This window comes from Thiobacillus thioparus DSM 505 (assembly GCF_000373385.1).
In the GTDB taxonomy this organism is placed as follows: Bacteria; Pseudomonadota; Gammaproteobacteria; order Burkholderiales; family Thiobacillaceae; genus Thiobacillus; species Thiobacillus thioparus.
Genome location: NZ_KB891317.1, coordinates 224,920 through 282,590, shown reverse-complemented (window position 1 = coordinate 282,590; position 57,671 = coordinate 224,920). Strand labels below are relative to the sequence as shown.

At 62.0% G+C, this 57,671-nt stretch carries 51 protein-coding genes and 1 other RNA gene (2 of these 52 only partly in view); 29 read left to right on the top strand and 23 right to left on the bottom strand.

Features of this window, described 5'->3' with window-relative positions; translation table 11 throughout:
- The 7 genes in view from aroA to gyrA are tightly spaced (at most 13 nt apart) and all read right to left on the bottom strand, a layout consistent with a single transcriptional unit that may run on beyond the window.
- Positions 1-169 carry the start of a 3-phosphoshikimate 1-carboxyvinyltransferase gene (gene aroA / locus B058_RS0107070; RefSeq protein WP_018507782.1) on the bottom strand. Its footprint begins 1,121 nt before the window's first position, so only the first 169 of its 1,290 coding nucleotides appear in the window; its start codon is at positions 167-169; its stop codon lies off the left edge, out of view.
- Positions 169-1,035 carry a prephenate dehydrogenase gene (locus tag B058_RS0107065; RefSeq protein WP_018507781.1) on the bottom strand — a complete coding sequence of 289 codons (867 nt, stop codon included), beginning with the start codon at positions 1,033-1,035 and terminating at the stop codon, positions 169-171. The genes aroA and B058_RS0107065 overlap by 1 nt, the downstream gene beginning before the upstream one ends.
- Positions 1,032-2,183, bottom strand: a complete 1,152-nt coding sequence (gene hisC, locus B058_RS0107060; protein WP_026240722.1) for a histidinol-phosphate transaminase — start codon at positions 2,181-2,183, stop codon at positions 1,032-1,034. Before hisC ends, B058_RS0107065 begins: the two co-directional genes overlap by 4 nt.
- The gene (gene pheA, locus B058_RS0107055; protein ID WP_018507779.1) at positions 2,183-3,277 is read right to left on the bottom strand and encodes a prephenate dehydratase; all 1,095 of its coding nucleotides are present in this window, start codon (positions 3,275-3,277) and stop codon (positions 2,183-2,185) included. The genes hisC and pheA overlap by 1 nt, the downstream gene beginning before the upstream one ends.
- Complete coding sequence (locus tag B058_RS0107050; RefSeq protein WP_018507778.1) at positions 3,274-4,449, bottom strand: phosphoglycerate dehydrogenase; 1,176 nt, start codon at positions 4,447-4,449, stop codon at positions 3,274-3,276. Before B058_RS0107050 ends, pheA begins: the two co-directional genes overlap by 4 nt.
- On the bottom strand, positions 4,442-5,521 hold the full coding sequence (serC, locus tag B058_RS0107045) for a 3-phosphoserine/phosphohydroxythreonine transaminase (protein ID WP_018507777.1): 1,080 nt from the start codon (positions 5,519-5,521) through the stop codon (positions 4,442-4,444). The genes B058_RS0107050 and serC overlap by 8 nt, the downstream gene beginning before the upstream one ends.
- A 13-nt stretch (positions 5,522-5,534) precedes the next feature.
- Entirely contained in the window at positions 5,535-8,084 is a 2,550-nt protein-coding gene (gene gyrA / locus B058_RS0107040; protein WP_018507776.1) for a DNA gyrase subunit A, read from the bottom strand.
- 107 nt (positions 8,085-8,191) lie between these two features.
- Here gyrA and B058_RS0107035 point away from each other — a divergent pair, with 107 nt between their 5' ends.
- The 5 genes from B058_RS0107035 to ssrA all read left to right on the top strand — a co-directional run bounded on the left by B058_RS0107035 (position 8,192) and on the right by ssrA (position 11,779).
- On the top strand, positions 8,192-9,511 hold the full coding sequence (locus tag B058_RS0107035; RefSeq protein ID WP_026240720.1) for a TRZ/ATZ family hydrolase: 1,320 nt from the start codon (positions 8,192-8,194) through the stop codon (positions 9,509-9,511).
- A gap of 2 nt (positions 9,512-9,513) precedes the next feature.
- Positions 9,514-10,212, top strand: coding sequence for a bifunctional 2-polyprenyl-6-hydroxyphenol methylase/3-demethylubiquinol 3-O-methyltransferase UbiG (gene ubiG, locus B058_RS0107030; protein ID WP_018507774.1), 699 nt, complete (start codon positions 9,514-9,516; stop codon positions 10,210-10,212).
- Between the two features lie 4 nt (positions 10,213-10,216).
- On the top strand, positions 10,217-10,882 hold the full coding sequence (locus tag B058_RS0107025) for an HAD-IA family hydrolase (RefSeq protein WP_018507773.1): 666 nt from the start codon (positions 10,217-10,219) through the stop codon (positions 10,880-10,882).
- Positions 10,883-10,885: 3 nt separating this feature from the next.
- Entirely contained in the window at positions 10,886-11,266 is a 381-nt protein-coding gene (locus B058_RS0107020) for a SirB2 family protein (protein WP_018507772.1), read from the top strand.
- A gap of 146 nt (positions 11,267-11,412) precedes the next feature.
- Positions 11,413-11,779: a transfer-messenger RNA gene (gene ssrA, locus B058_RS17515) on the top strand.
- A gap of 617 nt (positions 11,780-12,396) precedes the next feature.
- Here the strand turns inward: ssrA and B058_RS18030 are convergent.
- From B058_RS18030 to B058_RS0106975, 9 genes are all read right to left on the bottom strand, one after another.
- The gene (locus B058_RS18030) at positions 12,397-12,558 is read right to left on the bottom strand and encodes a hypothetical protein (RefSeq protein WP_018507771.1); all 162 of its coding nucleotides are present in this window, start codon (positions 12,556-12,558) and stop codon (positions 12,397-12,399) included.
- A 65-nt stretch (positions 12,559-12,623) separates the two neighbouring features.
- Positions 12,624-13,133, bottom strand: coding sequence for an FKBP-type peptidyl-prolyl cis-trans isomerase (locus tag B058_RS0107010; protein ID WP_018507770.1), 510 nt, complete (start codon positions 13,131-13,133; stop codon positions 12,624-12,626).
- A gap of 14 nt (positions 13,134-13,147) precedes the next feature.
- A complete protein-coding gene (locus tag B058_RS0107005) occupies positions 13,148-13,537 on the bottom strand; it encodes a hypothetical protein (protein WP_018507769.1) in 390 nt (129 codons plus the stop codon).
- Positions 13,538-13,647: 110 nt separating this feature from the next.
- Complete coding sequence (gene aprA / locus B058_RS0107000) at positions 13,648-15,516, bottom strand: adenylyl-sulfate reductase subunit alpha (RefSeq protein WP_018507768.1); 1,869 nt, start codon at positions 15,514-15,516, stop codon at positions 13,648-13,650.
- Positions 15,516-15,998, bottom strand: a complete 483-nt coding sequence (gene aprB / locus B058_RS0106995; RefSeq protein ID WP_018507767.1) for an adenylyl-sulfate reductase subunit beta — start codon at positions 15,996-15,998, stop codon at positions 15,516-15,518. The genes aprA and aprB overlap by 1 nt, the downstream gene beginning before the upstream one ends.
- Before the next feature lie 36 nt (positions 15,999-16,034).
- Entirely contained in the window at positions 16,035-16,883 is an 849-nt protein-coding gene (locus B058_RS0106990; RefSeq protein ID WP_018507766.1) for a hypothetical protein, read from the bottom strand.
- 682 nt (positions 16,884-17,565) lie between these two features.
- The gene (locus B058_RS18140; RefSeq protein ID WP_081616748.1) at positions 17,566-20,100 is read right to left on the bottom strand and encodes a response regulator; all 2,535 of its coding nucleotides are present in this window, start codon (positions 20,098-20,100) and stop codon (positions 17,566-17,568) included.
- 50 nt (positions 20,101-20,150) lie between these two features.
- Complete coding sequence (locus tag B058_RS0106980; RefSeq protein ID WP_018507764.1) at positions 20,151-21,218, bottom strand: HD domain-containing phosphohydrolase; 1,068 nt, start codon at positions 21,216-21,218, stop codon at positions 20,151-20,153.
- A gap of 6 nt (positions 21,219-21,224) precedes the next feature.
- Positions 21,225-21,617 (bottom strand): response regulator, encoded by a 393-nt coding sequence (locus B058_RS0106975; RefSeq protein ID WP_018507763.1) that lies wholly within the window; start codon positions 21,615-21,617, stop codon positions 21,225-21,227.
- A gap of 613 nt (positions 21,618-22,230) precedes the next feature.
- Between B058_RS0106975 and dsrA the strand changes: the two genes are divergently transcribed.
- Complete coding sequence (dsrA, locus tag B058_RS0106970) at positions 22,231-23,535, top strand: dissimilatory-type sulfite reductase subunit alpha (RefSeq protein WP_026240717.1); 1,305 nt, start codon at positions 22,231-22,233, stop codon at positions 23,533-23,535.
- 70 nt (positions 23,536-23,605) lie between these two features.
- Here dsrA and B058_RS0106965 read toward each other — a convergent pair whose 3' ends face one another.
- The 4 genes from B058_RS0106965 to B058_RS0106950 form a co-directional block, all read right to left on the bottom strand.
- Positions 23,606-23,839 carry a hypothetical protein gene (locus B058_RS0106965; RefSeq protein WP_018507761.1) on the bottom strand — a complete coding sequence of 78 codons (234 nt, stop codon included), beginning with the start codon at positions 23,837-23,839 and terminating at the stop codon, positions 23,606-23,608.
- Positions 23,840-23,875: 36 nt separating this feature from the next.
- Positions 23,876-24,319 carry a universal stress protein gene (locus tag B058_RS0106960; RefSeq protein ID WP_018507760.1) on the bottom strand — a complete coding sequence of 148 codons (444 nt, stop codon included), beginning with the start codon at positions 24,317-24,319 and terminating at the stop codon, positions 23,876-23,878.
- Between the two features lie 157 nt (positions 24,320-24,476).
- Positions 24,477-24,944 (bottom strand): DUF302 domain-containing protein, encoded by a 468-nt coding sequence (locus B058_RS0106955; protein ID WP_018507759.1) that lies wholly within the window; start codon positions 24,942-24,944, stop codon positions 24,477-24,479.
- A complete protein-coding gene (locus B058_RS0106950; RefSeq protein WP_018507758.1) occupies positions 24,941-25,990 on the bottom strand; it encodes a c-type cytochrome in 1,050 nt (349 codons plus the stop codon). The genes B058_RS0106955 and B058_RS0106950 overlap by 4 nt, the downstream gene beginning before the upstream one ends.
- 255 nt (positions 25,991-26,245) lie before the next feature.
- On the opposite strand from B058_RS0106950, the gene B058_RS0106945 reads away from it, so the two are divergent.
- The 3 genes from B058_RS0106945 to pepN all read left to right on the top strand — a co-directional run bounded on the left by B058_RS0106945 (position 26,246) and on the right by pepN (position 31,374).
- Entirely contained in the window at positions 26,246-27,526 is a 1,281-nt protein-coding gene (locus B058_RS0106945) for an MgtC/SapB family protein (RefSeq protein WP_018507757.1), read from the top strand.
- Positions 27,527-27,539: 13 nt separating this feature from the next.
- Positions 27,540-28,644 (top strand): peptide chain release factor 2 gene (gene prfB / locus B058_RS17825; protein ID WP_157265637.1). Its coding sequence is split into 2 segments (ribosomal slippage): positions 27,540-27,620 and positions 27,622-28,644, totalling 1,104 coding nucleotides; the frame shifts between segments, so codons are not numbered across the junction.
- A gap of 24 nt (positions 28,645-28,668) precedes the next feature.
- Positions 28,669-31,374 (top strand): aminopeptidase N, encoded by a 2,706-nt coding sequence (gene pepN, locus B058_RS0106935; protein ID WP_018507755.1) that lies wholly within the window; start codon positions 28,669-28,671, stop codon positions 31,372-31,374.
- A 743-nt stretch (positions 31,375-32,117) separates the two neighbouring features.
- Here the strand turns inward: pepN and B058_RS0106925 are convergent.
- On the bottom strand, positions 32,118-33,512 hold the full coding sequence (locus B058_RS0106925; RefSeq protein ID WP_018507753.1) for a heavy metal sensor histidine kinase: 1,395 nt from the start codon (positions 33,510-33,512) through the stop codon (positions 32,118-32,120).
- Positions 33,509-34,201 carry a heavy metal response regulator transcription factor gene (locus B058_RS0106920; RefSeq protein WP_018507752.1) on the bottom strand — a complete coding sequence of 231 codons (693 nt, stop codon included), beginning with the start codon at positions 34,199-34,201 and terminating at the stop codon, positions 33,509-33,511. The genes B058_RS0106925 and B058_RS0106920 overlap by 4 nt, the downstream gene beginning before the upstream one ends.
- Before the next feature lie 231 nt (positions 34,202-34,432).
- On the opposite strand from B058_RS0106920, the gene B058_RS0106915 reads away from it, so the two are divergent.
- The 11 genes from B058_RS0106915 (at position 34,433) to B058_RS0106860 (ending at position 46,557) form a co-directional block, all read left to right on the top strand.
- Positions 34,433-35,623 carry a TolC family protein gene (locus tag B058_RS0106915; RefSeq protein WP_018507751.1) on the top strand — a complete coding sequence of 397 codons (1,191 nt, stop codon included), beginning with the start codon at positions 34,433-34,435 and terminating at the stop codon, positions 35,621-35,623.
- The gene (locus tag B058_RS0106910) at positions 35,620-37,305 is read left to right on the top strand and encodes an efflux RND transporter periplasmic adaptor subunit (RefSeq protein WP_018507750.1); all 1,686 of its coding nucleotides are present in this window, start codon (positions 35,620-35,622) and stop codon (positions 37,303-37,305) included. The genes B058_RS0106915 and B058_RS0106910 overlap by 4 nt, the downstream gene beginning before the upstream one ends.
- A 9-nt stretch (positions 37,306-37,314) precedes the next feature.
- The gene (locus B058_RS0106905; protein ID WP_018507749.1) at positions 37,315-40,419 is read left to right on the top strand and encodes an efflux RND transporter permease subunit; all 3,105 of its coding nucleotides are present in this window, start codon (positions 37,315-37,317) and stop codon (positions 40,417-40,419) included.
- A gap of 76 nt (positions 40,420-40,495) precedes the next feature.
- A complete protein-coding gene (locus tag B058_RS0106900; RefSeq protein ID WP_018507748.1) occupies positions 40,496-40,933 on the top strand; it encodes a hypothetical protein in 438 nt (145 codons plus the stop codon).
- Positions 40,934-41,419: 486 nt separating this feature from the next.
- Complete coding sequence (locus B058_RS0106895) at positions 41,420-41,860, top strand: DUF411 domain-containing protein (protein ID WP_026240715.1); 441 nt, start codon at positions 41,420-41,422, stop codon at positions 41,858-41,860.
- A gap of 11 nt (positions 41,861-41,871) precedes the next feature.
- The gene (locus B058_RS0106890) at positions 41,872-42,210 is read left to right on the top strand and encodes a copper-binding protein (RefSeq protein ID WP_018507746.1); all 339 of its coding nucleotides are present in this window, start codon (positions 41,872-41,874) and stop codon (positions 42,208-42,210) included.
- A gap of 31 nt (positions 42,211-42,241) precedes the next feature.
- The gene (locus B058_RS0106885) at positions 42,242-42,736 is read left to right on the top strand and encodes a hypothetical protein (protein WP_018507745.1); all 495 of its coding nucleotides are present in this window, start codon (positions 42,242-42,244) and stop codon (positions 42,734-42,736) included.
- Positions 42,737-42,807: 71 nt separating this feature from the next.
- The gene (locus B058_RS0106880) at positions 42,808-42,984 is read left to right on the top strand and encodes an SHOCT domain-containing protein (RefSeq protein ID WP_018507744.1); all 177 of its coding nucleotides are present in this window, start codon (positions 42,808-42,810) and stop codon (positions 42,982-42,984) included.
- A gap of 66 nt (positions 42,985-43,050) precedes the next feature.
- Positions 43,051-43,512, top strand: a complete 462-nt coding sequence (locus tag B058_RS0106875; RefSeq protein WP_018507743.1) for a hypothetical protein — start codon at positions 43,051-43,053, stop codon at positions 43,510-43,512.
- A gap of 479 nt (positions 43,513-43,991) precedes the next feature.
- The gene (locus tag B058_RS0106865) at positions 43,992-46,067 is read left to right on the top strand and encodes a copper-translocating P-type ATPase (protein ID WP_040723624.1); all 2,076 of its coding nucleotides are present in this window, start codon (positions 43,992-43,994) and stop codon (positions 46,065-46,067) included.
- A gap of 13 nt (positions 46,068-46,080) precedes the next feature.
- Positions 46,081-46,557 (top strand): YHS domain-containing protein, encoded by a 477-nt coding sequence (locus B058_RS0106860; protein WP_018507739.1) that lies wholly within the window; start codon positions 46,081-46,083, stop codon positions 46,555-46,557.
- A 419-nt stretch (positions 46,558-46,976) separates the two neighbouring features.
- Here the strand turns inward: B058_RS0106860 and B058_RS0106850 are convergent, their stop codons facing one another.
- Positions 46,977-47,399: a helix-turn-helix transcriptional regulator gene (locus B058_RS0106850; protein ID WP_245539273.1), complete on the bottom strand. Its 423-nt coding sequence runs from the start codon at positions 47,397-47,399 to the stop codon at positions 46,977-46,979.
- Between the two features lie 654 nt (positions 47,400-48,053).
- Here B058_RS0106850 and kdpF point away from each other — a divergent pair.
- The 9 genes from kdpF to kdpE all read left to right on the top strand — a co-directional run.
- Positions 48,054-48,146 (top strand): K(+)-transporting ATPase subunit F, encoded by a 93-nt coding sequence (gene kdpF, locus B058_RS0106840; RefSeq protein ID WP_018507735.1) that lies wholly within the window; start codon positions 48,054-48,056, stop codon positions 48,144-48,146.
- Positions 48,143-49,930, top strand: a complete 1,788-nt coding sequence (kdpA, locus tag B058_RS0106835; protein WP_018507734.1) for a potassium-transporting ATPase subunit KdpA — start codon at positions 48,143-48,145, stop codon at positions 49,928-49,930. Before kdpF ends, kdpA begins: the two co-directional genes overlap by 4 nt.
- Positions 49,931-49,949: 19 nt before the next feature.
- Positions 49,950-52,028, top strand: coding sequence for a potassium-transporting ATPase subunit KdpB (kdpB, locus tag B058_RS0106830; protein ID WP_018507733.1), 2,079 nt, complete (start codon positions 49,950-49,952; stop codon positions 52,026-52,028).
- Positions 52,029-52,042: 14 nt separating this feature from the next.
- Positions 52,043-52,621, top strand: a complete 579-nt coding sequence (gene kdpC, locus B058_RS0106825) for a potassium-transporting ATPase subunit KdpC (protein WP_018507732.1) — start codon at positions 52,043-52,045, stop codon at positions 52,619-52,621.
- A 129-nt stretch (positions 52,622-52,750) separates the two neighbouring features.
- The gene (locus tag B058_RS0106815) at positions 52,751-53,557 is read left to right on the top strand and encodes a TorF family putative porin (RefSeq protein ID WP_018507730.1); all 807 of its coding nucleotides are present in this window, start codon (positions 52,751-52,753) and stop codon (positions 53,555-53,557) included.
- Between the two features lie 114 nt (positions 53,558-53,671).
- Positions 53,672-54,220 (top strand): PTS sugar transporter subunit IIA, encoded by a 549-nt coding sequence (locus B058_RS0106810; RefSeq protein ID WP_018507729.1) that lies wholly within the window; start codon positions 53,672-53,674, stop codon positions 54,218-54,220.
- Between the two features lie 78 nt (positions 54,221-54,298).
- Positions 54,299-54,643 (top strand): hypothetical protein, encoded by a 345-nt coding sequence (locus tag B058_RS0106805; RefSeq protein WP_018507728.1) that lies wholly within the window; start codon positions 54,299-54,301, stop codon positions 54,641-54,643.
- Positions 54,644-54,848: 205 nt separating this feature from the next.
- Positions 54,849-57,563, top strand: coding sequence for a two-component system sensor histidine kinase KdpD (kdpD, locus tag B058_RS0106800; protein WP_018507727.1), 2,715 nt, complete (start codon positions 54,849-54,851; stop codon positions 57,561-57,563).
- 6 nt (positions 57,564-57,569) lie between these two features.
- Positions 57,570-57,671 carry the 5' portion of a two-component system response regulator KdpE gene (gene kdpE / locus B058_RS0106795; RefSeq protein ID WP_018507726.1) on the top strand. 603 nt of this gene lie beyond the right edge of the window, so only the first 102 of its 705 coding nucleotides appear in the window; its start codon is at positions 57,570-57,572; its stop codon lies off the right edge, out of view.

Genomic DNA, 57,671 nt, shown 5'->3' with positions numbered 1-57,671 from the left:
GGGCATCGAGCATGACCCGGGTGTCGTCGGAATCGAGCAGTGCGCGCACGATGGTCGTGCCTTTCGCCAGCGCCGCCAGCAGCAACACGCGATTGGAAATGCTTTTGGAACCCGGCAGGCGTACCGTGCCGCGCGCCGCGGTGCTTGCGGGCAGATCGAGAAATTCCATCAAGAGTCCTGAGTCTTCATCCAGTGTTCGCGTGCCGTCCGGGCCCGCGAAAAAATCTTCAACAAGGCATCGCCATCTTCTGCATCGACTGCCTGGCGCAGAATCTGCAACGCGTCCAGATAGGTATCCAGTTCTGCCACCACCGCATCCCGGTTCGCCAGTGCAATGTCGCGCCACATCTCCGGGCTGCTGCCGGCAATGCGGGTGAAATCGCGGAAGCCGCTGGCGGCGAAGCGAAAGAAGGCGTCGCCGTCGGCACGCTGTGCCAGATCGTCCACCAGAGCAAATGCCGCGAGATGCGGCAGATGGCTCACCGCCGCGAACACGCGATCATGTTGCGCGGCGTCCAGCGTCTCGACCTGGGCCCCGACCGCTTCCCACAGCGCGCGAACCGTGGCAATCGCACCGGCGCGGGTCTCGGCCTGCGGCGTCAACACCACGCGCTTGCCCTGGTAGAGATCGGCACGCGCAGCGCCGGGCCCGCTTTGCTCGGAACCCGCGATGGGATGGCCCGGCACGAAATCGGCAAAACGCGTGCCGAGCGCGGCGCGTGCCGACTCGACGACAGTGAGCTTGGTGCTGCCGGCGTCGGTGACGATGGCACCGGGCTTCAGGTGTGGCGCCAGGTTTTTCAATACGGCTGCGGTCTCGCCCACCGGCATTGCCAGCAGGATGCAGTCTGCTTGCCCCGCCTCCGCCCAGTCGACGGCGCGGTCGATCAGGCCAAGTTCGCGTGCGACGGTGAGCCGTGCGGGATTCCGCCCGACACCCAGCACCTCGCCCACCGCACCCGCCTGTTTCAGTGCCAGCGCGAACGAACCGCCGATGAGTCCGGTGCCGACGATGGCAAGTTTGCCGACGATCACAGGCAGGCTCTCCGACCGCAAGGGTCAGGCCGTGGTTCTAAAGCCGCTGAAGCGGCAAGAACCACGCTCAGCGCGTCGAGGAAGCGGGTGTTCTGCCCGGCCAGCCCTACCGACACGCGCAGGAACTCGGGCAGGCCGTAATTGGCGACCGGTCGCACGATGACGCCGCGCTTCAGCAGTTCGGTGTTGATGCGCGCGGCGTCGCCGACTTTCGCCAGCAGGAAATTGCCCTTCGACGGCACGATGGCGACCTTCATGTCTGCCAGCCCGGCCGCCAGCTGCGCCATACCCGCTCTGTTCAGCGCGTAACTGCGCAACAGGAAGGCGATGTCGTCGAGCGCGGCTTCGGCGGCGGCAAGCGCAGGCGCGTTGACGTTGAAGGGATGGCGCACTCGGTTCAGGAGGCCGATGACGTCGGGATGCCCGACGCCGTAGCCGACGCGCAGACCGGCAAGGCCATAGGCCTTGGAGAAGGTGCGGCTGATCAGCAGATTCGGGAAACGCTCGATCCATGCGAGGGTGTCGCAGCGGTCTTCCGTCGGCAGGTATTCGCCGTAGGCTTCGTCGAGCACCACCAGCACCTGCGGCGGCACGGTTGCGAGGAAGGCCTCGATTTCCGCCCACGGCAGAAAGGTGCCGGTCGGATTGTTGGGATTGGCGATCCACAGCACACGGGTATCGTCGCGGATGGCCGCGCGCATCGCCGCGAGGTCATGGCCATAGTCCTTCGCCGGCACCGCGATGCCCTGCGCGCCCACGGTTTGCGTGGCGATCGGATACACCGCGAAGGCATGCTGCGCATAGACTGCGGAGGTGCCCGGCGCCAGGAGGGCGCGCGCCGCCATGTCCAGGATGTCGTTCGAGCCGTTGCCCAGCACGATCTGCTGTGCCGCAACACCCAGCTTCGCCGACAATTTCGACTTCAGCGCAAAACCGGCTCCATCGGGATACAGGGCCATGTCATGCAGTGCGTCCTGCGCCGCCGCCAGCGCCATGGGACTGGGGCCGAGCGGGTTCTCGTTCGACGCCAGCTTGACGATGTCGGCTTCGTCCAATCCCAGTTCGCGCGCGAGTTCGGAAATGGGTTTGCCGGGCTGGTACGGGGCGATCGCACGCACGTACGGCGGCGCGAATTCACAACAATTCATCACGAGGCGACGGGGTAGGAACCCAGAATCTTGAGGAAGGCGGCGCGCGTCTCGATTTCGGCAAGCGCTGCCGCCAGGTTCGCATCCTGGCGGTGGCCCTGGCAGACGACGAAGAAGAGGTATTCCCAGTTGCCCGAGCGCGCCGGGCGCGATTCGAGCTTGCTCATGGAGATGCCGGCGTCGGCGAGCGGCTGCAGCAGCTTGACCACCGCGCCCGGCTCGTTCTTCGTGCTCATCACCAGCGAGGTCTTGTCGCGACCCGAGGGCGGGGAATCGTTTTGCCCCAGCACCAGAAAGCGGGTGGTATTGCTGGCTTCGTCTTCGACGCGCGCTTCCACCACGTCAAGGCCATACAGTTCGGCGGCGGCTTCGCTGCCCAGCGTGGCGGCATCGGGTTCGGCCGCCGCGCGGCGTGCCCCTTCGCTATTGCTGACCACGCTGACGCGTTCGGCATTGGGGAGATGGCGAGCCAGCCACTGCTGGCACTGGGCAAGCGATTGCGCGTGGCCATACACGCGCTGGATGCCGCCCAGCCCGCCATGTTTTCTCATGAGCGTCTGATGGATCGGCAGCATGACCTCGCCACAGATCTTGAGCGTGCTGATGACGATGAGGTCGAGCGTGCGGCCGATCACGCCTTCGGTGGAGTTCTCCACCGGTACCACCGCAAAATCGGCACGCCCGGTTTCCACCGCCTGGAAGCAGGCGTCGATGTCGGCCTCGGCGAGCGCCTCGGCCTCGTGGCCGAAATGCTTGTGGACCGCCTGCTGGCTGAACGTGCCGGCCGGACCGAGATAGGCGATGCGCGTGGTCTGTTCCAGCGCGCGGCAGGCGGAAATGATCTCGCGGATCAGGCGCTCGATCGCATCGCCCGACAACGGGCCGGGATTGGTCTCGCGCAAGCGCCGCACGATCTGCGCCTCGCGTTCGGGACGGTAGATCTTCTCGCCGTTCTTGGCGCGCCCGACCTGCTGGGCGATGCCCGCCCGCTCCGAGATCAGCTGCAGGATCGCGTCGTCGATGCTGTCGATGCGCGCACGCAGCGCGCCCAGCTCGGTCGGCGCGCCCGGCGCGCTGTGTGCGTCGTCCGTCATGCCGGCAGGTAGCGTACGGCCAGCACCCCGGCAATCGCAGCAAGCTGCTGCATGACTGCAGCGGTGGCGGCGCTGTCGATGTCGACCAAGGTATACGCCATGTCGCCCTTCGACTTGTTGACCATGTTGTGGATGTTGAGTCCGGCGGCGGCGAGCACCGACGAAATCTGTCCCACCATGTTGGGCACGTTGGCGTTGGCAATCGCGATGCGGTACGCGGATTCGCGCGGCATGCTGACGTTGGGGAAGTTGACCGCGTTGAGGATGTTGCCGTTTTCCAGGTAGTCGGCGAGCTGTTCGGCCACCATCACCGCGCAGTTTTCCTCGGCTTCCTCGGTCGAGGCGCCCAGATGCGGCAGCGCCACCGCCTTGGCGTGGCCCTTCAGCGCGTTGGCCGGGAAGTCGCAGATGTAGGCGTGCAGCTTGCCGGCGTCGAGCGCCTCGATCACGGCGGCATTGTCGACCACGCCTTCGCGTGCGAAATTGAGCAGCACCGCGCCGGGACGCATCACGGCGATGCGCTGGGCGTTGACGAGATTGCGGGTGGCGTCCAGCAGCGGCACGTGCAGGGTGACGAAGTCGGCCATGCGCAGCACGTCCTCGACGCTCTCCGCACGCCTGACCTGCGACGGCAGCCGCCACGCGGCGTCGACCGTGATCGCCGGATCGAAGCCGACAACGTTCATGCCGAGCTTGATCGCCGCCTCGGCAATGTAGGAACCGATCGCGCCGAGCCCGATCACGCCCAGCGTGCGGCCCGGCAGCTCCATGCCGGCGAACTGCTTCTTGCCCGCCTCGGTCGCCTTGTGCATCTCCTCGTCGGTGCCCGAAAGTCCCTCGACGAATTTCAACGCCGGCACCAGGTTGCGCGCGCCCAGCAGCATGCCGGCGATCACCAGTTCCTTCACCGCGTTGGCGTTGGCACCGGGCGCGTTGAACACCGGCACGCCGCGTTCCGACAGCTTCTTCACCGGGATATTGTTGGTTCCTGCGCCGGCACGCGCGATCGCGCGCACCGAGGCGAGGATGTCCATCTCGTGCATGTTGGCCGAGCGCACCAGGATGCCGTCCGGGTCGGCTACGTCGCCCCCGACCGTATAAGCCTCCGGCAGCCGCGCCAGTCCGCGCGCGGAAATGGCGTTCAGCGTGAGAATCTTGCGCGGCTCAGCCATGGCTTTTCTCGAACTCGCGCATGCAGTCGACCAGCGCACGCACGCCCTCGATCGGCATGGCGTTGTAGATCGAGGCGCGCATGCCGCCCACCGAGCGGTGGCCTTTCAATTGCAGCAGGCTGCGTTCCTTGGCGAGCTTGAGGAAGGCCTCGTCGAGCGTGGAATCCTTCAGGGTGAACGGCACGTTCATCAGCGAGCGGTTGTCCTTCGCCACCGGCGATGCGTAGAAGTCGGTCGCATCGAGATAGTCATACAGCAGGCTGGCCTTCTCGCGGTTGGTCTTCTCCATCGCGGCGAGGCCGCCGCGCACCTTCAGCCACTTGAACACCAGCCCCGCCGTGTACATGGCGAAGGTGGCCGGCGTGTTGTACATCGAGTCGTTGTCGGCGTGGATCTTGTAGTCGAACATGGTCGGGGTGCCTTTCAGCGTCTCCCCGATCAGGTCGTCGCGCACGATGACGATGGTCAGTCCGGCCGGGCCGATGTTCTTCTGTGCGCCGGCGTAGATCAGGCCGAATCTCGACACGTCGATCGGGCGCGACAGGATGGTCGACGACATGTCGGCCACCAGCGGCACGCTGCCAGTCTCCGGCGTCCAGAACATCTCCACGCCGCCGATGGTCTCGTTGGGCGTGTAGTGGACGTAGGCCGCGTTGGAATCGAGCTTCCACTGGGCCTGCGTCGGCGCGTAGCTGAAGTTCTTGTCCTCGCTCGTCGCCACCACGTTCACCGCGCCATATTTCTTCGCTTCCTTGATGGCCTTTTTCGACCATTCGCCGGTGTTGAGGTAATCGGCGCCGGTTTTGCCGCGCAGCAGGTTCATCGGCACCATGGCGAACTGGCTGGACGCGCCACCCTGCAGGAACAGGACCTTGTAGTTGGCGGGGATGCCCATCAGTTCGCGCAGGTCGGCTTCGGCCTCGGCGGCGATGCCCATGAACTCCTTGCCGCGGTGGCTCATTTCCATCACCGACATGCCGGAACCGTGCCAGTCGACCAGCTCGGTTTGCACCTGTTGCAGCACATCCTTGGGCAGCACGGCCGGGCCGGCACTGAAGTTATAGATCGTCATGCGTGTATCCCCTTCATTCCTCTTCGTTGTCGGTTTCAGCCAGTTTTTCCAGGCTGATCAGCGTCTCGCCCTTGTCCAGGTTGATCAGCGTGACGCCTTGCGTGGCGCGGCTCATGGCCCGGATCTCCTTGACCCGGGTGCGGATCAGCACGCCGCCGGTGGTGATCAGCATGATCTCGTCGTCTGGTTTCACCAATGTTGCAGCCACCACCTTGCCATTCCGTTCGCTGGTCTGGATCGCAATCATGCCCTGCGTCGCACGCGCGTGTCGGGTGTATTCAGCGATCGGCGTGCGCTTGCCGAAGCCGTTCTCGGTCGCGGTCAGCACGAAATCGTTCTCGTCCTCGGCCACCAGCAGCGAAATCAGCTTCTTGCCCTTGGCGAGCTTCATGCCGATCACGCCGCGCGCGGTGCGGCCCATCGGGCGCACGTCGTTCTCGTCGAAGCGCACCGCCTTGCCGCCGTCGGAGAACAGCATCACATCGTGGCGGCCGTCGGTGATCGACGCGCCGATGAGGAAATCGCCCTCGTCCAGCCCCACCGCGATGATGCCGGCGGTGCGCGGACGCGAGAAGTCGCTCAAGGGCGTCTTCTTGACAATGCCGTTGCTGGTCGCCATGAAGACGTATTGATCGTCGTCGAAGGTCTTGACCGGCAACAGCGCGTTGATCTTCTCGCCATCTTCCAGCGGCAGCAGGTTGACGATGGGCTTGCCGCGTGCCGCACGGCCGCCCTGCGGCACGTTGTAGACCTTGAGCCAATACAGCCGGCCACGGTTGGAGAAGCAGAGGATGTAGTCGTGGGTATTGGCGATGAACATCTTCTCGATGAAGTCTTCATCCTTGGTGCCCGCTGCCTGTTTGCCTCGCCCGCCGCGCTTCTGCGCACGGTAGTCGTCGATCGGCTGCGACTTCATGTAGCCGCCGTGCGACAGCGTGACGACCATCTCTTCCGGCTTGATCAGGTCTTCCATCGACATGTCCTGCGCGTTCTCGACGATGGCCGAGCGGCGCGCGTCGCCGAACTGCTCCTGCACCTGGGTCAACTCCTCGCGGATGATCTGGGTGATGCGCGAAGGATTGGCCAGGATGTCGAGCAGGTCGGCAATCTTCGCCATGATCTCCTTGTACTCGCCGATGATCTTGTCCGACTCGAGGTTGGTCAGGCGCTGCAGCTGCATTTCGAGGATGCGTTGCGCCTGTATCTCGGACAAACGGTAGCCGTCGGCATGCAGGCCGAACTCGGGGCCGATGTTCACCGGACGCGAATATTCGGGGTCGATGCGCGCCAGCATCTCCTCGACCATTGCCGACTTCCAGGCGCGGCCAAGCAGGCGCTCCTTGGCGATCACGGGGGTTTCCGAGGACTTGATCAGCTCGACGATCTCGTCGACGTTGGCCAGCGCCACGGCGAGGCCTTCGAGGATGTGGCCGCGTTCGCGCGCCTTGCGCAGATCGAACACGGTGCGGCGGGTGACGACTTCACGGCGGTGGCGCAGGAAGGCGTCGAGCATTTCCTTCAGGTTGAGCAGGCGCGGCTGGCCCTCGATCAGCGCCACCATGTTCATGCCGAAGGTGTCCTGCATCTGCGTCTGCTTGTACAGATTGTTCAGGATCACGTCGGCGTTTTCGCCACGCTTCAGCTCGATGTAGACGCGCATGCCCGACTTGTCGGACTCGTCGCGCAGGTCGGCAATGCCGTCGATCTGCTTCTCGCGCACCAACTCGCCGATCTTGATCAGCAGGTTGGCCTTGTTCACCTGGTACGGCAGTTCGTCGATGATGATCGCCTGCTTGCCGCCCGCCTTGTCGAGGTCCTCGACGTGGCAGGTGGCGCGCATCACCACGCGGCCGCGGCCGGTGCGGTAGCCGTCACGCACGCCGGAGAGGCCGTAGATGATGCCGGCAGTCGGGAAGTCCGGCGCCTTGACGATGGCGATCAGCGACTCGATGTCGATCTCGGGGTCGTCCAGCAGCGCAAACAGCGCGGTGCAGATGTCGGTGAGGTTGTGCGGCGGGATGTTGGTCGCCATGCCCACCGCGATGCCGGACGAGCCGTTGATCAGGAGGTTGGGGATCTTGGTCGGCAACACCAGCGGTTCCTGCTCGGATCCGTCGTAGTTGGGGCCGAAGTCGACCGTTTCCTTGTCGAGGTCGGCCAGCAATTCGTGCGCGATCTTCGACATGCGAACTTCGGTATAACGCATCGCCGCCGCGTTGTCGCCGTCGACCGAGCCGAAGTTGCCCTGGCCGTCGATCAGCGGGTAGCGTAGCGAAAAGTCCTGCGCCATCCGCACCATGGTGTCGTATACCGCGGTATCGCCGTGCGGGTGGTATTTACCGATGACGTCGCCGACCACGCGCGCCGACTTCTTGTATGCCTTGTTCCAGTCGTTGCCCAGTTCGTTCATCGCGAACAGCACGCGACGATGTACGGGCTTCAGGCCGTCGCGCACGTCCGGCAGCGCACGTCCGACGATCACGCTCATGGCGTAATCGAGATACGACCGCCTCATCTCCTCTTCGAGGCTGACCGGGAGGGTTTCCTTGGCAAACTGTTCCATAACCGGTTTTTTATTTATTCAGGCTTTAAAGCACGCGATTTTAGCATGGCCGGGAGGCTCGGCCGCCTTTGCCAAACCACGGCCAAACAGTGAGAATGCAGGCCACCATGAAAGCCCCCGCCGACCTTCTTCTCCTGCCGCAATGGGTGGTACCCGTCGAATCGGGGGGGCCACTATCCGACCATGCCGTCGTCGTGCAGGACGGCTGCATCCTCGACGTGCTGCCCGCCGATGCCGCACAGGCCCGCTACGACGCCGTGCAGACGCTCCCCCTGCCAGGACAGGCGCTGATCCCGGGTTTGGTCAATCTGCACGGCCACGCCGCGATGTCGCTGTTTCGCGGCTTCGCCGACGACCTGCCGCTGATGGCTTGGCTCAACGACCGCATCTGGCCGGCCGAGAAGAAGCACGTGTCCGAGGCCTTCGTGCGCGACGGCACCCTGCTCGCCGTCGCCGAAATGCTGGCGGGCGGCATCACTACCTGCAACGACATGTATTTCTTCCCCAAGGCCGCAGGCGAAGCCTTCCTGCAGGCGGGGATGCGCGCCACCCTGGGCATGATCGTGCTGGAATTTCCCAGCGCCTACGCTTCGGACGCCGACGACTACCTGGCCAAGGGACTGGCCCTGCGCGACGAACTGAAGGACGAACCGCTGCTCGCCTTCGCCTTCGCCCCGCACGCGCCCTACACCGTCTCGGACGCCACCTTCGGGCGCATCAACACCCTGGCCGAGCAACTCGGCCTGCCCATCCACACCCACATCCACGAAACCGACGACGAAATCCGGGACAGCCTGAAGCAATACGGCGTGCGGCCGCTGGAACGGTTGGCGCGCCTGGGGCTGCTGGGGCCGAATTTCATCGGCGTCCATGCCGTGCATGTGAACGAGGCCGAAATCGGACTCTTGGCGCAGCACGGCTGCCACCTGGCCCACTGCCCGACGTCGAACCTGAAACTGGCCTCCGGCATTGCGCCGGTGGCCGATCTGCTGCATGCAGGCGTCAACGTCGGCCTCGGCACCGACGGTGCCGCCAGCAACAATCGCCTCGACCTGTTCGGCGAAATGCGCCTGGCCGCCCTGCTGGCCAAGGGCGCCAGCGGCGACCCCGCCATCCTGCCCGCCGCGGCTACCCTGCGTGCCGCCACGCTGGACGCTGCCCGCGCGCTCAACCTCGACAGCCAGATCGGCAGCATCGTCCCCGGCAAGCGTGCCGACCTGGTCGCGGTCGACTTGCACGCCCTGTCCGGCCAGCCGGTGTTTGACCCCGTCTCGCACCTGGTTTACGTTGCGGGACGCGAGCACGTCACCCATGTGTGGGTCGACGGCAAGCTGAAACTGAATGACCGCCGTCTGGTCAATCTCGATATCGACGACCTGACCGCCCGCGCCGCCTACTGGCGCACCAAACTCGCCCCACAAGGATAGCCATGAGCAACGTCGACGCTGCCGAAATCGCCAAATTTTCCGAACTCGCCCACCGCTGGTGGGACCCAAACTCCGAATTCAAGCCGCTGCACGAAATCAACCCGCTACGCCTGAAGTGGATCGACAAGCAGGCACCCTTGGCCGGCAAGACCGTGCTCGACGTCGGCTGCGGCGGCGGCATCCTGGCCGAAGCCATGGCCGCCGCCGGCGCCACGGTGAGCGGCATCGACCTCTCCGAGAAAGCGCTCAAGGTCGCCAAACTGCACCTCTACGAATCGGGCCATAGCGTCGACTACCAGCTGGTATCCGCCGAAGACTACGCCGCGCAGCACGCCGGCGAATTCGACGTCGTCACCTGCATGGAAATGCTCGAACACGTGCCCGACCCGGCTTCCATCGTCGCCGCCTGCGCCAGGCTGGTGAAACCAGGCGGCTGGGTGTTCTTCTCCACGCTGAACCGCAACGCCAAGAGCTATCTCTTCGCCATCGTCGGCGCCGAATACGTCCTCAAGCTGCTGCCGCGCGGCACCCACGACTACGCCAAGTTCATCCAGCCCGCCGAGCTCGCCCGCATGACGCGCGAAGCCGGGCTCGACACCCAGGAACTGATCGGCATGACGTACAACCCGCTGACCAAGATTTACAAGCTGGAAGCCGACACCGACGTCAACTACCTGATGGCGACGCGCCGGGGGGAGTAAAGCTGTGAAGCTCGAGAACATCCGCGCCGTCCTGTTCGACCTCGACGGCACCCTGGTCGACACCGCGCCCGACCTCGGCCACGCGCTCAACCTGCAGCGCACGCGCCACGGCCTGCCGCCGCTGGCCGACGAGATCATCCGCCCGCAGGCCTCGCACGGCGCACGCGGCCTGCTCGGCCTCGGCTTCGACCTGCATCCCGACGACCCGCACTTTGCGTCCATGCGCGAGGAATTCCTGCAGCTGTACGCCGACAACATCTGCCGCCACTCGCGGCCCTTCCCCGGCATCCTCGAATTGCTCGAAGCGCTGGAGCAGCGCGGCCTCGCCTGGGGCGTGGTCACCAACAAACCGGCGCGCTTCACCGAGCCGCTGATGTCCATCCTCGACCTGGCCGAGCGCGCCGCCTGCATCGTCTCCGGCGACACCTGCCCGCAGCCCAAGCCGCACCCCGCCCCCATGCTCGCGGCCGCCGAACTCTGCAATGCCCTGCCGGCACAATGCCTGTACCTGGGCGACGCCCAGCGCGACATCCAGGCCGCCACGGCCGCCGCCATGCCGGCGCTGGTCGCCGCCTGGGGCTATCTCGATGCCGCCGACCAGCCGCACACCTGGGGCGCCCACGCGGAGATCCATCGCCCGCTCGACACCCTCGACTACCTGGCGCCCTGAACCATGGACTACACCCTCCTCAAGCACATCCACCTCACCACCATCGCCATCACGCTGACGCTGTTCCTCCTGCGCGGCGTCTGGATGATGGCCGACTCCCCCCGGCTGCAGGCACGCTGGGTGCGCATCGTCCCGCATGTCAACGACACCCTGCTGCTGATCAGCGGCTTCGGCCTCGCCATCATGCTGGGCCAGTATCCGCTGGTGGACGGCTGGCTCACCGCCAAGCTTTTCGCGCTGATCTTGTACATCGTGCTCGGCACCATCGCCCTCAAGCGCGGCAGGACCAAGCGCACGCGCATCGCCGCCTGGATCGCCGCCCTGCTCGTGCTCGGCTACATCGTCGCGGTTGCGGTCACGCACAACCCCTTGCCTTTCCTGTAATTGAATTCCCCTTGATTGCGTTCGGGCTGAACCCTTCGACAAGCCAGCCCGAACGGGAGTTGAGACTTGCCACGATTTATCCCCCGCGCGGGAACTTTCCCGCCACCCCGCCCTCTATGCGGTACACTTGTTGCAGCAACACACATGGGGCCGACCTGGCTTCGACGTGGGTCGCAAAGCAGCGTAGGGCATACCGAGGGTCAGAGCACCTCGTAAATCCAACTGAAAAACTTTAGTCGCAAACGACGAAAACTACGCCCTGGCCGCTTAAGGTCCAGGACTCACACTAGCCTGTTCATGGGCTAGGCCGGGTCAAACCGGCAGTGAGTTAATTCACATGAAATCGTGCTTGTCCGGGTCGCTTGGGCAGGTGCAAAATCCAAGGCGACTCGGCGAAATCCAGCCTGTTCGGCGGGCGTGATGGAGCTTAAAGCTTAAAAACACCGGACTAAGTATGTAGAACTGCCTGTAGAGGGCTTGCGGACGCGGGTTCGATTCCCGCCGGCTCCACCAGAATTCGATCCCTGGTGGTCCAAAGAAGGCCATGATTCTTGTTAAACACAAGGATTGTGGCCTTTTTATTTGCCTGTGACGTCCAGTAAGCCTGGTGAAATCCGACGAGAACTGACGGTACTACCGGATTCATCTGATGCAGTGATGGCCGCACAGGCAGTTACGCGGTCGCCACGGGCGAAATCTTAAATTGCCGTAATTCAAATCAGGTTTAGTCAAAGTCCAGGCCGGAATTTATGCCTGCAATGAAACGCCGACCCTTATGATGGGAACCCCACTGTCGCCTATTCGGCCAGAGGCAACACCGGCCTTACGATTGCCTGCGGCCACTGTGCTCTCAAGACCCGTACTTGGAGGCGTGCTATCCGAGGGTACTGCGATGGACGATGCGTTCTTCCATGCCGTCTACCTCGCCAACAACGAGTTAGCATTTCCTTCCTGATTCCCGATGCCCCATGAGTCAACGAAAAGCCACACGGGGAATGCTGGAAAACCTGATGCCTTACGGACAGCGCCTCCCGCGTGTTCGCCTTGACGCGCAAGCGAACCATCGAATCCGGAAGGTCTGTTGATGTAACACATGGCCGCGACCGGTCAGGTTCGCGTGGCCGTCGGATTTACGGCTTCTTGGGCGTGGTGTATTTGACCACTTTATGGAACGGCTCCCAGATGGTGTCATATCCGACGTAACCCTTCTCGTTCGGCGCTTTTTGCCGGGTTGTCAGAAAGCGGGATCTGCCTTCCGGAACCGGGCGCTTGGTTTTGGTGGGCTCGCTCATGTTTTACCTCGTCTCATTGGGATATGGGGGTTTGGAAACCCAATATCAGGCAGTTTGCACACCCTTCAAACGGGAACGGCGCGACAGTTGTTCAGGTCAGGGACCGGCTCCACCTTGCCGCCGTACCGGATTTCCTCGCCGGTGGCATCACGGACCAGCAGGATCTCGAGCTTGAAAATCACTTCCCGGCCGCACAGCGGATTGTTGCCGTCGATCGTCACGGTTCTGGAGTCCACACGTGTCACGAGAAAGCTCTTGGTTTGACCGTTGTCGTTTTCCATGAGGATGGCCGTGCCGACGTCACGGTAGGCCTCGGGCACGTTCGCGATGGCTTCGACGATCACGAGGGCTTCGTCCCGCGGGCCGTAGATGTCGTTGCAGTCGATGTGCACCTCGATGATGTCGCCCTCGGATTTTCCTTCGAGCGCGTCCATGACCCGGGGCGACAGGATCTCGTTAACGCCATGGACATAGCCCAGCGGAAACTCGACCATCGTCAGCACCTGGCCTGTTTTCCGGTCGATGACTTTGTAGGTCAGCTCGACATATTTGTTGGCTTCGATGACGGCTTTCATGACTATCCCGATTTTCAGAAAATGGAGGCGGCAAAGATGCGCACCTCGCCCTGTTCGTAGCCCAGCACCAGCCGCCCGAGCCATTCGCCTTCCTTCTTCGTGCTGCGCACCCGGTACAGCACGGTGACATGTTGGCCGCGCCGGATGATGCCCAGGTAATCCCAGTCCGGGCGCAGGCTTCGGGTCAGCTCGCTGTTGGCGAACTGTTTGCCGAGTTCGACTTCGTTGAGGCCGAGCAGCAGGTCGTAGGAGAACTTGCGGATGAATTTGCCGTAGAGCCCCTGGTTGGAATATTTGATGAGGTCGCGCCACATGGGGTGGGCGATCTCCAGGATCGCTTCGTCCGTGTGCTCGATGATGTTCATCGCGGTCTTGGGTGGGGCCTGAACGACAGAAGTGGTCATGGGCAATTCCTGTGGCAATTTCTGTTGGGGTCACGAAAAAAAACTGCGCAAGCAACGTGCGGGGCTTCCGGGTGGCCGGCAGCGGCCCTCGGGCGCGCCGGGGTTGCGGCTTACTCCTCCTTGCCGACGAGGTGGTAGCACGGAGCCTTTTCCATGGTGTATTCGCCGGTCTCGGGATCGCGACGCGATACGGTGAGGACGTGCCAGTTGGCGTCGTCGAGCTTCATCGCGTCTCCGCGGTAGTAGTACCCCGGCCAGCGGGTTTCCTTGCGGAACAGGGTGTGCTGCATGACCGCTTCGGACGTGAGGTGGCGATGCTTCAGCTCCCACGCGCGCAGCAGTTCGTGGATGTCCTCGGCGGCGATCTTGTCGAGGTCTTCTTCCATGATCTTGAGTTTCTTCAGGCCGATCTGCAGCAGCTTGTCGTTGGTCATGTAGTTGACCGTCGCCCCTGCGCAGTACTCGTCCATCAGCTTCTGCAGCCGGTCCAGCCCCTGTCTGGGGTTGATGTAGTGCGGGTTGACGCTGCCCGCGGTGATTTCGTTGCGGTAGACCCGGTAATGCTCCAGCGGCTTGAAGATTTCTTCGGCGCGGCGCTGGATCTGCGCCTCGGAAACCTCGATGCCTTCGGCCTTGCCGTCGTCGATGTACTTGCACGCCGCCTTGGCGGCCAGCCGGCCTTCGGTGAACGAGCCCGAGGAGAACGCGTGCGGCGTGCCGCCGACGGCATCGCCGGCGCCGAACAGGCCTTCGACCGTGGTCATGCGGTTGTAGCCCCAGAAGTATTCCGGAGGAGAAACGTCCTCCGGGCCTGAACACCAGGCGCCGCAGCCGGTCGCGTGCGAGCCCATGACATAGGGCTCGGAAGTGGTCAGCTCCGGATTCTCGTACTTCGGATTGACGTCGGTCGCCGCCCACAACACGGCCTGGCCCACGGTCATGCCGAGGAAGTTGTGCCAGCCGATCTCCTCGAGGTGCGGATCCTGGAAGGCCTCCATCGTCACCATGTGGATGGGCCCGCGGCCGGCGTTCACCTCGGAGATGAATGCGTGGTTGCGCAGACAGGTCGGAATGGGTTTGTGGGACAGGTGCTGGCCTTCCGTATCCAGATATTCCTTGCCGACCATTTCGGTGAGCGCCGGGAACCACTTCGACTCGTACTCTTCCCCGTTGCAGTTCTGAGTGTAGGTCTTGAGGTGCAGGAAGTAGGCCCCCACCGGGCCGTAGCCGTCCTTGAATCGCGCGAGCACGATGCGGTTTTCCATCTGGGTCATTTTCGCGCCCGCCTGGATCATCAGGCCGTAGGCCGAGCCCGACGACCACGGCGCATACCAGACGCGGCCCGCGCCCTCGCCGACCGAGCGCGGCTTGAAGATGTTGGAGGCGCCGCCCGCGCCGACGATCACCGTCTTCGACTTGAAGACATGGTAATCGCCGGTACGGACGTTGAAGCCGACCGCGCCGGCCACGCGATTCTCCTTGGCGTCGTCCATGAGCAGATGGGTGATGCAGACCCGGTTGAAGACCTTGTCGGCGGATTTCTTGGCGGCCTCGGCGACGATGGGCTTGTAGGATTCGCCGTGGATCATGATCTGCCAGCGTCCCTCGCGCTGATAGTGGCCGGTCTTGGGGTCGCGCATGATCGGCAGGCCCCACTCCTCGAACTGGTGGACGGCGGAATCGACGTGACGCGCCATGTCGAACAGCAGGTCTTCGCGCACCATCCCCATCAGGTCCATGCGCGCGTAACGGACGTGATCTTCAGGCTTGTTCTCGCCCCAGCGCGTACCCATGTAACAGTTGATCGCGTAGAGGCCCTGGGCCACTGCACCCGAACGGTCCATGTTGGCCTTTTCGGCGATGACGATCTTCTTGTCCTGCCCCCAGTAGCGCGCTTCCCACGCAGCGCCCGTGCCGCCCAGGCCCGCGCCCACGACGAGGACGTCGATGTTGTCTTCGACCACCGTGTTGTAAGCCATCAGTAGTACACCCCTTCCTTCATGACGAGACCGTTCGATTCCAGCGTGTGCAGATCGCCTTCGTCCATGCGGATGTATTTGGGCTCGTTGAACAGCAACTGGCTGTCACGCATCGCCTGGCTCGGCGCGGGCACGGCGGAAAGTTGCGGGATGTGTTTGCCCCAGGGCTTCGTCGTGATCGGCGCCAGCAGCTCCATGTCCTTTTCGCCGTTGCGGAACTTGATGCGCCAGGCAATGACGCCTTTTTCCTCGTCGCGGCGGACGCGCACCGAATGGCCCAGCGGGGCGAAGTCGGCGTAGCCGCGCACATCGATCGCGTCCTGCGGGCAGGCCTTGACGCACGAGTAGCACTCCCAGCACATGTTCGGTTCGATGTTGTAGGCGCGCCGTGTGACCTTGTCGATGTGCATGATGTCCGACGGACAGATGTCGACGCAGTATCCGCAACCATCGCAACGCGTCATGTACACAAAGGTAGGCATGGGGTTCCTCTCGATCCTGCCGGGTTGACCGGGCTATCAGAAATGGTTGGGCGCTTCACGCTTGATGCCCAGTCCCATGTTGGGCGGATTGGCGCCCATGTAGGCCGGGATATCCGGAAACCTCGCCTGCACTTCGGGATCCGCTACGTCGTAGATCGCGGGCATGTTTTCTCTCGAACCATCCGCCTTGATGACGCGTTTCTGGAAAGCGGCCGCAGGCTTGAAGAACATGTGCGCGAACTTGGACCAGTACACCGAGCCGAAGAGCAGGGTGCTGAAGGCGACGAACAATACGAAGAACAGCCTGTTCAACGCGCCGGCGCCCATGGAGAAAGACCAGAGCAGCGCAAAGCTGGCCATGCCAAGCAGGCCGACAATGAAAAGGTCGCCGCGCCCGTTCAGCCGATACCACTTGACGCCCTCGGAGGCGACGTCGACGCGGATGCTGAACCAGAACCAGTACCCCCCCAGGCACAGCATGGCCGCACCCAGGTGCCACAGCAGCGGCACGACGGTCGGCGCCGGATAGTCCGGGGTCGGATAGGCAAAGATCAGGATCGCCGTGGTGACCACAAAAATGATGAAGCCGTACATGGTGAAGAGGTGCGAAATGCGGCGTTTGGGATTGTTGAATTCGCCCGAGGTCAGTACCTCCTTGGCGACGGTCTTCAAGGCCAGTGCGCCTTTTTCACCCGCGCTCAGCGTGCGCGTCGCGTTCTTTTTGGCCGCCCTGGCATTCTCGAAAAAGTACCGGGCGCTTTTCTTGTGCAGCATGTCGAGTACCGTCCCGACCACCACCAGAACAACCATCAGCACGACGTAGGTCTGCATGGCAGCCGGGGGGATGAAGGCGGCGAGTTCGGCGAAAGGGTTGCTAGCGATCATGGGTTCAGATCTCCTCAGGTCTCAAAAATACGAACACGAGCCCTTCGTATACGAAATAGCTAGGCGCCTACAGATGCATGCTGCAGAACACACTGCCTCGAGGCCCCAAATCGCTATTCGCTGTTGTCCGATGATTGGGTATCCCTCGGCCGGTCCACATAGCGCAAACCAGTTATGCACCATAGGGCTGGCAAATTTATTTGCAAGGGGAAATTTGTCGGCCGAGAACAAGGAGCGGCGAACGTCGGTGGTTCTCAATGCGGAGATTTTCTATTCGTCTCACCAAGCAAGCCACTTATTCGCGGCTTAACATCCCGTTGCCGGCGCCAGCCCGGATGGTGTCAGACGAAACTTACGACAGTATCGGCATGCTCCGACAGGCCTGTTATCCGTATCCGGCGGGCGAGAGGCGCCGGGGGCGTCGATCCCGACGTCGGCAACATCGCAAAATCCGCGACGATATGCTTGATTTTAAAGACAATCTGTCCGGCTAGCCGTGTTTGGCCCTCGGAGTTGGTTACCCGCTTGCCAAGCTAGCGAGTGCGAGTGGCTATTCAGACTGAGTTCGTTTCCAGCGTCAGCAAAGCGCGCGCCCCCTGCCGTTCAATCACCCTGAGGCCACAGACGTCTCTGCCCAAACAAGAGACAGCCAACAACCTCAAATCATGCATTCTCCTGAGGGTTACTGTAGCGGGACAAACTGCCTGCGGCCCAGCGCCCGCCATACTTCGCTCATGAAGCGGCGCTGGTTGAAATCCGACTTTTCCATGATCTGGGTGACGCGGCCGTTCAACGCGTGCTGATCTTCCGCCGTCAGCAGCTTGGCAGTGAGGACGAGGATGGGGATCTTGGCCGTTTCGGGCTGCACGGCGAGCGCCTCCACCACTTCGAAGCCGCTCACCTCCGGCATCATCAGGTCGAGGATGATCAGGCTGGGCAGATGGGTTTGCGCCATCGAAATGCCTTCCGCTCCGCCAGACGCCTGCAGCACCTTGAAGGGGAAGGATCTGAGGTAGGCCATGGCGAGCTCGACCGCATGCGGATCGTCGTCTACGACCAGGATGGTCTGCGGCTTGCCGGCTTCGTCGGTGCGCCCGAGCCCGAGCCGCTCCAGTGCGGCATCGAGGCCATCCTTCAACACGGGCTTTTGCAGCACCTCGGCGGCCCCCAGCGAGAAGCCCTTGCTGCAGTCGGCGACGATCGACATGATGACCACGGGGATCTGCGCGAACTGCGGGTTCTGCTTGATCTGGGCGAGGAGCTCCCAGCCGTCCATGTCGGGCAGCAGGATATCGAGGCTGATCAGGTCGGGCCACGGCGGCTCGTTCAGCATGGAGAGCGCGATCCGGGCCGAAGCCGCGCGCATGACTTCGCAGCCGTTGGCCTCCAGTTGCATGCGGATGAGATCGGCCGCCTGGTTGTTGTCCTCCACCACCAGCACCCGCGGTGCTTCCGCCACCACCGGCATGGCATCGGGCCGGACCAGGATGGCCTGCCTGTCTGATTCGCCGGGCGTGTCGCGGTAAGGCAGCCATACCGTAAAGCGGCTGCCGCGGCCGGGCAGGCTGGCCACCCGCACGGCGCCGCCATGCAGCTCCGCCAGCTTGCGTACCAGCGCCAGACCCAGGCCCGTTCCTTCGAAACGGCGGGACAGCGAGCTGTCGATCTGAACGAAAGGCTGAAACAGCCGCGCCATGTCGTCCGCCTCGATGCCGATGCCGCTGTCGGACACGTCGATCTGCAGGAAGGCATCGACGTTCTCGGGAAGCGGCGTGCGCACTTCGGGCAGATCGTCTGCCCGCTGCAACGCCGCCTCGCGCGTCACCACGCCGGCATGCAGCGTGACCGCGCCGCCTTCCGGCGTGAATTTGACCGCATTGGAAAGCAGGTTGTAGACGATCTGCTTGAGCTTGCGCGGATCCAGCCAGCACGGCCCCATCTCCTCGGGCACTTCCAGCTTCAGGCTGATCCGGTGCGCCAGCGATTTCTCCTTGACGATGGAGAGGCTGCCGCCCAACAAGGGGATGGGATCGGTTTTCTCCAGTTCCAGGTGCATCTTGCCCGCCTCGACCTTGGATAGATCGAGCACGTCGTTGATGAGCGCGAGCAGATGCTGGCCGCTGTCGAATATGTCGCACAGATACTCGTGCTGCTTGTCGTTCAGTTCGCCGACCAGGCCGTCGCGCAACACTTCCGAGAAGCCGATGATCGCGTTGAGCGGCGTGCGCAGCTCGTGACTCATGCTGGCCAGAAATTCGCTTTTGAAGCGGGTCGATTCCTCGGCGGCCTGGTGCATCTGGATGAGCAGGCTTTCCTTTTCCTTGGCTGCGCTGATATCGTCGATCATCCAGATCGCGCCGTCCGGATAAAGCTCGGGATCCAGCGGCTTGTGGACGACGTGCGCCCAGAACGGAACGGCCTGGCGCTTCAGCTGGATTTCGGTATCGAAGATCTCGCTTGGCGCACGTTCCTGCCCGGAGTCGCCCCATAGCGTCCCGCTTCCTGTCGGCTGCAGCAGCGAGCGGATCGGCGTGCCCACCAGCGCGTCAGGCGAAACCGTGCCGAACAGGTCGGCTGTCTTGGGATTGGCGCGCACGATGCGGTTGTGGGTGGAAAAAACGACGCCCACCTGGATGTTGTCGAGGATGGTTTCCAGTTCCAGGGTGCGTTCGCGAACGCGCTTCTCGAGCTCCGCGTAGACCTGTACGTTCTCCAGCGCGACCGCCGTCGTGTCCGCGAGCGCCTGCAGCACCTTCACCTGTTCCGGACTCGGCTGATGCCGCTCCGCCCAGTAGTTGCCGATGGCGCCCACCGGATCCAGGGTGCGGATCGGCACCATCGCCAGGCTTTTGACGAAGGTGGGGCGATAGGCATCGGCGGGAATGCGCGAATCGGCGTAGATGTCCTCGATCACTGCAGGCTGCCGATTCAACATGGCCCAGCCGCTGATGCAGACATCCATGGGAAAACGCTGCCCTTTCCACAGGGGGCTGATCGCATCCTCGTCGGCATAGAAGCATTTGTCGCCGTCGCGCAGCACGAAGGTTGCGCCGTCGGCGCCGGTGAGCGCACGCGCCGCATGTTTGACGATGTCCATCACCGTGGCCAGGTCGCGCGCCATCGACAGGCGTTGCACCACCTCGACCAGCTGTTCCATCGCATGGCCGTACCACAGGGCCCGCTCTCGGGCGTTTCCGGAGTCTGTCGATTCTGTCATGGCGAGGTTCGTGTCGGTGTGGTCGGGGAGGTGGGTGCGCGCGCCATCGCTCAGTCGGTGTGCGATTGGTAGATGTCGTTGAATACGTCGGCGCAGCGGGTAAACGCAGCCAGTACGGCAGGATCGAAATGGCTGGGGTGGGTCCGCTCGTCTCCCTCGACGATCAGGCTGAAGGCTTGCTCGTGGGTAAACGCGAGCTTGTAGGGACGTACGCTGCGGAGCGCGTCGTACACGTCGCAGATCGCCATGATCCGCGCTTCCAGCGGGATGGCTTCCCCCGCAAGCCGGCCGGGATAGCCGCTGCCATCCCATTTCTCATGGTGATTCTGGGCAATGGCCGCACCCATGCGGGTGTAGGGCGAAGTACTCCTCCCGCTGCCCAGGATCCTGGCGCCGAGTTCGGAATGGGACTTCATGCTCTCCCACTCCACCGAATCGAGGCGGCCCGGCTTGAGCAGGACCATATCCGGCACGCCGATTTTGCCGATGTCGTGCAGTGGGCTCGCATGATAGATCGTCTCGACGAAGTCCTGCGGCATCCCCAATTGTCCAGCCAGATGCTTGCAATAGTGGCTGATGCGGCGGATATGCGCACCAGTTTCCTCGTCGCGGAATTCCGCCGCGCGCAAAATGGTGTAGAGCGTGTCGAACTGGCTTTCGACGAGTTGCTCGGTGCGTTCCCTCACCTGGACTTCCAGCGTGTGGTTGTAGTTGGCGAGAAAATCGCTGTATTCCTTGAGCCGCAAGAGGTTCCGGACGCGTACCCACAATTCCGCGCGGTCCACCGGCTTGGTGAGGAATTCCTCGACGCCGCTCTGCAGGGCGGCCAGCCTCGATTCGCGTCCCGACAGGGAGGTCACCATGATGATGGGGATGGCCCGGGTGGCATCGGCGGCCTTGAGTTCCGCCGCGACCTGAAAGCCGTCCATGCCCGGCATCATGGCATCGAGCAGGATGAGGTCCGGTTTCTCCGTCGTCGCCCACTGGAGGGCGGCTTCGCCGGTCTGCACCTCGAACGTGCGATAGCCTTCGGCTTTCAGCAGCAGCGAGAGATGGGCCCGGTTCTTGGCATCGTCATCGACGATCAGGATGGTTTTTTGTATGACGGCGGCGTCCATGTGTGCCTATTCTCCCTGCAGGTCTATGGTCGCGTCGGCGGGCAGCGCGGCCGCGATCGTTTCGAGAAATCTTCGGTAATTGAAGGGCTTGGCGATATAGCCGTCGCAGCCCGCCGCCCGGATTTTGTCCTCGTCGCCTTTCATGGCAAAGGCAGTCAGCGCAAAAACCTTGCTATGCCGCAAGCCGGCATCTGCCTTGATCACTTGGGTGGCGGCGAGCCCGTCCATCCCGGGTAGCTGAATATCCATCAGGATGATGTCAGGCCGATGCATCCGCGCCAGCGCGATTCCGGCTTGCGCGTCGCTCGCCTGCAATGCCGTGTAGCCGGCGTTTTCCAACAGAAAGCTCGCCAGCTTCATGTTGTGGGGGTTGTCTTCAATGATCAGGACAGTTGCCACGGTACATTCCTTCAGCCTTCCGGTTCGGACTGTCCTCCGCTTTAAATTTTTTATTCTGATGTTCGTGTCGATGCGGCCGGCCAAGGCCAGCGCACACCTCGATTACAACCAGCATAGGCCATCTCATCGAGAATAACGGTCATGGTTCCGTCGCGCGACCCTGCCTCTTCACGTCATGTCTACCCCGATTGCGCGGTTTATTAAACAACAGGGTACCGCTGTCGGTCCAGCCGGCATGCGCACGTTACGCAACGCGCATCAAGCGGTCTTGCTTGGCGGCAGCAAGTTGTTCCTGGTTTCAGCCACGCTGGCTCTCGATCATTTCTGCGTGGCGTCTGTACCAGAGCAGCCTTCTCATAAAACAAGTTGGACATCGAATTCACGAAACGCCGGCGCCTGATCCACAGCACACCAGGCGGCTTACGGCCGCAGAGGACCACCTATCCAACACGACCAAAGCGCACGGCATGGAAAATGGCATTGGCACGACGCACACACTCATAACAAAAACAATGTGTTACAGAAAAACCTACCCATTTGGGGTAATCCCGAGAAAATCAGTCAGGTATTGTCTAGACTGGAAAAGGTCTTCCTTAATTCTCTGGAGACTGCCATGTCTACTCGCCCCCTCTATGACACTCCCATGCTCGACCAGCTTGAAAGCGGACCGTGGCCGAGCTTCGTGACTGGCCTGAAGCGACTGGCCAAGGACAACGGCATGATGGCCGACCTGATCGGTCAGCTGGAAACCTCCTACGAAACCCGCAAGGGCTTCTGGAAAGGCGGCACGGTCGGCGTGTTCGGCTATGGCGGCGGCATCATTCCGCGCTTCACCGAGCTGAAGGACAAATCCGGCAAGCCGCTCTTCCCCGAGGCCGCCGAATTCCACACGCTACGCGTGCAGCCGCCGGCCGGCATGCACTACACCTCCGACCTGCTGCGCAAGCTGTGCGACGTGTGGGTCGACAACGGCGGCTCGGGCCTGATCGCCTTCCATGGCCAATCAGGCGACATCATGTTCCAGGGCGTCAGCAGCGAGAACGTGCAGGCGGTGTTCAACGGCCTCAATGAGATCGGCTTCGACCTCGGCGGCGCCGGCCCGGCGCTGCGCACCTCGATGTCCTGCGTGGGTTCGGCACGCTGCGAAATGTCGTGTTTCGACGAGGCGCGCGCGTTACGCACCGTCATCAACAACAACCTGGACGACATGCACCGTCCGTCCCTGCCCTACAAGTTCAAATTCAAGTTCTCCGGCTGCCCGAACGATTGCGTCAACGCCATCCAGCGTTCCGACATGGCCACCATCGGCACCTGGCGCGACAACATCCGCGTCAACGAGGCACTGGTGCAGGACTATTACAAGGTGCACGGCATGCACGACCTCTACAACGACGTCGTCGGCCGCTGTCCGACCAAGGCCATCACCGTCGTACCCGAGGATCAGGTCAGGGTGGACGCGCACACTTCGGTTGCCAAGCTGGGCGACGGCAATGCGCTGTGCATCGACAACAAGAACTGCGTGCGCTGCATGCACTGCCTGAATGTCATTCCCGGCGGCCTGCTGCCCGGTAACGACAAAGGCGTGTCCATCCTGGTGGGCGGCAAGGGCGTGCTGAAGATCGGCGCCACCATGGGCAGCGTGATCATTCCGTTCATGAAGCTGGAAACCGACGAGGACTTCGAGAAGCTGAACGAACTGGCCCGCAACATCCTCGACTTCTTCGCGGAGAACGCGCTGGACCACGAGCGCACTGGCGAAATGATCGAGCGCATCGGACTCTCCAACTTCCTCGAAGGCATGGATATCCCGGTCGATCCCAACATGATCAAGGAGCCGCGTTCCAACCCTTACTTCCGTTCCGACGACTGGGACGAGCAGGTGGCCAAGTGGGTGGAATACAGGCAGCAAGCGGCCTGAGCGAGACAGGTATCGTCGGATGACGCCACCCGCGCCGGCGCGGGTGGCTGTCTGCTGGGCCAGGCGGGCCTCACAGCCCGACAACCTGGGCGTGCAGCCCTCGCTCCTGGAAGCGATGGAGCAGGCTGGACGCCCGGGTGGCGTCCGTATCGTAGACCACCATGATCATGTGCGTTTTTTCCGGGCGATGTCCCACCGATATCACGCCCGCATCATGGCGGATGCCCTCCTCGAGACGATGCAATGCCTCGTCGTCGAGCGTTTCGTTGATGTGTACAAGCACGTCATTCAGCCTTGCGTTCATCTTGCTCTCCTTATCGAAAACGGGAGAAAAACACGGCTACTTGCCGCGGACGAGCAGGACCGGCTTGCTCGCCACACGCACGATTCCCTCGGCGACGCTTCCCAGTAACAGATGGCTCAGACCGCGCCGGCCATGCGTCCCGACCACGATCAGATCGGCCGGCCAGGCGTCGGCTTCGCGCGCCAAGGCATCGGGGATGCGATCGCCCAGTCTGTCCAGTTCGATCAGCCGGGTATCGGCCTCGACGCCGGCCTCGGCTGCCGTGGAAGCTGCCTTGCCGAGCAGCGCTCGCCCGCTAGCGACCAGCACGTCCCAGAGTTCCGCCGTGTTCGGGAATTCAGACCAGTTGAGGTTCACTTCATCCACCACGTTGACAATGCGCAGGCGCGATCCTGCCGCCCTGGCGAATTGAATGGCCTCGTTCAGCGCCAGTTCGGATGTCTGGCTGCCATCGATCGCCACCAGAATGGACTTGTACATGATGCACCTCGCTTACGTGCGTACGTCCGGGAAAGCCGGGCGCCTCACAACCGTCCGCCCTCATCACGACAGGCTGCAGACCGTGTGAATTCATCATAGTCCATTGATTTCCGCCCGACGCTGCCGGGCGGCAAGCGCGTGACGGCAGACGCTACGTTTACGAGTCGGCGCCTTCGCGCAATTCGTCCATGATCTCGTCCATATCCTTTTCCCAGCGTTCCAGCACGGGTTTCAGGGCCGGATCCGGGAAAAACTGCTGCAGCGCCTGCGGATGGCTCGCCACCAGGATGGCCTGTTCGCCTTCTGCAAAAATCGTGATGTTCAGCGGCAGGAAGGGGATCAGTTCGGGATGGGCGGCCGTCACCTGCCGCACTTCGTCCAGCTTGCCGAAATACACCACGCGGTACATGTCGCTCTTGAATTCGCGCCGGGCCAGGTTTTCGTTCACCTGTTGCAGGCGGGTGATCGTATAGCCACGGGACGAAATGGCGCTTTGCAGCAGCGTCATCGCCTCGGGAAAGGGGGCGTTCATGCGCGCCATGATCAGGTCTTCCGCCAGGGCGGGAGAACCAAGGGCAAGCAATGCCAGGACGGCAACGCCCATTTTCTGCATCAGTTTCTTCATAGCGTCGACTCCTCCATGATGGCGGTGTAGTTCTGCTTCATCTGCTCGCACAATTCATTCAACTCGGAATTGTTGAACAGCCGGCTCAGCACCTTGGGGTTGACCGACATCACCTGGACCTTGCCGTCCGGCTTTTCCAGGATGGTGATGCGGCAAGGCAGGAACATGCCGACACGCGGATCGATGGCCAGGGCCTGGTTGAGCAGGCTGATGTTGCAGAAATAGACGATGACCTGTTTCGGGTTTTCGGTTTCCGGCTTGGTCAGGCCATATTCCAGCGTCTGCACCCGCCCATAGAAGAAGTTGTGGGTGGTCACCGCCGTCTTGACGTTTTCCACGGTGGTTTTCAGGTCGTAGGGCGAGTCGCGAACGATCACTGGATTCTCCGCCTGCAATACCTGCGCCGAGCCCGCAAGCGGCTGCTTCTCGAAGCTGCGCACGTAGCTGACGATGTCGTCGATGTCCTTTTCCTTGAGTCCCTGCTTGAGGAAGGAAACCATCGGCGTGCCTTCGCGCCCTTTCATCAGCGTGGCCTTGATCATGGCGTCGGGCGCCGCGGCCAGGAAACCGGGATTGTGCAGCGCCGGCGCCATGATCGGCAGGTCGCGCGGACGCGAGAACGTCACCCCTGTGCCTTTTGCACCTTCGCCATTGACGCCGTGGCAGGCGACGCAGTATTTCTGGAACAGCTGCTTGCCGTGCGTCGGATTGCCCTGCACCGGTTTATCCGAATAGGTGACGGCCCGTCCGCTGTTCCAGGAGCGCACGTAGCCGACGATGGCGTCGATTTCATCTTCCTTCAGGCTGGAAAAGGTTGGCATGACCCGGCCCGGACGGCCAAGGTGGATGGTCTTGCGCAGGTAGTCGTCGCTGATGCTGGCCTGGAACGAAGGCAGCGCGAGGGGAATGCCGATGCCGCCCGTGCCCTTTTCGCCATGGCAGGCGGCGCAGTTACGCGCATACAGCTTGGCGCCATTCAGATCCGCCTCGGCCTGCGAGCAGCCCAATCCGCCAAGCAGGATCAATGCAAGTAGACGAAGCAGCATGAGCGTTTCTCTCCGTTCAATAACAATATATAAATATCCTAATATTTATTCTAAACCTGTAAATCCCCAAAACAAACCGGTTTCGCGCGATTGATTGCCGGGGCATGCAAAAATACGCGCAGGCAGTGCTCGCCGTCGCCCCGCCTGCCTATCTGCTATAGCCGTATCGATCGGCTTTGCAAAGCCGGGAAGCCATGCAAAACCGCGTCCATCCGGCGCTACGATATTCCACGCATCCCTTTGAACGCACAACTGATGAAAGAACTGATCAACTGGTTGCCTCCCGAACTGGCCTCGTTGCCGCGCTACGTCGTGGCACTGGCGATCGGCCTCCTGATGGGCCTGGAGCGCGAACGCAATCCGGCGGCGAAGGCAGGCCTGCGCACCTTTGCCCTGACGGCGTTGCTCGGCGTGCTGGCGGCACACCTCGCAACGACCCTGGGCGAATTGTGGCTGATCGCGGTGGGGTTGTTCCTGGTCGGCGCGATGATGATCGCAGCCTATCTGCAATCGCCGCCCCAGGACGGCGACCCCGGGACGACGACCGTGGCGGCGCTGATGCTGTGCTACGGCCTCGGCGTGATGGTGTGGCACGACGAAATCCAGCTGGCGGTCATGCTGGGCATCGTTTCAACCATGCTGCTGTATTTCAAGCCCGAACTGCGCGGCTGGAGCCAGCGCATGAGCCGCCACGACCTGCTGTCGGTCCTGCAGTTCTCGGTGCTGGCGCTGATCATCCTGCCGCTGGTGCCGAACCGGAATTACGGCCCCTATGGCGCGCTCAATCCCTATCAGATCTGGTGGATGGTGGTGCTGATCGCGGGCGTGGGCCTGGCGGGCTATGCCGCGCTGCGGCTGGCCGGCCAGGAACGGGGCGCGGTGATGCTGGGCTTGCTGGGCGGACTGGTGTCGTCCACCGCAACGACCCTGGCCTTCAGCCGCCACGCCCGTGCCAGCCGGGACATGATGCCGATCGCCGTGATCGTCATTGTGCTGGCCAACCTGGTGGTGCTGGTGCGCCTCGGCGTGCTGGCCGCCGTGCTGGCGCCAGGGGTGTTGCCGCACCTGCTGCCTGTGCTGGTTGGCGGGCTGGCCGGTGGCACCCTCGGTGCCGCATTCGGGGTACGCCACTTGCAGCCGCAGGGTGCGCTACCTCCTCTGGCGATGGCCAACCCTACCGAACTGCGCACGGCTTTGGGCTTCGGCCTGATGTATGCGATGGTCCTGCTGGCGGCAGCCTGGCTGTCCGACTGGCTGGGAACGCGCGGGCTGTACGCCGTGGCGCTGGTATCGGGGCTGACCGATGTCGACGCCATCACCCTGTCCAGCCTGCGGCTGTATAGCCTGGACAAGTTGACGGTGGCCATGGTGGTCAATGTCGTCACGCTCGCCACACTGGCCAACCTGTTCTTCAAATCGGCCCTTACCCTCGTCATCGGCGGCTGGAAGATGGCGCGTCACGCGATCGCCGGCATGGGAACGGTGGGGCTGGGGATGGTCGCCGCCTGGGCTATAATGCACGGTTTTTCCGCCTAGCCACAGCACAATCATGGAAGCCGAAAGCCTCAATCAGATCGAAGCCAAACTCGCCGACCTGGGCGAGCGTGCCACCCAACTCAGGGGGTTTCTTTGACTACGATCACAAGAAAGATCGTCTAGAAGAAGTCATCCGCCTGTCCGAAGCCCCCGACTTCTGGAACGACGCCGCCCGCGCCCAGGAACTGGGACGTGAACGCAAGTCGCTGGAAGGCGTGGTGCAGGTGCTAGACCATGTGGCGTCGGGCCTGAAGGATGCCGCCGAGCTGTTCGAGATGGCGCGCGAGGAAAACGACGACGACACGCTCGCCGCCGTTCAGGCCGACATCGCCGGCATCGAGAAGGACGTCTCCACGCTGGAATTCCGCCGCATGTTCAACAACCCGGCCGACCCCAGCAACTGCTTCGTCGACATCCAGGCCGGCGCCGGCGGCACCGAAGCCTGCGACTGGGCGTCGATGCTGCTGCGGCAATACCTGAAATACGCCGAACGCAAGGGCTTCAAGGCCGAACTGCTGGAAGAATCCGAAGGCGACGTCGCCGGCATCAAATCCGCTTCGATCAAGATCGAGGGCGATTACGCCTACGGCACCCTGCGCACCGAAACCGGCGTCCATCGCCTGGTGCGCAAGTCGCCGTTCGATTCGTCCGGCGGCCGCCACACCAGCTTCGCCAGCGTGTTCGTCTATCCTGAAGTCGACGATTCGATCGAGGTGGACATCAACCCTGCTGACCTGCGCATCGACACCTACCGCGCGTCCGGCGCCGGCGGCCAGCACATCAACAAGACCGACTCGGCGGTACGCATCACCCACCTGCCCACCAACATCGTGGTGCAGTGCCAGAACGACCGTTCGCAGCACAAGAACCGCGCCGAGGCGATGTCGATGCTGAAGTCGAAGCTCTACGAAGCCGAACTGCGCAAGCGCCAGGCCGAGCAGGACAAGCTCGAAGCCGGCAAGTCCGACGTCGGCTGGGGCCACCAGATCCGCAGCTACGTGCTCGACAACTCGCGCATCAAGGATTTGCGTACCAACGTCGAGGTTTCCGCCACGCAGAAAGTGCTCGACGGCGATCTGGACGTGTTCATCGAAGCAAGCCTGAAACAGGGCGTTTAAGCCCGCGCATTCCTGGGAGACGCCATGCGTACCGACACCCCCGTCACGCTGTTTCTCAAGGACTACGCCCCGCCCGCCTGGCTGATCGACGCGGTCGATCTTCACGTGGCGATTTTCGACGGCCATGCCGAAATCAAAAGCCGCCTCGCCTGCCGGCGCAATCCGGCGGCTCAAGCGAGCCCGCTGGTGCTGAACGGCGAAGCGCTGGAGTTGATGAGCGTGACGCTGGATGGCGCCGCGCTCGACCCGACACGCTACGCCTGTGTCGACGACCGGCTGACGATCGTCGCGCCGCTGCCCGATACGTTTCGGCTTGAAACCACGGTGCACATTCATCCGGACCGGAACACCCAACTCTCCGGCCTGTACAAGTCGAAAGACGGCTACTTCACCCAGTGCGAAGCCGAGGGCTTCCGGCGCATCACTTTCTTCCCGGACCGGCCGGACGTGATGGCGACATTCAGCTGCACGGTGGAAGCCGACCGCGCACGTTTCCCGCATCTGCTGTCCAACGGCAATCCCGCCAAAGCCGGCGCGTGCGAGGACGATGCGACGCGGCACTGGGTGCGCTGGGAAGACCCCTTCCCCAAACCCGCGTATCTGTTCGCACTGGTCGCGGCCAAGCTCGACGTGCTCGAAGACCGCTATACCACCGCCTCAGGCCGCCCGGTCAAGCTGGAAATCTACGTCGAGCCCGGCAAGCTCGACCAATGCGGCCACGCCATGGCGGCGCTGAAGAAAGCCATGCGCTGGGACGAGCAGCGCTTCGGCCTGGAATACGACCTCGACCGCTACATGATCGTCGCCGTCGGCGACTTCAACATGGGGGCGATGGAAAACAAGGGCCTGAACATCTTCAACACGAAATACGTGCTGGCGCGCCCGGACACTGCGACCGACGCCGACTACCAAGGCATCGACCGCGTGGTCGCGCACGAATATTTCCACAACTGGACCGGCAACCGCGTGACCTGCCGCGACTGGTTCCAGCTGTCGCTGAAGGAAGGTCTCACCGTATTCCGCGACCAGGAATTCGGCGCCGACACCCATTCGCGCGCGGTCACCCGCATCCAGGAAGTGCGCGCCCTGCGCGTCGGCCAGTTCCCCGAAGACGCGGGGCCGATGGCGCACCCGATCCGGCCGGCCTCCTACGCAGAGATCAACAACTTCTACACCGCCACCGTCTACAACAAGGGCGCGGAAGTCATCCGCATGATGCACACCCTGCTCGGGCGCGACGGCTTCCGGCGCGGCATGGATCTCTATTTCGAGCGCCACGACGGCCAGGCCGTCACCTGCGACGACTTCGTCGCGGCGATGCAGGACGCGTCCGGCGTCGACCTCGCACAGTTCCGCCGCTGGTACGCGCGTGCCGGCACGCCGCGCCTGCATGCCACGGGCGCGTATGACGCCGAGACCCAGCGCTACACGCTCGCGCTCACCCAGCACCTCGCGCCCACCGCCTACGAAAAGCGCCTGGCCGAATCGGGACAGCCCGTGATCGATGGCGTGCTGCATATTCCCGTCGCGTTCGGACTGGTTCTTCCCGACGGCCGCGACGCGCCACTGCAACTTGCCGGTGAGCCCGCGGCTTCCGGCACCACGCGCGTCCTGTCGCTGACCGCGCCCACTCAGACCTTCGTCTTCGAAGCCATACCCGCCGCCCCCGTCGTCTCGCTGCTGCGCGACTTCTCGGCGCCGGTGCAACTGGAATTCGAGCAGACCGATGCCGAACTCGCGCACCTGATGGCGACTGACTCCGACGCCTTCAACCGCTGGGAGGCCGGCCAGCGACTGGCGACGCGCGTGCTGCTCGCCGGCATCGCAGCCGGCGGTGTCGGCTGCGACTGGATACCCGACGCCTTCGTTGCCGCCTGCGGACGCGTACTCGACGACGGCTTGCGCGGCGACCCCGCACTCGCCGCCGAAGCACTCAACCTGCCCGCCGAGACCGTGCTCGCTGAAGCCGTGGTTGCGCAAGGCGGCATCATCGACCCCGACGTCATCCATACCGCGCGCGTGGCCCTGCGCCGCCACCTCGCCGCCCGCCTGCGCGACTCATTCGAAGCCGTGTGGACGGCCCTTGCCCCCGCCGCAGCCTACGCACCCGACGGCGCGCAGGTCGGTCAGCGCGCGCTGCGCAATGCCTGCCTCGCCTACCTGGCCGAAAGCGATACCGACTATCTGAAATCGTCTGTCGTGCCGCGCCTCGCCGTCCAGCTCAAGGCTGGCGGCAACATGACAGACGAAATCGCTGCGCTCGCCACACTCGCCAACCTCGACTTGCCCGAGAGAGAAGCGGCACTTGCCGACTTTTACACGCGCTGGCAAACCGAAGCCCTGGTCATCGACAAGTGGTTCTCCGTGCAGGCCACCTCGCGCCTGCACGGAACCGTCACCCACGTACGGGCGCTGATGCAGCACCCCGCCTTCGACCTGAAAAACCCCAACCGCGTCTACGCCCTGATCCGCGGCTTCTGCGGCGCCAACCCGCGCCACTTCCACGCCGCCGACGGCAACGGCTACGCCCTGGCAGCGGATGTGATCAGCGAACTACAGGCCATGAACCCGCAGGTGGCGTCACGCATCGCGCGCAGTTTCGACCGCTGGCGCCAGTTTGACGCCGACCGACAGGCGCATGCGCGCGCCGCGCTGGAACGCATCGCGGCGGTCGAGGGGCTGGCGAAGGATGTGGCAGAGGTGATAGGGAATGCGTTGAAGGCTGGATAGTCAGCCAAACAGGTACTTGTTGACTGAATTGTTGGGGCTACCATCGCCCCTTGGCAGCCAACCAGGCTGATCTTAAGGGGTGCCTGGTATCGGCCTTTTCGGCCAGTCATGCTCTCCACAACCGGACACCCATCAAAGTCCGCTTACAACGATGCAAATTGGCATTTTTGAACCACAGACCGTCACAACTTGCAGTTCAAATGTCGGTAGTAAGCCGACAGCGGCCATTCCTGGAACAGTCGCTGCCTAGCTTCAACACTTAAACATCCGTTTGCTCCGCAATATCCAGAGCGTCATCCACCTCAACTCCAAGATATCGTATGTGTGCCGTAGACGGAAGGATCAAGCCCGATGGAGGCAATCCATTTATCGACGATCCTGGCATAAGCGCGCGGGGCAATCTGGTTTCCTTGGCAATATCCCTGACCCGAAGCGCAACAAGGTCACAACAACGTAACTTGCTATCGATAGCCAGGTTGAATAGGGCCAGTTCCCGTGTGCGTCTGGTCAGTTGAAGAGGATCCGAATCGCCCGGGTTTCCTCAAGCTTCAGGGGCGGCTTCTGGCCGGTCAACTTGCCTTTGTTCCAAGGCACGTGAACATGTTCGGTATTAGGGATGGCATCCATGATGAGCTCCTTAGGAGGTGAAAGGAGCTTCATTCATAGGACTTCGATACGCGATTTCCGGTCTGGTATAGGCCTTCACCGCTCTGTGAGTGATCGGCAAATCAGGAGTATGAGCATCATTTCTCCAAAGCAGGCAAAGTGAGTTGGAACCGTGTTGTTTGATCAGCAGACATCACTGTGATTGAGCCGCCATGGGCGTCAACGATGGATTTGACAATGGAAAGCCCCAGCCCAGCTCCATCTCCCTTGCGCTGACGCGATGGATCAACACGGTAGAACCGGTCGAACAGTCTGGGGAGGTGCTCAGCCGGGATATCCGTGCCCGGGTTCTCGACGGAAACGGTGGCCTGCCCCCCGTGCCTGGCCAAGGATACATACACGGTTTGGCCGGGTGGAGTGTGCTGGATGGCGTTCGATATAAGGTTGCTGAGCGCGCGCCGCAACATCAGTCGGTCGCCAGGAACGGTGGCCGACCCTGTCTGGGCCAGCGAAACGCCACGCTCTCCTGCCCAGGCTTCAAAGTAATCAAACAAATTCTGGGTTTCATTGGCCAGATTGACTTCTTCCAGACCCGGTTTGAGCAGGCCATTGTCGGCCTGTGCAAGATAGAGCATGTCGCCAACCATCTGCGCCATGCGTTCATAATCCTCCAGGCTAGAGTACAAAACCTCCTTGTATTCATCATTACTGCGTGCACTGGAAAGTGCCACTTGGGTCTGGGTCATGAGGTTGGAAATGGGTGTGCGAAGTTCGTGCGCGATGTCAGAAGAGAACGCGGAAAGACGCCGAAAGGAATCGTCCAGACGAGCCAGCATGGCGTTAAAAGCAGTTGCGAGAGGCTTGAGTTCCACCGGTAAATCGGTAGTCGGCAAGCGTTCTGCCAAATGTTCGGCAGACATGCCCGCCACCATATCGGTGACTTGGCGCAAGGGGGAAAGCCCCCATCGGGTGGCTACCCAGCCCAGACTGGCTGTGGCCAGGGCGGCCAAAGCGATGGCGAGAGCCAGCACTGACCGGAACTTATTCATGAAGAGATCATGATGTTCGATGTCCAGTGCGACCGCTACGGTGTAGCGCTTGCCGCTGCCTGTCGTCATCGACACGGCCATGCCTCGGTAGCTCACCCCGGCCTGCTTCCACTGCCGCAAGGCGCCGGACGTACAGGCTATCGGCTGAGTTTGACAATCTTGCAGCAGCGTGCGTGGGAAAACCGCGCCTGACGTGGCGAACCAGATATTGCCCGCCGCATCCATTACCGCCACTGCGAGACCATGGTGGCCGACCAGGGCGTCATTCAGTTGTTGAGGCAGAGAATCCAATTCCGCCTGGGTAAAAGTGTGCTTGAACAAATTCTGGATGAGTGCCCGCTTGCCATTGAGTTCGTCTCGATCCCCCTCCTCGAAATGGGTCTCCACCACTTGCGTCAGGAAATAGCCCGTCGTCAGCAGAACCAGGGAAGCCGCCACGGCGAAAAGCAGGCTAATCCGGGCAGTCAGCGACAAGATTTTCATGGTTCCGCATTTGCCGGGAAGGTTTCCAGCACGTAGCCCATTCCCCGCACGGTGTGGATAAGCTTGAATTCAAACCCCTCGTCAATCTTGACTCGCAGCCGCCGCACCGCCACATCGATGACGTTGGTATCGGAGTCGAAATTCATGTCCCATACCTGGGAGGCAATCAGGCTGCGCGGCAGCACCTCGCCCTTGCGGCGCAGAAACAGTTCGAGCAGGGCGAATTCCTTGGCTGTCAGCTCGATCTTGCGCCCTGCTCGTGTGGCGCGTCGCCGTAGTAGATCCAGTTCCAGATCGGCAACCTTGAGGACAGCGGATTCCAGACTGGCATGCCCCCGGCGAACCAGGGAGCGCACCCGGGCCAGCAGCTCGGCAAAAGCAAAGGGCTTCACCAGATAATCGTCGGCACCCAATTCCAACCCCTTGACCCGGTCTTCGACCTGGTCGCGTGCAGTCAAAAACAGCACTGGCATGTCCATGCCAGCCCGGCGAACGCCTTCGAGCACCTGCCAGCCATTGATGCCGGGCAGCATCACATCCAGGATCATCAGATCGTAGTGCCCCGCTTTGGCAAGTTCCAGCCCATCCCATCCCTCGCGAGCCAGATCCGTGACGAAACCGGCCTCGGTGAGACCTTGCTTCAGGTAATCGCCCGTCTTGGGCTCGTCTTCGACGATCAGGATTTTCATGGTCGGAACATCAGACTGGATAGAAGCATCCTGCCACAGCTCACTCCCGATGAAGGTGCGCATTACAGATTTGTAATCGGCTTGTCAGATTGATGTTGGGCACACATCCGCAGGATACCGTCAAACGCGCGCCTTGGCGCTGTGACCGAAAATGGCCTGACGGTATCGATAGGCTGCATTCGCCAGACGACTGAGTTTTCTTGCGACTTAACCTGAATATTCGAGAACATCATGCGTCGCACCCTGTTGATTTTTGTTGGCTTGCTGCTCACGAACCCCGTTTACGCCGTCAGCCTGCGCGCAACTCTGGATCAAGCCTGGGAAACAAGCCCCCAAGCGCAAATCCTGGAGGCAAGGCGCGCGGAAAGCGATGCCCAGATCGTCGCCGCGAACAGTCTGCTGCCCGGCTCACCCGCCGTCATTTTGAGCCATCGCGGCGATCAGTTGACCAACAATGCGGGCTTGAACGAGTGGGAAGCCGGCATCGCTTTGCCCATCTGGCTGCCCGGTCAGCGCGATGCGCGGCAACGCCAGGCGCAAGCCGGCAAGGGTAGCCTGGAAGCCAGTATTCGTGCGTTGCGCCTGAAACTGGCGGGAGAACTGCGCGAGTCTATCTGGCAAGTGCGCCAGACTCAGGCCCAAATCCAGCTCGACGAAGCGCGCGCGCGCACTGCGAAAAAACTGGCGGACGATGTCGCCCGGCGGGTTCGGGCAGGAGAGTTGGCCAGGACCGATTTGAATCTGGCACAGAATGAATGGCGCACCGCCCAGGCAGCGGTTTTGCTAAGCCGTACCCGGCTACTCCAGGCTCAGCAAACCTATGCCACTCTCACCGGCATGACAGCCTTGCCTGACGACATGTCGGAAAGCGTGCTGCCGAAGCCCCTGCCTGACGACCATCCGTTGCTGGAAGATGCGCGCAAAGCGATCGAAACGGCGCAGGCGCAAGTACGCCTGGCAATCGAATCGCGCCGCGACAATCCAGAGCTTGGGCTCGGTATGCGCCGGGAGCGTGGCAGCCTGAACGACCCTTACGCCGACTCCGTAATCATCTCCATGCGCCTGCCCTTGTCCACCGATGCGCGCAACCTGCCGCTCATCAGCGCTGCCCAAACCGCCCTTGCCGACGCGCAAAGCCAATACAACCGCACCCGGCTCACGCTGGAATTCCAGATACAGCAGGCGGAGCAAAGCTTGCAAGCCACCGGTCAACTGCTGGAGATGGCGCAGCAGCAGCGAGCCGCAACGCAGGAAAACCTTGAACTGATCCAGAAATCCTTCGATCTCGGCGAAACCGACCTATTCGCCCTGCTGCGCGCCCGAGCGGCCGCGTTTGACGCCGGGCAGGCTTGCAACCAACAAGAAATCGCGCAGGCGCTGTCGCGCGCCCGCCTCAATCAAGCTCTGGGAGTCTTGCCGTGACGACAATCAAAAAAATGGCCATTTATTTGCCATGGATACTGGTTTTGCTGATGCCGCGCTTCGTCTTTGCCCACGGCGACGAAGACCATGGCAACGAGGCACGCGCGCCAGTCAGCTTGTCTGCGTCCGGGTCGCTGCTGGAATTGAAATCACCCGATGTAGAACTGCTGGGTGTACTTCAGGACGGCAAGCTCACGGTCTTTGCCGACCGCTACGCCACCAACGAGCCTATCCTCAACGCGAAAATCGAACTGGAAAGTGACGGACGCAAGCTTCAGCTACTGGCGACGAAAGACGGCAGTTACACGGCCGCTGCGGACTGGCTGAAGCAGCCCGGCACGCATGAGGTTGTGGTGAGAGTGGAAGCAGCCGGCCTGGAGGATTTGCTGATCGGCACCTTGCAAATACCCGGTTTGAAGCCCGGCGAAGACCGCGGCCGCGCCTGGCTCGACTACGGAAAATGGGCGGCGGGCGGCTTAACAGGCGCCATCGCGCTGTTTGCGCTGTTCAAACGCATCCGCCGCCGCAAGGGTGCGGCATCAAGCCTGGTGTTGCCCGTGTGTGCGGCTTTCCTGCTCGGCGGGCACAGCAATCCCGGCTATGCCCACGGCGACGAAGATCATGGCGACAAGCCCAAAGCCGCACCCGTTGCTGCTGCGATGAACACCGTAGCGTTCGCCGCGCAGGCTTCCCCCGTGCGTTTGCCCGACGGCAGCATTTTTGCACCCAAGCCCGCGCAGCGGCTGCTCGGCATCCGCACCGAGCTGGTCAAGACGCGCGACATTGCCAAAACGCTTGAGCTCAACGGCCATGTCAGTGCCGATCCGAATTTCAGCGGACGCGTGCAGTCCAGCCAGTCGGGGCGCATTGTCGCGCCCGCCGGCGGCTTTCCCACTTTGGGCATGAAGGTGGGGAAAGGGAAAGTTCTGGCCTACATCGAACCCGCCGCCAGCAACATAGACAAGGGTAATCAGCAGGCGCAACTGGCCGAACTGGCAAGCAATCTGCTCCTGGCTGAAAAGCGCGCAGAGCGGTTGGAGCAATTGGTGGGCAGCCTGCCGCAAAAGGAGATCGACGCAGCGCGGGCTGAAGCGGCAAGCCTCAAGGCGCGCAAGGCGGCGGTGGCGGCCAGTCTGTTCCAGCGCGAAGCCCTGCGCGCGCCGGTTTCCGGCGTGGTGAGCCGGGCCGATGTGGTCGCGGGACAAGTGGTGGAAGCCAGGGAAGTCCTGTTTGAAGTGCTTGATCCATCTAGGCTCCGGGTGGAGGCCGTTGCCTACGACACCACGCTGGTCGGACAGGTGGCGAGCGCTTCCGCCGCGACTTCCGGCAACCAGCCATTGACGCTGGCGTTCATCGGTCAAAGTTATCAACTGCGCGAACAGGCGCTTCCCATGCAGTTCGCTATCAAGCCTCCCTTCCCCACGTTGAGCGTGGGCCAGCCGGTGAATGTGTTCGTGCAATCCCAGCAAACCATCCGTGGCATTCCCGTGCCGCAAGGCAGCCTCATGAAAAACAACAATGGGGAAACCATCGTGTGGGTGCACGCCGCCGCCGAACGCTTCGTGCCGAAACAGGTGGGCGTGCAGCCGCTGGACGCCAATACGGTTGCGGTGCTGGAGGGGTTGCATGATGGCGACCGGGTGGTGACGCAGGGAGCGGCATTGCTTACGCAGATCCGCTGAGAGACCTACATGTTTAAAGCAATCATTCAATCCAGCCTGAGCCAACGCCTGTTCGTCATCGCTGCGTCGCTCCTGCTGCTGGTATACGGCACGCTCAGCCTGAAACAGCTGCCGGTGGACGTGTTCCCCGATCTCAATAAGCCCACCGTGACGCTGATGACCGAGGCCGCCGGCATGGCGCCGGAGGAAGTGGAGCAGCTCATCAGCTTTCCCATCGAGACGGCGATGAACGGACTGCCGGGCGTGACGCGGGTGCGCTCGGTTTCCGGCATCGGGTTGTCCATCGTGTACGTGGAGTTCGACTGGGGCACGGATATTTACCGCAACCGCCAGCAGATCGCCGAGCGTCTAAGCCTGGTACGTGAGCAGATTCCCGCCGGTATCACGCCACAGATGGGGCCGATCAGTTCCATCATGGGCGAGATCATGTTGATTGCGATGACCGCCGACCCTGCCCATGCGAGTCCGATGCAGGTGCGCGAACTGGCGGACTGGGTGGTGCGTCCGCGGCTACTCACGATCGCGGGCGTGTCGCAAGTGATTCCCATCGGCGGCGAAGTGAAGCAATACCGGGTGACGCCCGATCCGGTCAGCCTCGGCCGCCTCGGCATCACCCTGGAACAAATTGAAAAGGCACTGGCGAATTTCGCTACCAACACCAGCGGCGGTTTCCTGGAGTCGCAGGCACAGGAATATTTGATCCGCAATATCGGGCGCACCACCAAACTGGAAAATTTACAGGACCTGGTGATCGACTACCGTGAAGGGACCCCTGTTCTGCTCAAGCAAGTCGCCAAGGTGGGCTTCGCCGCCCGCCTGAAGCGCGGCGACGCGAGCTTCATGGGCAAGCCCGCGGTGATCCTGTCGTTACAGAAACAGCCTGGAGCGGACACGATCAAGCTTACGCGCGAAATCGAGGCGGCGCTCGCGGAGCTGAACAAGAACATGCCAGCCGGGATCGCGGCTAAAGACATCTTGTTCAAGCAGGCGAATTTCATCGAAAGCTCGGTGAGCAACGTGGAAGAGGCCTTGTGTGACGGCGCCATCATGGTGGCGATGGTGCTGTTCCTGTTTCTGCTCAATTTCCGCACCACCTTCATTTCGCTCACGGCGATTCCCGTCTCTATCCTAATCACGGTGTTGGTGTTCAAATATTTCGGGCAGTCGATCAACACCATGACGCTGGGGGGCCTGGCCATTGCCATCGGCGAACTGGTGGACGATGCGGTGGTGGGGGTAGAGAACGTATTCCGGCGCTTGAGGCAGAACCGTGCGCAGGGAGACAAAATACCCGTACTGGAAGTCATCGCCGCAGCCACGCTGGAAGTGCGTTCCGCCATCGTCTATGCCACGCTCATCATCGTACTGGTGTTCGTGCCGCTGTTCGTGCTGTCCGGCATCGAGGGCAAGCTGTTCGCGCCTTTGGGTGTCGCCTACATCGTGTCCATCCTCGCCAGCATGCTGGTGTCGGTCACGCTGACGCCGGTGCTGTGCTACTACCTGCTGCCGAAAATGAAGCGGCTGGAGCACGACGACAGTCCGGTCGTCAAAAATCTCAAGCAATGGGACGCTGGCCTGTTGCAATGGTCGTTTGACCACAGCAAGTTGGTGCTGGGCGCAGGCCTGCTCGCGGTGGCGCTCGCCGCCGCAGCCGTGCCGTTCTTCGCCCGCTCCTTCCTGCCCGCGTTCAACGAAGGCACGCTCACCATCACGGCCGTGATGAATCCGGGCACCTCCCTGTCGGAATCCAACCGCATCGGCACCCTGGCGGAACAACTGATTTTGCAAGTGCCGGAGGTGACCCAGGTGGGGCGGCGTACCGGTCGCGCCGAGCTGGACGAGCATGCGGAAGGCGTGCACTACAGCGAGATCGACGCAGATCTGAAAAAATCCGGCCGCTCCCGCGAGGCCGTTCTGCAGGACATCCGCGACCACCTCGCACCGCTTCCCGCCTCGGTTAATACCGGTCAGCCCATTTCGCACCGGCTCGACCACATGCTGTCCGGGGTACGCGCGCAGATCGTGCTGAAAATTTTCGGCGACGACGTGGACACGCTGCGCGGCCTGGCAGCGGATCTGCAAACCCGACTTGCCAAGGTCCCTGGCCTGGTTGATTTGCAACTGGAAAAACAAGTGCGCATTCCGCAACTGCAAATCCGTGTCGATTACGCCAAGGCCAGGCAATATGGCGTCACCCCGGCAGCAATCAACACTGCACTGGAGACGCTTTCCAACGGCGCCACCGCAGCACAGGTGATCGAAGGCAACCGCCGCTTCGACGTGGTGATTCGCCTTGCAGATACCGACCGTAGCGCGCAAGGCTTGAGCAATCTCTTGGTGGAAACGCCGAGTGGACGCATCCCATTGCGCCTCATCGCCGAAATCCAGGACAGCGACGGTCCCAACCAGATCCTGCGCGAAAACAGCCGCCGCCGCATGGTGCTGATGGGCAACAGCGACGGCACCGACATGGCGCAGATCATCCGCGACATCCGCGCCGAGCTCGCCAAATTTCCGTTGCCAGAAGGCTATTTCACCAAGCTGGAAGGCCAATTTCAGGCACAGGAAGAAGCCAGCCAACTGATTACCGGGCTGTCTCTGGTGTCATTGGCCATGATCTTCCTGGTTCTCTACAGCCGTTACAAATCCACCGTGCTGTCGCTGATGATCATGGGCAATATTCCGTTGGCTCTGGTGGGCAGCGTCATTGCGCTGTGGCTATCCGGCGGCACATTGTCGGTGGCAAGCCTGATCGGATTTATCACCCTGGCCGGCATCAGCACACGCAATGGCATCCTGAAAATCAGCCACTACATCAACTTGGTGGCGCACGAGGGCGAAACATTCGACAAGCAAATGATCATTCGCGGCAGCCTGGAACGTCTGACACCCGTGCTGATGACCGCACTGGTGGCGGCCTTCGCCCTGATTCCGCTGATGCTATCCGGAGGCGATCCGGGCAAGGAAATCCTGCATCCGGTTGCGGTGGTGATTTTTGGCGGTCTGGTGAGTTCCACGCTGCTGGATACCCTGCTTACGCCGGTGATGTTTTACCTGTGGGGCGAAAAACCGATGATGAAGCTGCTGGCACAAGGCAGTAAGGAAAACTTCTGATCCAGCAAAAAATGAACGGAATGTGAAGAACCAAAAATAGCAGTCCCTTTTCAAACCTTATCTGTGGAGCCACAAAATGAAATACCTGAAACCATCCGTCCTCGCCTTGACTATGTTCTTCGCGCAAGGCGCGTTTGCCCATAGCGACGAATATCTCGACACCCAAACCGCGCCTCATGGCGGTCAGTTACGCATGGTGCAGCAGTACCACTATGAACTGGTGGTAAAAACCAACGAAGTGAGCGTCTATATTACGGACCACGCTGGCAAAAAAATTGACACCCAGGGCGCAACGGGCACCGCAACCATACTTTCCAGCAAGAGCAAGGCCAGTGTGAAGCTCGTGCCCGCTGGCGACAATCAAATGAAAGGCTCAAGTAAATTCGAGCTTGCGCCCGACATGAAGGTCGTGGTTTCCGTCGCGTTATCTGGTCAGACCGCGCTACAGGGTCGTTTCACGCCTATGCAGCGGACGCCACCAACTTCTACATCCTCTATGTCCGGCCAGATGTAGTGATCTGAACATCGAGCCAATCCGGAGGGGCTGGCCTTAACACGACCGATGCTTCAAAGTGCCCGGATCAACCAGGCTGCAACTGGTTTTCCGCGCTGTCAGACAGTCGTTATCGCCGGGCTTGTGTTCGAACGAACACTGCCGTGACTGGAGTATCCCCCAATCCTTGGGAGCGCAAGCATGGGGCGGCAGGTTCGGCGGGGAGTACACGCAGCCAAAAAGCTCTCCAGGCTCAGCACTGTTTCAAACATGAATGTCCCTTTTTATCGGTCGAAAAAGGCTCGATACCTCTGTTTCAAGTAACGACAGGAGCCTTGGAGTGGAAAGGCCGATGGCAATGATCTCAAGAGCCTTCCAAAGGCCAAGACTCCCCACGGCGCGCCAACGACTTATCTGGGCCGAAGATGACACAAATGTAATCTCTGCGTCAGGTTAATGTGGCAAGCCCCATTCCATACTGACCTCACTCCTGAACAAGGACATTGGATGAAGAATATTGTTGTCAGCCTTCTTCTCATCGGCAGTCTTTCCCAGGCGTCCTGGGCTGCTCCAGCAAGTCCGGTGATTGATGTCTACAAGAGCCCGACTTGCGGGTGCTGCAATAAGTGGATTGATCATCTCAAGGCGAATGGATTCACCGTCAGAGGCCACGACACAGACAACGTGGTGCAGCAGAAGTATCGCCTTGGCGTACCGCCCGGCTACGGATCCTGCCATACCGCCGAGGTTAACGGCTATCTGGTGGAAGGACATGTGCCGGCCAGGGAAATCAAGCGCCTGTTAAGAGAGAAACCCAAGGCGCGCGGCTTGGTCGTTCCTGCCATGCCAATGGGCTCGCCCGGCATGGAACAGGGCAGCCGCAAGGATCATTACGATGTCCTGCTCGTGAACAACGATGGCATTCCCCAAACCTACGCCCGCTATTGAAAGAGACCTCCATGAAACGCAGCCTCTCAACCCTTCTCGTCACCCTGTTCCTAGCCCTGCCAGCCTGGGCCGACGTGGGTCATATCAGTCATGGCAATGCAATGAGCCATGCGACCATGACCACGACGTTATCCGAAGGCCAGGTGAAGAAAATCGACAAGGATCAGGGCAGGCTAACCATCAAGCACGGCCCCCTGGAAAATCTCGGTATGCCTGCTATGACTATGGTATTCCGCGTCCAGGATGCAAGTTGGCTCGATCGGGTTAAGCCGGACAACCGCATCAGATTTCTGGCCGAGAAAGTCAATGGCGTCCTCACCGTGACCACGCTCGAAGTTGTCCAACCGTAATGCTCATTTTCCCCACGCAAAGGAGTTAACCATGAAACGCCACACACTATTTGCCACGCTGACGCTTTCCGCTTTGGCTATGCAACCCGTTCTCGCGGATGACGCGCACCATCCCGATCAGAAAGCCGGCGCGGTAGCACCCGCTGCCGAGCAGACGATCCAGAAGATGCAGGCCAATACCAAACGCATGCAAAGCCAGCTGGAACAGATGGCCAAGTCCAAAGACCCGGCTCAGCGCCAGAGGCTGCTGCAGGAGCATATGCAGACCATGCAGGAAAACATGATGGCAGGGAAAAGCATGATGGGCGGCATGATGGACTGTCCGATGATGAAAGACGGGATGATGGGCGGCGGCATGGGCATGATGGGGGGCAAAGGGGGAATGATGGGCCAGGGCATGCAAGGCGGCATGGCAGGGCAGGACGACATGATGACCAAGCGCATGGACATGATGGAAAAGCGCATGGACATGATGCAGATGAACATGGGCATGCCCCCGGGCAGCCCCGAGAAACCGGCCAAATGAGCGAGATCCTGAGCGCCGGACAAGAGTGCTAGCACATGCTTGGCTTTGAACATTACGGCATGGAGTGGGGGATGATCCTGATTTGGCTCATTCCTGTCCTGCTGATCGCCCTGGTCATCCGCAACGTCATCAGCGGCCGGGATGGAAAACCTGAGCGCACGTCTCTGGACATTCTGGAAGCACGTTATGCGCGCGGTGAAATCGATCGGGATGCGTTCCTGAAACGGCGCGCCGATCTGACAGAGTAAAGCCGTGACTATCCGGTGATCCAATGATCGTCGCGAATGCTGCCGGCCAAACAAAGGAGGACGATCATGAAGTCTGTTTCGAACGTGCTGTGGACGATGACTATTGCCATTGCCGCGGCGACCACCACACTTGCTGGGTATGCGGCTCCGTTGCCCATGCCCCCGAGCTTCACTGATGAAGTGGCGCCAGAGGTGGTGTTGCGCACCTACCCCCTCGGCGTCATCACCAAACAAGCCGCCTTCAGTCACCATGGTAAAGCCGTCCATACCTTAATCCTGCCCAACGGCAAGGAAGGCTGGGTATACGAGGTGGGGGACAAGCAAGCCAAAACTTACCAGCATCCCACAACGAAAAAGCATACCGTCTACGAAACCGGGCCGGGTTACGGTGTGCGCATCTATACCCTGGAGTTCGACGACAAAGGGGTGGTCATCGACGTGCTTTACAACGAACAAGGGCGACATGACGGCCTCACTGCCCTTCAGGTGCAGCGCAAGGTTCGCGGCGAAGGCCACAGCGTGAAATGACAGTAGTCATGACATAGAGGCAACCGGCGTATGGAGGGAATAGGTTGGGACATGCTATGCGTCTCATCGAATCTCTGGGTAACGATCGAGTCTGCTGTTAATGGAGACGGTCAGATCGTATTTTGTATAAGGCAAGACGGTTTTCATGAACGTCAAGATTATTGCGACCAGGAGTTGCAGTCACGATTTGAGCTTGCAACAAGAACTCAGGGATAGGGACCATCCCATTCGAGATGTTGTTTGTCGAGGACGAGCCGGACGTGGTCATGGCGCACGCCATTCGGCATTCCCCGAACCTCCTCGTGAACGATGAAGGCGTTTTCCGGGGACAACCGACGCCGCATGAGCTACGACGGGAGCTCTTGGGCCAGTTAAGTCATTAGCCGTTCTTCACCGGATAGCCTGAAGGGGCAACGCTACGGCAGGCGCATACCCTTGATGGCCTCAGGCGTCGTGCGTTGCCATAAGGAGTGCAGGCCATGAATGCCAATTCGTCTCACCTCCATGAGGGCAGTGGAACCGGACACGCTGGCCATCCCCACGGCGGCGACGCAGAGCACGGCACTCATGGCCACCATGCTCACATGGTCGCCGATTTCCGCAAGCGCTTCTGGATTTCCCTGATCCTCACCTTGCCCATCCTAGCCCTGTCTCCCGGTTTGTGGGACATGCTCGGGCTCGCGGCACCACTAGCTTTTCGCGGTGATGCTTATGTCCTGTTCGCTTTTTCCAGCATTGTGTTCTTCTATGGCGGCTGGCCGTTCCTGAAGGGGTTCGGAGAAGAACTCCGGAAGCACCAGCCCGGCATGATGACGCTGATCGCGGTGGCCATCAGTGCGGCGTACTTCTACTCCAGTGCGGTCACCTTCGGCTTGTCCGGCATGGGGTTCTACTGGGAACTGGCCACCCTGATCGACATCATGCTGCTGGGCCACTGGATCGAGATGAAATCGGTAATGGGCGCCTCCGGCGCGCTGGAGGCCCTGGTGCGGCTGCTGCCTGCCGAGGCGCATCGTCTGTCTCCAGATGGCGCGACCGAGGACGTGCCAGTGAACGATTTACAAACCGGCGACCGGGTGCTGGTCAAACCGGGCGAACGGGTACCTACGGATGGGGTGATTATTTCCGGCCAGACCATCCTGGATGAATCGATGCTCACTGGCGAGTCCAAACCGGTGGAAAAAGGCGAAGGTGCGGAGGTGATCGGCGGCTCGGTTAACGGCGAGGGTGCCGTCACTCTGGAGATACGCAAGACTGGGGATGAGACCTATCTGGCTCAAGTGATGGATATGGTGCGGCGCGCCCAGGAATCCCGCTCCCGCAGCCAGGATCTGGCCAACCGGGCGGCAGTATGGCTGACCGCCATTGCCTTGAGCGGGGGCTCGCTGACATTCATTGTCTGGCTCGGGCTGGGGCGCGATCTGGAGTTCGCTATCGAACGGGCGGTGACGGTGATGGTGATCGCCTGCCCGCACGCACTGGGACTGGCAGTGCCTCTGGTTGTGGCGGTGAGCACCAGCCTGTCGGCGAGCCACGGCCTGCTGATCCGCGACCGGGCCGCCTTCGAGCGCGCTAGAAATCTGCAGGCGGTCGTGTTCGACAAGACCGGAACGCTCACCGAAGGGCGCTTCGGAGTTTCCGACAGCATCCCGCTCGGCGACCTGGATGAATCCGCCTGCCTGCGCTTGGCGGCGGCCCTGGAAAGTCAGTCCGAACATCCCATCGCCAAGGGCATCCTGCATGCCGCCGAAGCGCGCGGCATCGTTCTCCCTGCCGCATCCGAATTTCGTAACCTCACCGGCCGCGGTGCCGAGGCAAAGGTGGAAGGGCATGACATCAAGGTGGTCAGCCCCGGTTATCTGCACGCCGAGGGTCTGTCGGCAAACGACCCGCGCCTGGAAAAACTGGCCGGACAGGGCAAGACCCTGGTGTTTCTGCTGGTGGACGGCGCGGTCGCCGCGGCCTTTGGCTTGGCCGACGTGGTGCGCCCCGAGTCGCGAGCGGCGGTGGCTTCTCTGAAAGGCATGGGCATTCAGTGCATGATGCTCACAGGTGACTCACAGGCGGTTGCCAAGACCGTCGCACAGGAGTTGGGCCTGGACGACTATTTCGCCGAGGTGCTGCCGGAGCAGAAGGCGGAGAAAGTCAAGGAAGTGCAATCGCGCGGGCTGACCGTGGCCATGGTGGGCGACGGCGTCAACGACGCACCGGCGCTCACCCAGTCCGACCTTGGCGTCGCCATCGGCGCCGGCACCGATGTTGCCATCGAGTCGGCCGACGTCGTGCTGGTGCGAAACGACCCCCGCGATGTAGCCGCCATCCTGGGCCTGGCCCGCGCCACCTACCGCAAGATGGTGCAAAACCTGCTCTGGGCCACCGGCTACAACGCCTTCGCCATTCCGCTTGCCGCCGGCGTCGCTGCATCGTGGGGACTGTTGCTCACGCCTGCCATGGGCGCCGTGCTGATGTCGTTGAGTACGGTGATTGTGGCTATCAACGCCCGGCTATTGGGAAGAAGCGGGGTAACTGCCGAGTCGAGCCCCCCAGGAAAGTAGCCAAGGACAATCGATGAGTACCCCTGTCAAGGATCCGGTCTGCGGGATGGATGTCGTCCCAGCGCAACTCGAAACGATATACGAGGGGATTCACTATGCCTTCTGCTCGGAGCAATGCCGACAGCGCTTCGTCGCCAATCCCCACCTCTACATCGGGGTGCCCGGCGAGAAAGCGCCCAAACAGAAGGGCGTGGTGTTGTTCAAGCGCAGACGCTTTCAACTCGACACGCCGCTCGCCGCACATGACGCCGTGGTCTTGGGCGAGGCATTGGGTGCCATGATGGGTGTGAAGGCAATCGTGATTCAGGACGACAACATAGTGACCATCACCTACGACCTGCTCCAGGCAACGGCTGATCAACTCGAAGCGAAGATGGGAGAGGTGGGCGTAAAGCTAGGCGAAGGCTGGGCGGAGCGATTGCGTCGCGGCTTCGTGCATTACATGGAGGAATGCGAGGTGGAAAACCTGGAAGTGAATCCTCACCATTAGCATGGTTAAAACGCTCCTGAGGTTGCTGCGAAGGCAGCCATAGGGGGCGCTCAGCCAGAGGACAGTTGTGGATCCGCTCAGGCACGAGGAGCAGATATCCGTGACATCAACCTCAAGGTCCGATGGCCGGTAACGCCAATTTGGAGCCGGTCCTTAAAGCAGACTTTCGAGATCTGTCAGCAGCCATGTGAGGGTGACCGGCAAGGCCGACGACCTGCCTGCCAGGCCTGGATTGTCAACCGTCGCAACCTCTGTGTTCAGCGTGGGCCGGCCAAGGTGCCCGAACCTCTCCCGCAACATCATTCTCGTACTTGACGACTTCCTCGCTGGTCCAGTCGCCGAAGTTACCCTTCAGGATTCCCAGGGTGTAGTGGTTCTCGTACGGCGGAAGGGCTGCGGGTGCGGCGTGTACGGGTCCATCACTCCGCTCGCAACTGGTCAAGCCGTGCCTTGACCTCGCGTTTGCCCATCTTCCGGACAGCCGCGATGACGGCGAGCTGCTCGGCCCTTGGGCGCGACGTACCGGTTTCCCAGTTGTAGATGGTTTGGGCGGAGACGCCCACCAGCGCCCCCATCTCCGGCGCGGACAGTCCGAGCCGCGTCCGCTGCGCACGCACACCTTGCGGTTTGAACCTCAGTTTCGTTTCGGATTCCTTGTCGGCGATAGGCGCGACCTTCTTCGGCACCATTTTCTCGAGGCGGGATATCTGCTTTTCCAAGGCCTCGATGCGCCGCTTCAAAGCGGCGATATCGGCGCGATAACGGCTCGATGCCTTCTTGAGGTTTTCGGTTTCGCCGCGTAACTGCCTGCGGACGAGTCGGGCGATTTCTTCCTTGAGCACGGATGCGATGTTCGACAATTGAGGGGCCTCATAACGTACGGGTAAAGGTAAATGGTACAGGGATCGGCTTCGTCCAACTGCGCTGATCGACAGCCATCGCCAAATTGGTCGCCAACGCCTCGGTCTTTGCTGCCATTGTTAACACTGGAGACAATGAGCGGCCGGTGTGGAGCAGCTTGCCGACTCCGGTACGAAGTTCGGGCTAAATGTCTACTTTCGACAACGGCAGGGGACGGCAATCGACCCTAAAGTAGGCGGTCATGGGCTACTCGTCGAGAGTCCGTTGAGTAGCTGGAAACGGCCAATCAGAACTCCAGCAGAAGCGCACCTGGAAGGCTGAGCAACCCATTTTTCTTCCGTGTCGGATAAGACGCCGATATTTTAGTGAAAATCGGACAACTGTTCTTATCGGTCAATCACGCCGTCCGAAACCATTTCCGGCTTCGGCGCAATTATCTCAGCAACTTTACGTTTTCTTAACACTTTCCTCATCAGTCTTAGCCGCATCTTTATTGGCAGGTCTCTATAGTCCATTGCATCGCCGTTCACGTTGCAAGGAGATGTCATGGACCTGTTCTACCTCGCAGGCATTGCCCTGTTCTTCGCCCTGGTGGTGGGCGTCGCCGTCGGCTGCGCAAAGTTGGGAGGCACCCAATGAGCGGGTTACTCATCGTCAGCGCCATCGTCGCGATTGGGTTGCTTGTCTACCTGATCGCCGCCCTGCTCAAACCTGAGGACTTTTCATGACTACCCATGCCTGGCTCCTGCTTGGAGCGTATCTGGTAATCCTGCTGCTGGTGGCCAAGCCACTGGGTATCTATATCGCCAATGTGATGGAAGGCCGCGGCTTTGCGATGCGCCTCGGCGGCCCTATCGAGTCCGTGCTGTATCGCCTCGGCGGCGTGAAGAAGGACGAGGAAATGGGCTGGCTGAAATACGCCTTTGCCATCCTGCTGTTCAACCTGCTCGGCTTCCTGGCCGTCTACGCGCTGCAACGGCTGCAGCTGTGGTTGCCGCTGAATCCCCAGGCGATGGCCAACGTCAGTCCGGATTCGTCGTTCAACACCGCGATCAGCTTTGTCACCAACACCAACTGGCAGGGCTACGGTGGCGAATCGACGATGAGCTACCTGACCCAGATGCTCGGCCTGGCGGTGCAGAACTTCCTTTCCGCCGCCACCGGCATCGTCGTCGTCATTGCGCTGATCCGCGGCTTCGCCCGCCACACCGCCAAAACCATCGGCAACGCCTGGGTCGATCTCACCCGCATCACGCTCTATGTGCTGCTGCCGATCTCGCTGGTCTACGCCGTGTTCCTGGTCGGCCAGGGTGTCATCCAGAACTTCGATGCCTACAAGAACGTGACGACCGTGGAGGCCACCCGGTACGACGCGCCCAAACTCGATGCCGCCGGCCAGCCGGCCAAGGACGACAAGGGCAACGCCGTCACCGAGTCCGTCTCGCTCCGGACCCAGTCCTTGCCGATGGGCCCGGTCGCCTCGCAGGAAGCGATCAAGACGCTCGGCACCAACGGCGGCGGCTTCTTCAACGCCAATTCGGCGCATCCCTTTGAAAATCCAACCCCGCTCGCGAACTTCATCCAGATGCTGTCGATCTTCCTGATCCCGGCGGCGTTGACCCTGACCTTCGGCCGCATGGTGGGCGACATGCGTCAGGGCTGGGCGGTGCTGGCCGCGATGACGCTACTGTTCGTGGTCATGGCGGTTGCGGCGATGAGCTTCGAACATCAGGGCAACCCGCTGCTGGCCAGCCTGGGCACCGACACATCGGTCGGCAACATGGAAGGCAAGGAGACACGCTTCGGCATAGCCGACTCGGGCCTCTTCGCCACCATCACCACGCTGGCCTCCTGCGGCGCGGTCAATTCCATGCACGACTCCTTCATGCCGCTGGGCGGCTTCGTTACCCTGTGGAACATGATGCTCGGCGAAGTGGTGTTCGGCGGTGTCGGAACGGGGCTGTACGGCATGCTGGTGTTCGCCGTCATGGCGGTGTTCATCGCCGGCCTGATGATCGGCCGCACGCCGGAATACCTGGGCAAGAAGATCGAGGCCTACGAGATGAAGATGGTGTCCATCGCCATCCTGGTGACGCCGCTGCTGGTGCTGGCCGGTACGGCCATCGCCGTCATGGTCCCGGCCGGTGTCGCCGGCATCGCCAACCCCGGCGCGCACGGTTTCTCGGAAATTCTCTACGCCTTCACCTCGGCCGCCAACAACAACGGCAGTGCGTTTGCCGGGCTGTCGGCCAACACGCCCTTCTACAACACCCTGCTCGGCATCGCCATGTGGTTCGGCCGCTTTGGCGTGATCGTGCCGGTGCTGGCCCTGGCCGGCGCCCTCGCCGCAAAGAAGCGCATTACCGCCAGCGCCGGCACCATGCCCACCCATGGCCCGCTCTTCGTCGTGCTGTTGATCGGCACGGTGGTTCTGGTCGGCGCGCTGAATTACGTCCCCGCGCTTGCGCTCGGGCCGGTGGTCGAGCATCTGATGCTTGGGCTCGCTCACTGAGCCGAAGGAGATAACTGAAATGTCGCACAAGAAACTTGCCATGTTCGACCCGGCGTTGTTGAAGCCGGCGATCGTCGATTCATTCAGGAAGCTGAACCCCGCCGTACAGTGGCGCAACCCGGTGATGTTCGTGGTTTACGTCGGCAGCATCCTGACCACCGCGCTCTGGGCTCAGGCCCTGGCCGGACAGGGCGAAGCCCCGGCCGGATTCATCCTCGCCATTGCGCTCTGGTTGTGGTTCACGGTGCTGTTCGCCAACTTCGCCGAAGCGCTGGCCGAGGGCCGCAGCAAGGCCCAGGCGGCCTCGTTGCGCGGGCTGAAGAAAGAGACCCTGGCCAAAAAGATCAAGGGAGCGAACGCCACCGATACGTGGGTCACGGTGCCGGCAACGGACCTGCGCAAGGGCGATGTCTTCATCGTCCATTCCAGTGAGACCATTCCGGCCGACGGCGAGGTCATCGTAGGCGTGGCCTCGGTGGATGAATCGGCGATCACCGGCGAATCGGCGCCTGTCATCCGCGAAGCGGGCGGCGACTTCTCCGCCGTCACCGGCGGCACCCGCGTACTGTCCGACTGGCTGGTCGTGCGCGTGACGGTCAATCCGGGCGAGACCTTCGTCGACCGCATGATCGCCATGGTGGAAAACGCCAAACGCCAGAAGACGCCCAACGAGATCGCACTGACCATCCTGCTGGTGGCGCTGACCATCGTTTTCCTGGGCGTCACCGTCACCTTGCTGCCCTACTCGATGTTCGGCGTCAGTGTCGCGAAGGCCGGGACACCCATCTCCATCACGGTGCTCATCGCTTTGCTGGTCTGCCTGATCCCGACCACGATTGCCGGTCTACTGTCGGCCATCGGGGTCGCCGGCATGAGCCGCATGATGCAGGCCAATGTCATCGCCACCTCCGGCCGTGCGGTCGAAGCGGCGGGCGATGTCGATGTGTTGCTGCTGGACAAGACCGGCACGATTACGCTGGGCAATCGCCAGGCGACCAATTTCCTGCACGCCGCCGGCGTGAAGGAAGCGGCGCTGGCCGACGCAGCCCAACTTTCCTCGCTCGCCGACGAGACGCCGGAAGGTCGCAGCATCGTGGTTCTGGCCAAGGACAAGTTCAACCTGCGCGGCCGTGACGTGCGTGAACTGGGTGCCCATTTCGTGCATTTCACCGCCCAGACCCGCATGAGCGGCGTCGACCTCGACGGCCGCGAGATCCGCAAGGGAGCAGCCGAAGCGGTACGCGCCTATGTCGCGGAACGCGGCGGTCACTTCCCGCCCGAAGTGGAAATGATCGTCGAGCAGGTCGCCAAACGCGGCTCCACCCCGCTGGTGGTGGCCGAATCCGCCGGCGGTGGTGCCCGCGTGCTAGGCGTGGTGGAACTGAAGGACGTCGTCAAGGGCGGCATCAAGGAGCGTTTCGCCGAACTGCGCCGCATGGGCATCAAGACGGTGATGATCACCGGGGACAACCGCCTGACCGCCGCCTCCATCGCCGCCGAGGCGGGGGTGGACGACTTCCTGGCCGAGGCCACGCCGGAGGCCAAGTTGAAGCTCATCCGCGAATACCAGGCCGAAGGCCGGCTGGTGGCCATGACCGGCGACGGCACCAACGACGCGCCTGCACTCGCGCAGGCCGACGTAGCGGTGGCCATGAACACCGGCACGCAAGCGGCCAAGGAGGCCGGCAACATGGTCGACCTCGATTCCAACCCGACCAAGCTGATCGAGGTGGTGGAAACCGGCAAACAAATGTTAATGACGCGCGGTTCGCTCACCACCTTCTCCATCGCCAACGACGTCGCCAAGTATTTCGCCATCATCCCCGCAGCTTTCGTCACCACCTACCCGCAGCTCGCGGCGCTCAACGTCATGGGACTGGCCAGCCCGGCTTCCGCCATCCTGTCGGCGGTGATTTTCAATGCGCTGATCATCATGTTCCTGATCCCGCTGGCGCTGAAAGGCGTGAAATACCAACCCCGGGGCGCCGCCGCGCTGCTGCGTCGCAATCTGGCGGTCTATGGTCTGGGCGGGCTGATCGCGCCCTTCATCGGCATCAAGCTGATCGACATGCTCATCGCCGTTGCCGGGCTCGCCTGAGAAAGGAAAAAATCATGAAGACCCTGTTTCGTCCCGCCCTCACCCTGTTCGTCCTGTTGTCGGCCGTTACCGGCATTGTCTACCCTGTGGCGGTGACCGGAATCGCGAAAGTGCTGTTCCCCGACGCCGCAGAGGGCAGCCTGATCGTCGTGAACGGCAAGCCGGTCGGTTCGCGGCTGATCGGCCAGAACTTTACCGACCCGAAATACTTCTGGGGCCGCCCCTCGGCCACCGGCCCGATGCCCTACAACGCCAGCGCCTCCAGCGGCTCCAATCAGGGCCCGCTCAACCCGGCGCTGAAAGAGGCGGTCAAGGCCCGGATCGATGCGTTGAAGTCCTCCGACCCGAGCCAGACCGCGCCGATCCCGGAAGACCTCGTCACTGCCTCGGGCAGCGGCCTCGATCCTCAGATCAGCCCCGCCGCCGCGCGCTGGCAGGTCCCTCGCGTCGCCCGCATCCGCGGCCTGAACGTGGCCGCGGTGAACACGCTCATCGACGCCCATACCGAGGGGCGCCAACTCGGCCTGCTGGGCGAACCCCGGGTCAACGTGCTGGCGCTGAACCTGGCGCTGGACCGTCTGGCCAAACCCTAAGACCGCCATGGAACTCCAGAACTTCCTGATGGCTATCGCCGCACTCGTCATCCCCTTGCTCTTTGCATGGGTTGTTGTGACCTGCTTGACTAACAAACACCCCGAGAAACAAGAAAGGAAATCAAGTTAATGAAACTGCCCCACCCTATCTTCTCCCCCCTCGTCCTCATGGCCTCAATGGCGTCCCTGCCAGCGCTCGCCGAGGACAGCCCGCATACGCTGACGGCCAATATCGGCCTCACCAGCAACTATGTCTTCCGCGGCATTTCCCAGACCGGCGGCAAGCCTGCCATTCAGGGCGGCTTTGACTATACGCACGCCAGCGGTGTCTACCTTGGCACCTGGGGCTCCAATGTAAGCTGGCTGACGGAATTCCAGGGTTACACCGGCGGCAGCATGGAACTCGATCTCTACGGCGGCTACCGCAATACCATCGGACCGATCAGTTATGACGTGGGGGCGATCCGCTACATGTACCCGGGCAGCAAAAAAGACAGCGTTGTGGGTGCCTGGACCTCGGAGATTTATGGCTCGGTAGGCTGGAAATGGTTTACTGCCAAGTATTCCCACTATGTGAGTGACTCGGTGTTTGGCGTCGGCCCGAATACCAATGGCACCTACTATCTGGATATTTCCGGCAGCCTGCCTGTTGCAGACACCGGCATGACCCTGGGTGCGCATTGGGGCACCTTCAACTTCAAGAACGACGATCAGTTTATTGCCGCCTACGGCGTATCGCCGGATTACAAGGACTGGAAGATCAGTGCAACGTATGACCTCGGCAAGCTGGCCAAGCAGACGTCCGGCATGACCCTTGGCGTCGCGTACAGCGACACCAATGCCGAGAAAGCTTTCTGGACGAACACCGGGACGAGCAATACCGGCGAGTATCTGGGCAAAGCCACGGCCACTGCATGGATTTCCAAGACGTTCTAACTTGCTGACTCATTGGAACGGTGCAGGCGCCCCCTCCTATTCCCCCACCTGCAATCGATTCCACGTGGTTGATTGGCATACCCTGTCCAAGGCAGCGTAAATCTGGAGACGAACGTGAATCTGAATCCCTTGGCCGTGATCAAGTCTGGTTTGTTTATCGGCGCGAAAAAGCCCTCCGGATTGAACACGCTCGCCAGTTATCTCTCCCCGGAAAATATCTGCCTCGACGTCGCGGTCTCGAACAAGCTTGAGCTTTTCGATGTCATCGGTCGGCACATGGAGCGCGAGCATGCGCTCCCCCAGGAATGGGTAGCCCGGAGTCTATCGCGCCGCGAGCAGGCCGGTTCCACTGGCCTTGGAAAAGGTGTCGCCATCCCCCATGCCCGCGTCAAGGAGTTGGAACGGATGCAGGTTGCCTATATGCGCCTGAAGTCGCCCATCCCCTTCGATGCCCCGGACGGCAACCCGGTCATGGATATCCTGGTCCTGCTGGCGCCGAATCAGGCCGACGAGGAACACCTCAGAATTCTGGCCGATGCCACGCAGTTGTTCTCCGACTGCCGTTTTCGCGCACGCCTGCACCAGTGCGGTCACGCCTCGGAGGTCAAGCAGCTGTTCGCTTCCTGGAGCCAGCCCGTGGCCCCTTTCTTTAGCCGCGCTTAACGGTCCGGCGGCCAATCTTTACGACATCTTGACGCGGCTGCCGCTAGGATGAAACGCATCGTAACGACAGGAATTGACATGAGTATCACTCAGCAGAAAGAAGAGCCACCCCCCGCGTGTAACGACAAGATATGCATCGGCATCGCCCTGGTCGGGGAAGACATCCGGGTCGCGGCGCGCGCCGATGGCCGCGAGGTCGCACACGGCAGCTTCCCGGCCAGCGCCCTCGGTACCGCGGCCTTGCTTTGTTACCTGACCGATTGGCAGGCGCCATTGAGGCTTGCCGTGGCTACCGCGGGCGCCGCCGCCCTCGGCCTTGCCCTGGCAGTCGGCGCATCGCATGGCCGGGAGGTGTTCCTGGTTTCCGCACAAACCCATAGCGCGGCATCGGATCTTGCCCGCTATGCCGAACATGCCATTTGACCGCGCGGGGAAGTTGATGATCCACATTTGCCCAGTCTGCGGGAAGACACATGCGGTGAACCCTGCCCGTCACTCGGTGGCTTGGGGGCGCCAGTTCACGTGTTCCCCCGAGTGTGAGTCTGAGCGCCGCCGTCGCATGCGCAGGCAACTGTTTGAATCCTGCCCATTGCGTGTGCAGGACGGACGCTGAAAGTACACTGAGCTCATGCCTGCCAACGATCAAGACAACCGCCCCGACCCCGATACCCTGCTTGCCCGCATCGAGGCCGATACCGAACGCGAACAGAGGGGGAAGCTGAAGGTCTTTTTTGGCGCCTGTCCCGGCGTGGGCAAGACCTACGCCATGCTGAGCGCGGCACGGGCCCTGCAAAGCCAGGGGCGCGAGGTGGTGGTGGGCCTGGTGGAAACGCATGGACGTTCCGAGACCGCACAGTTACTGGACGGGCTCGAACTGTTGCCCCCCAAGGTCGTGGCCTACCAGGGAAGGGAGCTGCGCGAGTTCGACCTCGATGCGGCGCTCGCGCGCAAGCCCACCCTGCTCCTGGTGGACGAACTGGCGCATTCCAACGTGCCCGGCTCGCGCCATCCCAAGCGCTGGCAGGATGTCGAGGAACTGCTGGCAGCCGGCATCGACGTCTGGACCACGGTGAACGTGCAGCATCTGGAAAGCCTCAACGACATCGTCGGCAACATCACCGGCATCCAGGTGCGCGAGACCCTGCCGGATCGCGTGTTCGAGCAGGCAGCCGAAGTGGCCCTGGTCGACCTGACCCCGGACGAACTGATGCAGCGCATGAAGGAAGGCAAGGTCTACCTTCCCCAGCAGGCCGAGCGGGCGATCCGCAATTTCTTCCGCAAGGGCAATCTGATCGCCCTGCGCGAACTGGCCTTGCGCCGCACCGCCGACCGGGTGGATGCGCAGATGCGGGAATACCGCACCGACCAGGCCATCGAAACGGTGTGGCAGGCCAAGGAACGCCTGCTGGCCTGCATCGGCCCGGGCGCCGGCGGCGACCGGCTGGTGCGCGCTGCCGCCCGGCTGGCGGCGGACCTGCACGCCGACTGGATCGCCGTCTACGTCGAGACCCCCGCGCTGCAGCGCCTGTCCGAGGCCAACCGCGACAAGATTCTGAGGACACTGGCCCTGGCCCGCGAACTGGGTGCGGAGACGGCCACCCTCGCCGGGCAGGAGGACACCCAGACCCTGCTGGCCTATGCCGTCAGCCGCAACGTATCGAAACTGGTGGTAGGCAAGAGTTTGCGTACCGGCTTGTCGCGGATGCTCCGCGCCCCCCTGTCGGACCGCCTCTCCGCCCTGGCCGAGGATGTCGACGTCTATGTCGTCGCACATGAGGCAGAGGCCCGGTCTCCCGCGGAGGCGGTCTCCACGCCTTTCATTCTCGACCCGGAGTCCGTGCCCATGGCCCGGTGGCCGGGCTATGTCTGGGCCGGAGTAGCCTGCGCCCTCGCCACCGTGCTTGCCCAGGTGGTCAGTCCATGGCTCGATCTGGCCAACATCATCATGCTCTACCTGCTGGGCGTGGTCGCGGTGGCGGTCCGTTACGGACAGGGGCCTGCCATCCTGGCCTCCTTCCTCTGCGTACTGGCTTTTGATTTTTTCTTCGTGCCCCCGAAGCTTTCCTTCAGTGTGGCGGACACCCGTCACCTGCTGACATTCTCCATCATGCTGGGAGTAGGCCTGACGATCAGCAGGGTGGCGGCGAGCCTGCGCTATCAGACCCGCGTCGCCATGTACCGCGAGCGTCGTACCCGAGCGCTCAACGAACTGGGCCGGGAGTTGGCGGGGGCGCTTCTGCCGGCAGACATCGTGGACATCTCCCACCACCATCTGGAAGGCTTGTTCCAGTCGCAGGTCTGCATCCTGCTGCCTGACCTCCAGGAAAAACTGCATGCGCCCGCGCCCTTGCCCGGACACCAGGAGTTGCCGCTGGATCCGGCGATCGCCCAGTGGGTCTACGATCACCAGCAGCCCGCAGGGATGGGTACCCAGAGCCTGCCGGGCGCGCCCATGTACTACTTGCCGCTGAAGGCGCCGATGCGCACGCGGGGGGTGCTGGCCCTGCTGCCCAGCCAGAAACGGCTCCTGTTCCAGCCCGAGCAGGCCCGTCTGCTGGAGACCTTCGCCGCCCAGATCGCCCTGGCTCTGGAGCGGGTGCATTTCGTGGAAGTGGCGCAGGACGCCCTGGTGCGGATGGAGTCCGAACGGCTGCGCAACGGCCTGTTGTCCGCCCTGTCCCATGACCTGCGCACGCCGCTAACCGTGCTGGCGGGCTTGGCCGACTCCCTGCCGCTGGCCGGCCCGCCCTTGCCGGAAGCCCAGGCCGAGATCGCCCAGGCCATTCGCACCGAGTCCCTGCGGACCAGCACCCTGGTGAGCAACCTGCTGGATATGGCGCGCCTGCAGGAGGGCCACGTCCAGCTGAGGCGGGAATGGCAGCCCCTGGAGGAAGTGGTGGGCGCCTCGATGCAAATCCTGGCCATTCCCCTGGCGCGGCATGAAGTGGTTGTCAACCTGCCGGCGGACTTGCCCTTGCTGGAACTCGACAGCGTGCTCATGGAACGGGTGTTCTGCAACCTATTGGAGAACGCCGCGAAATACACGCCGGCAGGCAGCCGTATCGAGATCGCTGCCCGCAACGAGGGTGACCGCGTCACGATCACCGTCGCCGACAACGGACCGGGGCTGCCGCCCGGTCGAGAGGAAAGCCTGTTCGAGAAATTCACCCGTGGCCAGGACGAATCCTCCGTGGCGGGGGTCGGCCTCGGCCTTGCCATCGTGCGTGCCATCGTCCAGGCACACAAAGGAACGGTCAGAGGGGAAAATCGTCCCGAAGGCGGCGCCCGGTTCATCATCACCCTGCCCGCCGGCGAGCCGCCCGTCGTCGTCCCGGAGATCTGAACCTGAATGGAAGACCTGCATGCCGCTTCGCCCACCGTGGTCGTCATCGAAGACGAGCCCCAGATCCGCCGCTTCGTGCGCACCGCGCTGGAAGCCGAGGGCTGCCAC

Bases quoted from the DNA above. Each gene is read 5' to 3' on its own strand.
- hisC (WP_026240722.1), bottom strand. From the start codon at position 2,183: ATGAATTGTTGTGAATTCGCGCCGCCGTACGTGCGTGCGATCGCCCCG.
- pheA (WP_018507779.1), bottom strand. From the start codon at position 3,277: ATGACGGACGACGCACACAGCGCGCCGGGCGCGCCGACCGAGCTGGGC.
- B058_RS0107050 (WP_018507778.1), bottom strand. From the start codon at position 4,449: ATGGCTGAGCCGCGCAAGATTCTCACGCTGAACGCCATTTCCGCGCGC.
- serC (WP_018507777.1), bottom strand. From the start codon at position 5,521: ATGACGATCTATAACTTCAGTGCCGGCCCGGCCGTGCTGCCCAAGGAT.
- gyrA (WP_018507776.1), bottom strand. From the start codon at position 8,084: ATGGAACAGTTTGCCAAGGAAACCCTCCCGGTCAGCCTCGAAGAGGAG.
- B058_RS0107035 (WP_026240720.1), top strand. From the start codon at position 8,192: ATGAAAGCCCCCGCCGACCTTCTTCTCCTGCCGCAATGGGTGGTACCC.
- ubiG (WP_018507774.1), top strand. From the start codon at position 9,514: ATGAGCAACGTCGACGCTGCCGAAATCGCCAAATTTTCCGAACTCGCC.
- B058_RS0107020 (WP_018507772.1), top strand. From the start codon at position 10,886: ATGGACTACACCCTCCTCAAGCACATCCACCTCACCACCATCGCCATC.
- B058_RS18030 (WP_018507771.1), bottom strand. From the start codon at position 12,558: ATGAGCGAGCCCACCAAAACCAAGCGCCCGGTTCCGGAAGGCAGATCC.
- B058_RS0107010 (WP_018507770.1), bottom strand. From the start codon at position 13,133: ATGAAAGCCGTCATCGAAGCCAACAAATATGTCGAGCTGACCTACAAA.
- B058_RS0107005 (WP_018507769.1), bottom strand. From the start codon at position 13,537: ATGACCACTTCTGTCGTTCAGGCCCCACCCAAGACCGCGATGAACATC.
- aprA (WP_018507768.1), bottom strand. From the start codon at position 15,516: ATGGCTTACAACACGGTGGTCGAAGACAACATCGACGTCCTCGTCGTG.
- aprB (WP_018507767.1), bottom strand. From the start codon at position 15,998: ATGCCTACCTTTGTGTACATGACGCGTTGCGATGGTTGCGGATACTGC.
- B058_RS0106990 (WP_018507766.1), bottom strand. From the start codon at position 16,883: ATGATCGCTAGCAACCCTTTCGCCGAACTCGCCGCCTTCATCCCCCCG.
- B058_RS18140 (WP_081616748.1), bottom strand. From the start codon at position 20,100: ATGACAGAATCGACAGACTCCGGAAACGCCCGAGAGCGGGCCCTGTGG.
- B058_RS0106980 (WP_018507764.1), bottom strand. From the start codon at position 21,218: ATGGACGCCGCCGTCATACAAAAAACCATCCTGATCGTCGATGACGAT.
- dsrA (WP_026240717.1), top strand. From the start codon at position 22,231: ATGTCTACTCGCCCCCTCTATGACACTCCCATGCTCGACCAGCTTGAA.
- B058_RS0106965 (WP_018507761.1), bottom strand. From the start codon at position 23,839: ATGAACGCAAGGCTGAATGACGTGCTTGTACACATCAACGAAACGCTC.
- B058_RS0106960 (WP_018507760.1), bottom strand. From the start codon at position 24,319: ATGTACAAGTCCATTCTGGTGGCGATCGATGGCAGCCAGACATCCGAA.
- B058_RS0106955 (WP_018507759.1), bottom strand. From the start codon at position 24,944: ATGAAGAAACTGATGCAGAAAATGGGCGTTGCCGTCCTGGCATTGCTT.
- B058_RS0106950 (WP_018507758.1), bottom strand. From the start codon at position 25,990: ATGCTGCTTCGTCTACTTGCATTGATCCTGCTTGGCGGATTGGGCTGC.
- B058_RS0106945 (WP_018507757.1), top strand. From the start codon at position 26,246: ATGAAAGAACTGATCAACTGGTTGCCTCCCGAACTGGCCTCGTTGCCG.
- pepN (WP_018507755.1), top strand. From the start codon at position 28,669: ATGCGTACCGACACCCCCGTCACGCTGTTTCTCAAGGACTACGCCCCG.
- B058_RS0106925 (WP_018507753.1), bottom strand. From the start codon at position 33,512: ATGAAAATCTTGTCGCTGACTGCCCGGATTAGCCTGCTTTTCGCCGTG.
- B058_RS0106920 (WP_018507752.1), bottom strand. From the start codon at position 34,201: ATGAAAATCCTGATCGTCGAAGACGAGCCCAAGACGGGCGATTACCTG.
- B058_RS0106915 (WP_018507751.1), top strand. From the start codon at position 34,433: ATGCGTCGCACCCTGTTGATTTTTGTTGGCTTGCTGCTCACGAACCCC.
- B058_RS0106905 (WP_018507749.1), top strand. From the start codon at position 37,315: ATGTTTAAAGCAATCATTCAATCCAGCCTGAGCCAACGCCTGTTCGTC.
- B058_RS0106900 (WP_018507748.1), top strand. From the start codon at position 40,496: ATGAAATACCTGAAACCATCCGTCCTCGCCTTGACTATGTTCTTCGCG.
- B058_RS0106895 (WP_026240715.1), top strand. From the start codon at position 41,420: ATGAAGAATATTGTTGTCAGCCTTCTTCTCATCGGCAGTCTTTCCCAG.
- B058_RS0106890 (WP_018507746.1), top strand. From the start codon at position 41,872: ATGAAACGCAGCCTCTCAACCCTTCTCGTCACCCTGTTCCTAGCCCTG.
- B058_RS0106885 (WP_018507745.1), top strand. From the start codon at position 42,242: ATGAAACGCCACACACTATTTGCCACGCTGACGCTTTCCGCTTTGGCT.
- B058_RS0106880 (WP_018507744.1), top strand. From the start codon at position 42,808: ATGATCCTGATTTGGCTCATTCCTGTCCTGCTGATCGCCCTGGTCATC.
- B058_RS0106875 (WP_018507743.1), top strand. From the start codon at position 43,051: ATGAAGTCTGTTTCGAACGTGCTGTGGACGATGACTATTGCCATTGCC.
- B058_RS0106865 (WP_040723624.1), top strand. From the start codon at position 43,992: ATGAATGCCAATTCGTCTCACCTCCATGAGGGCAGTGGAACCGGACAC.
- B058_RS0106860 (WP_018507739.1), top strand. From the start codon at position 46,081: ATGAGTACCCCTGTCAAGGATCCGGTCTGCGGGATGGATGTCGTCCCA.
- kdpF (WP_018507735.1), top strand. From the start codon at position 48,054: ATGAGCGGGTTACTCATCGTCAGCGCCATCGTCGCGATTGGGTTGCTT.
- kdpA (WP_018507734.1), top strand. From the start codon at position 48,143: ATGACTACCCATGCCTGGCTCCTGCTTGGAGCGTATCTGGTAATCCTG.
- kdpB (WP_018507733.1), top strand. From the start codon at position 49,950: ATGTCGCACAAGAAACTTGCCATGTTCGACCCGGCGTTGTTGAAGCCG.
- kdpC (WP_018507732.1), top strand. From the start codon at position 52,043: ATGAAGACCCTGTTTCGTCCCGCCCTCACCCTGTTCGTCCTGTTGTCG.
- B058_RS0106815 (WP_018507730.1), top strand. From the start codon at position 52,751: ATGAAACTGCCCCACCCTATCTTCTCCCCCCTCGTCCTCATGGCCTCA.
- B058_RS0106805 (WP_018507728.1), top strand. From the start codon at position 54,299: ATGAGTATCACTCAGCAGAAAGAAGAGCCACCCCCCGCGTGTAACGAC.
- kdpD (WP_018507727.1), top strand. From the start codon at position 54,849: ATGCCTGCCAACGATCAAGACAACCGCCCCGACCCCGATACCCTGCTT.